Annotated in this window: 50 protein-coding genes, 1 tRNA gene and 1 pseudogene (1 of these 52 only partly in view); 36 read left to right on the forward strand and 16 right to left on the reverse strand. The window is 38.8% G+C overall.

The annotated features are described in order from the left end of the window. Together FKZ43_RS11465 and FKZ43_RS07935 are read right to left on the reverse strand one after the other, a co-directional pair. Positions 1-361 (reverse strand): annotated as a pseudogene (locus tag FKZ43_RS11465) (hypothetical protein); the annotation flags it as partial. Continuing rightward, positions 358-582, reverse strand: coding sequence for a hypothetical protein (locus tag FKZ43_RS07935; protein WP_140945351.1), 225 nt, complete (start codon positions 580-582; stop codon positions 358-360). The gene FKZ43_RS07935 and the pseudogene FKZ43_RS11465, both read right to left, overlap by 4 nt. Before the next feature lie 358 nt (positions 583-940). Between FKZ43_RS07935 and glgP the strand changes: the two genes are divergently transcribed. The 11 genes from glgP to FKZ43_RS07990 all read left to right on the forward strand — a co-directional run bounded on the left by glgP (position 941) and on the right by FKZ43_RS07990 (position 13,139). Then, on the forward strand, positions 941-3,073 hold the full coding sequence (gene glgP / locus FKZ43_RS07940; protein ID WP_140945352.1) for an alpha-glucan family phosphorylase: 2,133 nt from the start codon (positions 941-943) through the stop codon (positions 3,071-3,073). Between the two features lie 56 nt (positions 3,074-3,129). Further along, complete coding sequence (locus FKZ43_RS07945) at positions 3,130-3,621, forward strand: single-stranded DNA-binding protein (protein ID WP_140945353.1); 492 nt, start codon at positions 3,130-3,132, stop codon at positions 3,619-3,621. 19 nt (positions 3,622-3,640) lie between these two features. Next, the gene (locus tag FKZ43_RS07950; RefSeq protein WP_140945354.1) at positions 3,641-4,924 is read left to right on the forward strand and encodes a hemolysin family protein; all 1,284 of its coding nucleotides are present in this window, start codon (positions 3,641-3,643) and stop codon (positions 4,922-4,924) included. Continuing rightward, a complete protein-coding gene (gene mce / locus FKZ43_RS07955; protein ID WP_140945355.1) occupies positions 4,917-5,339 on the forward strand; it encodes a methylmalonyl-CoA epimerase in 423 nt (140 codons plus the stop codon). Before FKZ43_RS07950 ends, mce begins: the two co-directional genes overlap by 8 nt. Beyond that, positions 5,323-7,149 carry an excinuclease ABC subunit UvrC gene (gene uvrC / locus FKZ43_RS07960; RefSeq protein WP_140945356.1) on the forward strand — a complete coding sequence of 609 codons (1,827 nt, stop codon included), beginning with the start codon at positions 5,323-5,325 and terminating at the stop codon, positions 7,147-7,149. The genes mce and uvrC overlap by 17 nt, the downstream gene beginning before the upstream one ends. A gap of 13 nt (positions 7,150-7,162) precedes the next feature. Beyond that, on the forward strand, positions 7,163-8,092 hold the full coding sequence (locus tag FKZ43_RS07965) for a hypothetical protein (protein ID WP_140945357.1): 930 nt from the start codon (positions 7,163-7,165) through the stop codon (positions 8,090-8,092). Positions 8,093-8,181: 89 nt separating this feature from the next. Further along, the gene (locus tag FKZ43_RS07970; protein ID WP_140945358.1) at positions 8,182-8,706 is read left to right on the forward strand and encodes a DUF5683 domain-containing protein; all 525 of its coding nucleotides are present in this window, start codon (positions 8,182-8,184) and stop codon (positions 8,704-8,706) included. A gap of 15 nt (positions 8,707-8,721) precedes the next feature. After that, entirely contained in the window at positions 8,722-9,474 is a 753-nt protein-coding gene (gene larB / locus FKZ43_RS07975; RefSeq protein ID WP_140945359.1) for a nickel pincer cofactor biosynthesis protein LarB, read from the forward strand. A 3-nt stretch (positions 9,475-9,477) separates the two neighbouring features. Then, positions 9,478-10,719 carry a nickel-dependent lactate racemase family protein gene (locus FKZ43_RS07980; protein ID WP_140945360.1) on the forward strand — a complete coding sequence of 414 codons (1,242 nt, stop codon included), beginning with the start codon at positions 9,478-9,480 and terminating at the stop codon, positions 10,717-10,719. A 2-nt stretch (positions 10,720-10,721) separates the two neighbouring features. Further along, on the forward strand, positions 10,722-12,347 hold the full coding sequence (locus FKZ43_RS07985; protein WP_140945361.1) for an ATP-binding protein: 1,626 nt from the start codon (positions 10,722-10,724) through the stop codon (positions 12,345-12,347). A 9-nt stretch (positions 12,348-12,356) separates the two neighbouring features. Then, positions 12,357-13,139, forward strand: a complete 783-nt coding sequence (locus tag FKZ43_RS07990; protein ID WP_140945362.1) for a dienelactone hydrolase family protein — start codon at positions 12,357-12,359, stop codon at positions 13,137-13,139. Position 13,140: 1 nt separating this feature from the next. On the opposite strand, the gene FKZ43_RS07995 is transcribed toward FKZ43_RS07990, so the two are convergent. Genes FKZ43_RS07995 through FKZ43_RS08005 form a run of 3 tightly spaced genes read right to left on the reverse strand, consistent with a single transcriptional unit; the run spans position 13,141 to position 15,823 of the window. After that, complete coding sequence (locus FKZ43_RS07995) at positions 13,141-14,622, reverse strand: pyridoxal phosphate-dependent decarboxylase family protein (RefSeq protein WP_140945363.1); 1,482 nt, start codon at positions 14,620-14,622, stop codon at positions 13,141-13,143. Between the two features lie 12 nt (positions 14,623-14,634). Continuing rightward, a complete protein-coding gene (locus tag FKZ43_RS08000; RefSeq protein WP_140945364.1) occupies positions 14,635-15,522 on the reverse strand; it encodes a DNA methyltransferase in 888 nt (295 codons plus the stop codon). A 1-nt stretch (position 15,523) separates the two neighbouring features. Then, positions 15,524-15,823, reverse strand: a complete 300-nt coding sequence (locus FKZ43_RS08005; RefSeq protein ID WP_140945365.1) for a PDDEXK family nuclease — start codon at positions 15,821-15,823, stop codon at positions 15,524-15,526. An 88-nt stretch (positions 15,824-15,911) separates the two neighbouring features. On the opposite strand from FKZ43_RS08005, the gene FKZ43_RS08010 reads away from it, so the two are divergent. Next, the gene (locus tag FKZ43_RS08010; protein ID WP_140945366.1) at positions 15,912-18,047 is read left to right on the forward strand and encodes a M20/M25/M40 family metallo-hydrolase; all 2,136 of its coding nucleotides are present in this window, start codon (positions 15,912-15,914) and stop codon (positions 18,045-18,047) included. A gap of 34 nt (positions 18,048-18,081) precedes the next feature. Here the strand turns inward: FKZ43_RS08010 and ltaE are convergent, their stop codons facing one another. The 6 genes from ltaE to FKZ43_RS08040 all read right to left on the reverse strand — a co-directional run bounded on the left by ltaE (position 18,082) and on the right by FKZ43_RS08040 (position 24,222). After that, entirely contained in the window at positions 18,082-19,113 is a 1,032-nt protein-coding gene (ltaE, locus tag FKZ43_RS08015; protein WP_140945367.1) for a low-specificity L-threonine aldolase, read from the reverse strand. Positions 19,114-19,131: 18 nt separating this feature from the next. Further along, positions 19,132-20,796, reverse strand: a complete 1,665-nt coding sequence (locus tag FKZ43_RS08020; protein ID WP_181180307.1) for a formate--tetrahydrofolate ligase — start codon at positions 20,794-20,796, stop codon at positions 19,132-19,134. A 103-nt stretch (positions 20,797-20,899) separates the two neighbouring features. Beyond that, positions 20,900-22,186 (reverse strand): ATP-dependent Clp protease ATP-binding subunit ClpX, encoded by a 1,287-nt coding sequence (gene clpX / locus FKZ43_RS08025; protein WP_140945369.1) that lies wholly within the window; start codon positions 22,184-22,186, stop codon positions 20,900-20,902. A gap of 6 nt (positions 22,187-22,192) precedes the next feature. Beyond that, on the reverse strand, positions 22,193-22,813 hold the full coding sequence (clpP, locus tag FKZ43_RS08030; protein ID WP_140945370.1) for an ATP-dependent Clp endopeptidase proteolytic subunit ClpP: 621 nt from the start codon (positions 22,811-22,813) through the stop codon (positions 22,193-22,195). A 43-nt stretch (positions 22,814-22,856) separates the two neighbouring features. Next, positions 22,857-24,104: a trigger factor gene (gene tig, locus FKZ43_RS08035; protein ID WP_181180308.1), complete on the reverse strand. Its 1,248-nt coding sequence runs from the start codon at positions 24,102-24,104 to the stop codon at positions 22,857-22,859. 33 nt (positions 24,105-24,137) lie between these two features. After that, positions 24,138-24,222: transfer RNA gene (locus FKZ43_RS08040), tRNA-Leu, on the reverse strand. Between the two features lie 123 nt (positions 24,223-24,345). On the opposite strand from FKZ43_RS08040, the gene dapF reads away from it, so the two are divergent. The 15 genes from dapF (at position 24,346) to FKZ43_RS08115 (ending at position 38,576) form a co-directional block, all read left to right on the forward strand. After that, entirely contained in the window at positions 24,346-25,170 is an 825-nt protein-coding gene (gene dapF, locus FKZ43_RS08045; protein ID WP_140945371.1) for a diaminopimelate epimerase, read from the forward strand. Continuing rightward, the gene (locus tag FKZ43_RS08050) at positions 25,160-25,540 is read left to right on the forward strand and encodes a metallopeptidase family protein (protein ID WP_140945372.1); all 381 of its coding nucleotides are present in this window, start codon (positions 25,160-25,162) and stop codon (positions 25,538-25,540) included. The genes dapF and FKZ43_RS08050 overlap by 11 nt, the downstream gene beginning before the upstream one ends. Then, positions 25,528-26,103, forward strand: a complete 576-nt coding sequence (locus tag FKZ43_RS08055; RefSeq protein ID WP_140945373.1) for a DedA family protein — start codon at positions 25,528-25,530, stop codon at positions 26,101-26,103. Before FKZ43_RS08050 ends, FKZ43_RS08055 begins: the two co-directional genes overlap by 13 nt. Next, positions 26,100-27,908 (forward strand): ATP-dependent zinc metalloprotease FtsH, encoded by a 1,809-nt coding sequence (gene ftsH, locus FKZ43_RS08060; protein WP_140945374.1) that lies wholly within the window; start codon positions 26,100-26,102, stop codon positions 27,906-27,908. The genes FKZ43_RS08055 and ftsH overlap by 4 nt, the downstream gene beginning before the upstream one ends. Before the next feature lie 16 nt (positions 27,909-27,924). Then, entirely contained in the window at positions 27,925-28,737 is an 813-nt protein-coding gene (locus tag FKZ43_RS08065) for a DUF481 domain-containing protein (protein ID WP_140945375.1), read from the forward strand. Next, positions 28,734-29,018, forward strand: coding sequence for a hypothetical protein (locus tag FKZ43_RS08070; protein ID WP_140945376.1), 285 nt, complete (start codon positions 28,734-28,736; stop codon positions 29,016-29,018). The genes FKZ43_RS08065 and FKZ43_RS08070 overlap by 4 nt, the downstream gene beginning before the upstream one ends. Continuing rightward, a complete protein-coding gene (locus tag FKZ43_RS08075) occupies positions 28,994-31,180 on the forward strand; it encodes a DNA internalization-related competence protein ComEC/Rec2 (RefSeq protein WP_181180309.1) in 2,187 nt (728 codons plus the stop codon). Before FKZ43_RS08070 ends, FKZ43_RS08075 begins: the two co-directional genes overlap by 25 nt. A 106-nt stretch (positions 31,181-31,286) precedes the next feature. Next, on the forward strand, positions 31,287-32,018 hold the full coding sequence (locus tag FKZ43_RS08080; RefSeq protein WP_140945378.1) for a MotA/TolQ/ExbB proton channel family protein: 732 nt from the start codon (positions 31,287-31,289) through the stop codon (positions 32,016-32,018). Positions 32,019-32,033: 15 nt separating this feature from the next. Next, complete coding sequence (locus FKZ43_RS08085) at positions 32,034-32,540, forward strand: ExbD/TolR family protein (protein ID WP_140945379.1); 507 nt, start codon at positions 32,034-32,036, stop codon at positions 32,538-32,540. 24 nt (positions 32,541-32,564) lie between these two features. After that, positions 32,565-32,978, forward strand: coding sequence for an ExbD/TolR family protein (locus FKZ43_RS08090; protein ID WP_140945380.1), 414 nt, complete (start codon positions 32,565-32,567; stop codon positions 32,976-32,978). 104 nt (positions 32,979-33,082) lie between these two features. Then, entirely contained in the window at positions 33,083-33,538 is a 456-nt protein-coding gene (locus tag FKZ43_RS08095) for a GatB/YqeY domain-containing protein (protein ID WP_140945381.1), read from the forward strand. Then, positions 33,539-34,063 carry a CvpA family protein gene (locus tag FKZ43_RS08100; protein ID WP_140945382.1) on the forward strand — a complete coding sequence of 175 codons (525 nt, stop codon included), beginning with the start codon at positions 33,539-33,541 and terminating at the stop codon, positions 34,061-34,063. Next, the gene (locus FKZ43_RS08105) at positions 34,056-36,401 is read left to right on the forward strand and encodes an endonuclease MutS2 (protein ID WP_140945383.1); all 2,346 of its coding nucleotides are present in this window, start codon (positions 34,056-34,058) and stop codon (positions 36,399-36,401) included. Before FKZ43_RS08100 ends, FKZ43_RS08105 begins: the two co-directional genes overlap by 8 nt. A gap of 20 nt (positions 36,402-36,421) precedes the next feature. Next, the gene (gene accC / locus FKZ43_RS08110) at positions 36,422-37,933 is read left to right on the forward strand and encodes an acetyl-CoA carboxylase biotin carboxylase subunit (protein WP_140945384.1); all 1,512 of its coding nucleotides are present in this window, start codon (positions 36,422-36,424) and stop codon (positions 37,931-37,933) included. Further along, a complete protein-coding gene (locus tag FKZ43_RS08115) occupies positions 37,917-38,576 on the forward strand; it encodes a class I SAM-dependent methyltransferase (RefSeq protein WP_140945385.1) in 660 nt (219 codons plus the stop codon). The genes accC and FKZ43_RS08115 overlap by 17 nt, the downstream gene beginning before the upstream one ends. Here the strand turns inward: FKZ43_RS08115 and FKZ43_RS08120 are convergent. From FKZ43_RS08120 to FKZ43_RS08130, 3 genes are read right to left on the reverse strand one after another with little or no spacing between them, the layout of a single operon-like run. Next, the gene (locus FKZ43_RS08120) at positions 38,560-39,363 is read right to left on the reverse strand and encodes a TrmH family RNA methyltransferase (RefSeq protein ID WP_140945386.1); all 804 of its coding nucleotides are present in this window, start codon (positions 39,361-39,363) and stop codon (positions 38,560-38,562) included. The genes FKZ43_RS08115 and FKZ43_RS08120 overlap by 17 nt on opposite strands. Before the next feature lie 6 nt (positions 39,364-39,369). Then, entirely contained in the window at positions 39,370-40,995 is a 1,626-nt protein-coding gene (locus tag FKZ43_RS08125) for an acyl-CoA mutase large subunit family protein (RefSeq protein WP_419951033.1), read from the reverse strand. Positions 40,996-41,032: 37 nt separating this feature from the next. Further along, positions 41,033-41,983, reverse strand: a complete 951-nt coding sequence (locus FKZ43_RS08130) for a M28 family peptidase (RefSeq protein WP_181180310.1) — start codon at positions 41,981-41,983, stop codon at positions 41,033-41,035. A 72-nt stretch (positions 41,984-42,055) separates the two neighbouring features. Between FKZ43_RS08130 and nfi the strand changes: the two genes are divergently transcribed. After that, positions 42,056-42,778: an endonuclease V gene (nfi, locus tag FKZ43_RS08135; protein ID WP_140945389.1), complete on the forward strand. Its 723-nt coding sequence runs from the start codon at positions 42,056-42,058 to the stop codon at positions 42,776-42,778. Positions 42,779-43,287: 509 nt separating this feature from the next. Here nfi and FKZ43_RS08140 read toward each other — a convergent pair. Then, on the reverse strand, positions 43,288-44,574 hold the full coding sequence (locus FKZ43_RS08140; RefSeq protein ID WP_140945390.1) for a radical SAM family protein: 1,287 nt from the start codon (positions 44,572-44,574) through the stop codon (positions 43,288-43,290). Between the two features lie 145 nt (positions 44,575-44,719). Between FKZ43_RS08140 and rfaE1 the strand changes: the two genes are divergently transcribed. From rfaE1 to waaF, 8 genes are read left to right on the forward strand one after another with little or no spacing between them, the layout of a single operon-like run. Beyond that, positions 44,720-45,724 (forward strand): D-glycero-beta-D-manno-heptose-7-phosphate kinase, encoded by a 1,005-nt coding sequence (rfaE1, locus tag FKZ43_RS08145; protein ID WP_140945391.1) that lies wholly within the window; start codon positions 44,720-44,722, stop codon positions 45,722-45,724. Further along, positions 45,724-46,206, forward strand: coding sequence for a D-glycero-beta-D-manno-heptose 1-phosphate adenylyltransferase (gene rfaE2, locus FKZ43_RS08150; protein WP_140945392.1), 483 nt, complete (start codon positions 45,724-45,726; stop codon positions 46,204-46,206). The genes rfaE1 and rfaE2 overlap by 1 nt, the downstream gene beginning before the upstream one ends. Beyond that, on the forward strand, positions 46,203-50,576 hold the full coding sequence (locus FKZ43_RS08155) for a translocation/assembly module TamB domain-containing protein (protein ID WP_140945393.1): 4,374 nt from the start codon (positions 46,203-46,205) through the stop codon (positions 50,574-50,576). The genes rfaE2 and FKZ43_RS08155 overlap by 4 nt, the downstream gene beginning before the upstream one ends. Then, entirely contained in the window at positions 50,573-52,732 is a 2,160-nt protein-coding gene (gene rnr / locus FKZ43_RS08160; protein ID WP_140945394.1) for a ribonuclease R, read from the forward strand. Before FKZ43_RS08155 ends, rnr begins: the two co-directional genes overlap by 4 nt. Positions 52,733-52,737: 5 nt before the next feature. Further along, entirely contained in the window at positions 52,738-53,490 is a 753-nt protein-coding gene (locus tag FKZ43_RS08165) for a DUF72 domain-containing protein (RefSeq protein WP_181180311.1), read from the forward strand. Positions 53,491-53,499: 9 nt separating this feature from the next. Further along, the gene (locus FKZ43_RS08170; RefSeq protein WP_140945396.1) at positions 53,500-55,170 is read left to right on the forward strand and encodes a M28 family metallopeptidase; all 1,671 of its coding nucleotides are present in this window, start codon (positions 53,500-53,502) and stop codon (positions 55,168-55,170) included. A gap of 58 nt (positions 55,171-55,228) precedes the next feature. Next, positions 55,229-56,116: a lysophospholipid acyltransferase family protein gene (locus FKZ43_RS08175; protein WP_140945397.1), complete on the forward strand. Its 888-nt coding sequence runs from the start codon at positions 55,229-55,231 to the stop codon at positions 56,114-56,116. Beyond that, complete coding sequence (gene waaF / locus FKZ43_RS08180) at positions 56,083-57,141, forward strand: lipopolysaccharide heptosyltransferase II (RefSeq protein WP_140945398.1); 1,059 nt, start codon at positions 56,083-56,085, stop codon at positions 57,139-57,141. The genes FKZ43_RS08175 and waaF overlap by 34 nt, the downstream gene beginning before the upstream one ends. On the opposite strand, the gene FKZ43_RS08185 is transcribed toward waaF, so the two are convergent. Beyond that, positions 57,116-57,671 carry the end of a 3-deoxy-D-manno-octulosonic acid transferase gene (locus FKZ43_RS08185; protein WP_140945399.1) on the reverse strand. 740 nt of this gene lie beyond the right edge of the window, so 556 of the gene's 1,296 nt are visible here — the last part of the coding sequence; its start codon lies off the right edge, out of view; it ends in the stop codon at positions 57,116-57,118. The genes waaF and FKZ43_RS08185 overlap by 26 nt on opposite strands.

The raw sequence follows: 57,671 nt of genomic DNA on the forward strand, positions 1-57,671 counted from the left end.
TTAGTGCACTATATGTTTTACATTCAAGATAAATGGTCCGTCCATATTCATCTGAGATTTCAATATCTGGGTATCCAGCGATTTTTACTTTCCCCTTTCTGCTTTTTGGTTTCTCGGCTTTAAGTCCAACTTTATTTAGCGAATTAATCACAAAGGGTTCTATTTGATTTCCCGCCTCATTCGGTCTTTTTGTTTTTATCCCCTTTCTATAAGCAGTTTTATTATCATTTCGGTCAAATTCTAAAACCCTACAGCCCGTTAGTGATCTTATCGCTATGTTGTAGGGTATGTCCTTAATCGGCTCTAAAAATCTTCGTATGGTTTCTTCAAGCTGTTTTATGTATTCCTCTGAATTGCTCATTTTCTAAAAATCAAAATGTTTTCTTTTTGCATCACATTATAAAGCCCGAAAATTATTTTATCTATGTTTTCAACAAGTTCAAAACCGATTTCTTCTGCCCGCTCTATTATAAATTCAACGGTTTTTATCTCCTTTCCTTGATAGGTAGCATTTCCAACTATCAGGACGGCATATCTTCCCGGTTTTAAAACTCTATACATCTCTTGCAAGCTTTTTTTCATATCCTCATTGTATAGGTCTATTCGCTCCTTGCCTTTACCTCTTACACCAATGAATTTTTCTCTTAACTTTTCAGGGTCATAGCCAAGCGTTTTAAGTGCATGAAAATCATTTTCAATATAGTCTGTTGAGGGGATAGTTCAAATTTCGCTCCGAAAGCTTTTAGCTCAAGATGTGCTAGAGCCAGTTCATAGATGAATTGAACATTATCAAATAGAACAAGGGAATTTCCTTTAATTTTTTCTACCATCGCGCTTGATTTTGGCATTGCTTTTGTAAAATATAAAAAATCCATTTTGTTTTTAAAAACTGCTTTTTTATCTTTTTGAAAAAACTTTGCAAGAAAATCGCTTGGAGAAAATGCAAAAAGTTGCTGGAAGAGTTGATGAGGTCATTAATTCACTTTATGAGATCGCTTATAATCTCTGGTGGACCTATAACCCAGAGGCGCAGGAGATATTTGAGATGCTATCGCCGATGATGTGGAAAATCTCAAATCAAAATGCCCTTCAAACATTAAAGTCAATTTCAAAATTGGAACTTATGGCGCGCCTGTCAAATAAAGATTTTTTGGAGAAAATTGAGAGAGTTGTAGAGAAGTTTAAAAATTACATTGAAACAAGAAAAGAACTTTCAAAAAGGGACTTTCCCGATTTTGTAAATAATCCGGTTGCCTACTTTACTGCCGAGTTTGGTCTACACGAATCTATTCCAATTTACTCCGGTGGACTTGGGATTTTATCTGGCGACCACGCTAAATCTGCAAGTGATATCGGTTTACCCTTTGTTGGGGTGAGTTTATTTTACAGATTCGGGTATTTTGACCAGAGAATTGCTGAGAACGGTTGGCAAATTGAAGAATACAACCCTGTTCAGCCCGATTTTCTTCCTGTTAAACTTGTCGTAGATGAGAGTGGTGAACCAATTAAAATCAAGGTTAGAATAGCCCACGCTGATGTTTATATTCAGGCGTGGGAGGTCAATGTCGGAATTTCAAAAATTTATCTTCTTGACACAAATCTTCCCGAAAATGACTTTCATTACCGGGATATAACAAGCAGGGTTTACGGTGGTGATGCCACAACTCGGATATTTCAAGAGATAGTCCTTGGGATCGGCGGTGTAAGATTTTTGAAGGCGTTAGGGATTGAACCGGCGGTTTATCATTTGAATGAGGGACACAGTGCTTTTTTGACGCTTGAACTTATGCGTGAGGAATTAGAGAGTGGTAAAACAAAAGAAGAGGCTGAAGAAAATGTCAAGGAAAAATGTGTTTTCACAACGCATACACCAGTTCCAGCAGGGCATGACAGATTTACGCCTGATTTAATTGAGTATGCACTTGGTGATTTCATAAAATCGCTTGGAATGGGTTTAAAGGAGTTTCTCTCTTACGGGCGGATTCACCCCGATAATGAACAGGAGACATTCTGTATGACTGTGCTTGCTCTTAAGTTGACGCGAGGGGCGAACGCTGTGAGTCAGTTAAACAGTGTTATAAGTAGGAAAATGTGGCAACCCTTGTTTCGGAGCAAATCTGAAAGAGAGGTTCCAATTGGGCATGTAACAAATGGGATACATTCTCTAACATGGCTTAGCAGGGTTGCTTACGAATTTTGGTGTAGAAAACTTGGGGAGAACTGGTATGAGCAGATAGAAAGTTCAAAATTATGGGAGAGAGTTCTTGATGAAGATTTTATAACTGATGAGGAGATATGGGCGATAAGGTATGAACTTAGGAGAAATCTTGTTGAGTTTGTGAGGGAGAGGATTTTGAAGCAACTTTTGAGGCTCGGGCTTGATTCGCGGGTGAATATAAATTCAATTCTTTCTGTAGATGCATTAACGATAGGTTTTTCGCGTAGGTTTGCAGCATACAAGCGGGCACCGTTGATTTTTTCTGACATTGAAAGGGCAAAGAAAATTTTTTCCAATAAGGATAAACCAGTTCAAATAATTTTTTCTGGAAAAGCACATCCAAGAGATGATGCTGGGAAGGAATTCTTGCAAAGGATTGTCAATATCTCAAAAATGCCTGAGTTTGTTGGAAAAGTTGTTTTCATTGAAAATTATGACATGAACATAGCAAGGTATCTTGTTTCAGGGTGCGACCTCTGGCTTAACAATCCGAGAAGACCTCTTGAAGCAAGTGGCACAAGCGGTCAGAAGATAATTTTGAATTTCGGTTTAAATTTCAGCATACTTGATGGGTGGTGGCGCGAGGCGTTTAATCAATTAAATGGTTGGGCTATCGGCAAAGACGAGTCGGTTGAGGACCCAAACATACAGGACAAAATTGACGCAGAATCGCTTTATCAAACACTTGAAGATGAAATAATCCCCACTTTTTACAACCGGGACGAGAAAGGTATCCCAAGGGAATGGATTAAGAGAATAAGAAATTCAATCGCAACGATCACTTACTTTTTCAACACGAATAGAATGGTAAGGGAATATGTCAAGAAGTATTATCGGCGGGGTCTTGATAATTAACATTTTATCCCGTATTTTTAAATTGCTATTTAAAACAATTTGAAGGGAAAAGGGTTATGGCGAGGAGTTTAAATAAGGTATTGCTTATAGGGAATCTTGGTGCAGACCCGGAGCTCAGATATACCCCGAGTGGGGTTCCTGTTGCTACTTTCAGAATCGCAACAAACGAAACTTGGCGCGATGTTGATGGGAACCTTCAGGAGAGGACGGAGTGGCACACGATAGTTGTGTGGCGGAAATTGGCTGAGTTGTCGGTTGACCTTTTGAAAAAGGGGAGCAAAGTTTATATTGAAGGTCGCCTTCAAACTAGAACCTATGAAGATAAAAACGGAATAAGAAGAAGCGTTACCGAGATAGTAGCTGATGATATAATTTTGCTTGAGCCAAGAAGCGTTACCAATGAAACCGCCACACAGCAAAAACCAGCAATACAAGCAGGTCCACCTGAAGAAATCCCAGAGCCATTTTTGGATGATATAACGAAAACTGAGACACCGCCAGAAGAACCCGGTCAGAAATTGGATGATGAAGACGACTTACCATTTTAATAAAATTTTTTAAGAGTTTATGTTTTATGACTTGCTGGTTCTTGTTGTTTTGATTTTTGTCTTGTTGTTTTTATCAGGGCTTACTTCTGCTTCCGAAGTTGCCTTCTTCTCTTTGCCTGCATCCACTGTGGAAAATTTTTCAAGAAGTGAGTCAAGGTCAAAAAAACTTGTTGCAAAACTTCTTGAACAACCACAAAAACTTCTTCTTACGATTTTAATAACAAATAACTTCGTCAATGTCGGTATAGCTCTTGTTGGGACTATAATCGCATTGAGATTAAGCCAAATTTTTGAAGTTGAGTTAGAATATGCTATCTCGGTGAGTGTAATTTTGATCACTGTTCTTGTGATTGTTTTTGGTGAAATTTTGCCCAAGATAATCTCATCAAAAAATTCCGAACTTGTTTCATCTCTCCTTTCTGGGTTTGTAAATATCGCCTCAATAATTTTTTATCCATTCACTGAGTTATTTCTTATTCTCACGAACGCATTTAAAAAAAGGATTCCAAAGCCAGAATCAAATGTCCTTGTTGAGGAGATAGAACCATTAATTGAACTTGGCGGAAAATACGGCGTGATACATAACGAGGAGAAAAAAATTATAAAAAACCTTCTTCAATTTCCCGAAAAAACGGTCAAAGATGTGATGACATCCAGAGTTGATATGGTTGCGATTGAGCTCGGGACGGAATTAAATCAGATAATAAAAGTGATCAGGGAGACGGGATTTTCCCGTTTGCCTGTGTATCAGGAGCAAATTGACAATATAATTGGTATTTTATATGCTAAAGACATCATCCAATTTGTAAGGGATAGAAAAGCGAGGAAAAAATTTGATATAAGAAAAATTCTCCGTGAGCCGATTTTCGTTCCAGAGACGATGAGATTGAAAACATTGCTTCAAGAGTTCAAACAAAGGAAAATGCACATAGCGATCGTAGTTGATGAATTTGGCGGGACAGCCGGTCTTGTGACTTTGCAGGATATAATAACGGAAATTTTCGGTGAGATAGAAAGGGATTTACAAGAGGATAAACTTTTTGAGAAAGTCGGTGAAAATGAATTTGTTTTTGATGGGGGTTTATCAATAGATGAGGCAAATGAGATACTCGGGACGAACCTTAAAACAACGCAAAGCGATTATGACACTATCGGTGGATTTGTCCTTGAGATAACAGGGAAAATTCCAAAGGAAAGAGATGTTATAATTTATGAAAACCTTAAATTCACAATTGAGAAGGTTGATAACAGACGGATAAAGAAAATCAGAGTTGAAAAATTAAAGGAGCAAAGCGATGTTTAAGAAAATTTCACATGTCGCAATAGCTGTGAAAAATCTTGAGGACGCTATAGAGAGATTTTCAAAGTTGAGCGGGTTGAAGGAATATCACATTGAAACAGTTGAAGAGCAAAAGGTCAGGGTCGCTGTTTTCAAAATCGGTGACTCAAGGATTGAGCTAACCGAGCCCACATCTGTTGATTCCCCGGTTGCTAAATTCATTGAGAGAAGGGGCGAGGGAATTCATCACATCGCTTTTGAAGTTGATGATATTGAAGGTCAAATCGCTAGGATAAGCGAGGACGGATTTCAGCTTGTTGATGTTGTTCCAAGGTTGGGTGCTAACAATTGTCTTATCGCTTTTGTTCATCCAAAGTCGTTTAACGGTGTCCTTGTTGAGTTAACACAGGAACTCAAACGAGATGAACCCGAAGCTTGAATTAAAAATACAAAACCTCCCACAGCTCCCTGGCGTTTATCAGTTCAAGGACTCAACAGGGAAGGTGATTTATGTTGGGAAGGCGAAGAATTTAAGGAACAGGGTTAAAAGTTATTTCATAAAAACGCAACCGACAAATCCCAAAATTAACGCTCTTGTTTCCAAAATAAGCGATGTTGAAGTTATAGTTACGCAATCCGAGGTTGAAGCTCTGATCCTTGAGGCAAACTTGATTAAAAAGTTAAAGCCAAGATACAATGTCAGTTTGAGAGATGATAAAAGTTATCCATACATTGTCATAACGAACGAGCCGTTTCCGCGCGTTTTTTCAACGAGGCGGATAAAATCTGATGGCTCAAGATACTTTGGTCCATACACAGACGCGTATTCGCTTAAGCAGACATTGAAGTTGATAAGAGATGTTTTCATGGTGAGAAGCTGTAAGTATTACATTGATGATGAGACCATCACGAAGAAAAAGATAAAAGTTTGCCTTGATTATCACATAAAAAAATGCGGAGGTCCCTGCGAGGGACTTGTTTCAAGAGAAGAGTATAATAAAATGATTGAGCAAGTAGCCCAACTTTTAAATGGGAAAATTGATGATCTCGTTGGACATTTGAGGGGACAGATGGAGAAATTAGCCCAAGAGCTGAGATTTGAAGAAGCCGCTGTTTTGAGGGATAAGATAAAAGCACTTGAAATTTACACCTCAAAACAAAGTGTCGTCAGCATTGAGCCAGTTGACAGAGATATCTTTGCTGTTGCGATTGAGGATGAAGATGCTTGCGGGGTCTTATTCAAAGTTAGAGATGGGAAACTTATAGGGAGTCAGCAATTTTTTATGACTGGGGCTGGATATAAAGGTGAAGATGAGGTGATTGAGACGCTGTTGACGCAGTATTACCTTTCGTCTGACTATATCCCAGGGGAGATTTTAATATCGCAAAATATAGAGGAGGCGGATTCAATTGAAAAATGGCTTGCTGATAGAAAGGGAATGCCAGTTAAGATAAGAACTCCGGAAAATGATGATGAAGCGCGACTTATCTCAATGTGTAAAGTTAATGCGAAATATCATCTTGATGAGTTTAGAATTCAAAAGATAAAGGCGAGGGGGGAATTTGCTCCTAATGTTTTGAGACAGCTTCAAAAGGAACTTCGCCTTGATAGATTACCGAGAAGGATTGAGTGTTTTGACATTTCAAACATTCAGGGCTCGGATATAGTTGCTTCTGTAGTTGTGTTTGAAAATGGGAAACCGAAGAAAAGCGAGTACAGAAAGTTCAAAATAAGGAGCGTTTCGGACAAGCCGAATGATTTTGCGAGTATGTTTGAGGTGATTCAAAGGAGATATTCAAGGGTTTTAGGTGAGGGGGGGAAGATGCCAGACCTTATCGTTGTAGATGGTGGGAAGGGGCAACTTTCTTCGGCTATAAAAGCGCTTGAAAACCTTGGGGTGAAAGAACAACCGATAATCGCTCTGGCGAAGAAATTTGAGGAAATTTATTTCCCCGGGATTGACCAACCGCAATCACTTCCAAAATCATCGCCTGCCCTTCATTTATTGCAAAGGATAAGGAACGAAGCCCATCGTTTCGCAATCACATTTCACCGGGATATAAGAGCAAAGCGCACATTTTCAACGAAACTTCTTGAAGTTAAAGGCATAGGTGAGAAAAGAGCTAAAGTTTTACTCTCAAAGTTCGGTTCAATTGAGGGAATAAAGCAAGCACCAATTGAAGAACTTGAAAAAATCCTCGGTAAGAGCATAGCGAGAAACTTGAAGGAGTTTTTGGAAAAAGAATAATCGCCAGGGCGAAATGACCGATATACAAAAAAGCATAGTTAAGACGCTGGCTTATTTTTCAATTTTTAAGCATCCTTTGAGGATAGATGAATTGCATAAATTTCTTTTGTTCAAAGAATGTTCTCTTGATGAGGTTAAAGATGAAGCGGTGAAACTTAAAGAAAGCAAAAAAATTTTTGAGTTTGATGGATTTTTCCAACTTGAGGATAAAAGGGAATGGGTTGAGGCACGTATTAAAGGTGAGAGGATTGCATCTTGGTTTTGGGAGGTCGCTAAGTTTATGGCGCATGTTATGAAAAGATTTCCGTTTGTCAGGGGGATTTTCGTTTCGGGAGCTCTTGCGAAGTGGAACATATCAATGAGAAGCGACATTGATTTCTTCATCATCACTAAAAGAAGAAGATTATGGATGGCGAGAAGTTTGTTGATAGGTTTTAAAAAGGTTTTTCTCCTGAACAAAAGGAAATTTTTTTGCTTGAATTATTTCATAAGTGACGACCACCTTGAGATTGAGGATAAAAATATCTTCACAGCCATTGAGATTGCGACATTGAAGCCGGTCTTCAACTTAGAATTATATTTTGAATTCATGAGGGCGAACTCATGGGTAAGGAAATTTCTCCCAAATTATTATGTTGATGGGTTCCCCGGGTCTACCGTTTCCGAGAGGAAGTCGTTTTTTCAAATGTTTTCTGAAAAATTTTTTGAGGGAATTTTTAATAGGGATGGGGATTTGCTTGACAAGTTTGACATTGCTTTAATGAAGAAGTGGGAAAGGATTTGGAAGGTTAGGTATCCGAACCTAACAGATGAGGAGAGGGATTTGATGTTTAGATGCAGACCTTATTTATCAAAGGCGCATCCAAATAATTTTCAGAATTTTGTTTTGACGAATTACGATTTGAAGGTTCACTCTATTTTTACCAAATGGGGTGTGAAGTAATTGAGCCAAAATCTCGGGGAAGTGTTTTTAAATCTCGGTTTAAGTTTTTAAATTTTACCTGTGATTTTAAAACAAAGTTGACGCTGATGATGTTGAAGAAACTTCTCTTGTCCATTCTTTTGACTCACACATTTTTAATGGCTCAAAGCACATCACAGTTGCTTAATCAGAGGAAGGTCACGGCGTTGGTTTATTCAACTTTCATTCCTGGGGCTGGGCAATTTTACCTTGGTCACAAGATTAAGGGTATGTTTTTCACATTGGCAACTTTTGGGTCACTTGTAACAACGATTGTTTCCCAAAATAACCTCGTCGGCGGAAACGAACGGCTTGAAAATCTTGAGTTGCAGTATTTAAACACGATGAATTGGGAAAGGGCAGATCAACTCTGGCAAGAGATGTTGCAGGTAAAAGCGGACATTGACAAAGATTACAAACGGCGGAATTTGTTTCTTGGGGTCACTGTAGGTATTTGGGTTATAAATATAATTGATGTTCTTTTTTTCACATCGGATAAAGGTTCGGGTGATATATTCGGGGTGCTCCCGAAGGTTCAAATTTCCGGGGCAAATGAAAGATTTATGATCACAGCAAAATTTGGTCTCTATAAATAAAAAATTTGACAATTCATGCGGCAAAAGATAGAGAGACTTTTAAAGGAGTATAAAGAGGGGACGATTGGAGTTGATGAATTTATAAATGAGTTGAAGTGGTTTCCGTTTGAGGAAATTGATTTTGCCAAGGTTGATCATCACAGGGTGTTAAAGCACGAATTCCCGGAGGTGATTTTATGTCAGTGGAAGACGCCCGAACAGGTGGCTCAGATCGCTGGTAAAATTCTTGAACGCTCAAATTTGCTTCTTGCGACAAGAGCTGGGCTTGAGCATTTCAAAGCGATTAAGGAAATCGCAAAGGACGCTGTTTATAATGAAATAGCAAGGACAATAACCGTAGTTCGTGAGGAAATTAAAAAAGATGATAAGAAAGGTAAAATTTTAATAATAACCGCTGGGACAGCTGATTTGCCGGTCGCTGAGGAAGCAAGGGTAACAGCTGAAATTCTGGGAAACGAGGTGGAGCTTTTGTGTGATGTCGGTGTCGCTGGATTACACAGGTTGTTTTTAAATCTTGACAAATTGAAGGATGCCAGTGTGGTGATAGTTGTTGCAGGGATGGAAGGCGCTTTGCCAAGTGTAGTTGGTGGTCTTGTCGGTGTACCAGTAATAGCTGTGCCGACGTCGGTTGGATATGGTGCTAATTTTGGCGGTATCGCCCCTCTTCTTACGATGTTAAACACCTGTGCCCCCGGGGTGGTTGTCGTGAACATTGATAACGGTTTTGGAGCAGCTTTTGCTGCTACGCTTATGAATAGAAAATTTTGAAAGATGAAAAAGATCAAAATTAAATACGGTAAATCCGAACTTGAAGTTGAAGTTCCAGATCACGCTAAAATTTTAACCCCGTCCGAAAAACCACCTCAAAAAGAGGAAGGGGAAATTTTAACTGAAGCACTTGACAATCCAATTAACTCCCCGAAAATAGAAGAATTCATAAAGCCTTGGGATAATGTTCTCGTGGTTGTCCCAGATAAAACGAGAAAGGCGAAGGTTAATTTCGTTTTGAAGTTTGTCCTTGAAAGAATTAAATGTAAGAGTGTCAGAGTAATTTTTGCGACTGGAACACATCAGAGACAAACCGAGGAGGAAAAAATTGAGATACTTGGCGAGGAAATTTATAGAAGTTTTAAGGTTGTAGAACATGATTGTTTTAATGATAGGTTTAGATTTTTTGGTATCACTTCCCGTGGGACTGAAATTCTTTTGAACGAGGTACTTTGTGATGCTGATAAAATTTTGCTTCTTGGCTCAATAACCCATCATTACTTTGCTGGGTTTGGCGGTGGGGCTAAAATGATAATCCCTGGGCTTGCATCTTATAAGACCGCTATACAAAACCACAAATTAACTTTGACGAGCAAAGGGGATATAAATCCGAACGCAACGAATTTGAAACTTGATGGGAATCCTGTTTATGAAGATATAGTTGAGGCGTTCAAGATTTGTAATTTTAAGGCATTCCATTTTGGCGTTGTTATTGACGAGGCGGATAAAATCGTCGGGGCTTTTTGTGGAGATGTGATATCCTCACACAAAGCTGGGGCGGATTTTTTAAAAAGGTTTTTCACAATCCCTGTAGATGAAAAATTTGATGCTGTGATATCAAGTGCTGGTGGTTTTCCCAAAGATGTTAATTTAATACAATCGCATAAGTCAATTCATCATTCACATTACATAGTTAAAGATGGGGGTCAAATTTTTTGTTTCGTTGAATGCCGTGATGGCATCGGTTCAAAGACATTCCTTGATTGGTTCAAGTTTAAAGATGTTGATGAGATGAGAAAGGAGCTTCTCAAAAATTATTCAATGAACGGACACACCGCCTTATCCTTGATAAATAAATTAAAAGTTGCTAATATAAATTTGAAAACAAGTTTGCCGATGGAGGTTTTAAATGTTATCGGTTTGAGGTCACTTGATGATTTTGATGTTTTGAAAAATATTAACGGCACTATCGCTGTGGTTCAGGACGCGTCAATTTATTTGCCAACTTATTATGGAGGTTATTAAAAGTGGAACTGATTGAGGTATTAAAAAACAACAAACTTTTATCTGGTGTAAACGAAAGTTTTTTGAGCGAGTTAGTAGGTAATTCAATTCTTGAGGAATTTAAATCTGGGGATGTCATCTTAAAAGAGGGCGAATCTGGTGACAAGGTGTGTCTTCTTGTCAAGGGGAGGGTCAAGATTTTGAAGTTAGCTGATACAAAGGGGAAAATTTTATTTGAGATGAGCGAGGGTGATTTTTTTGGTGAGATGGCTTTGATTGACCTTCGCCCCAGGTCGGCGAGCGTCGTTGCCTTAAGTGATTGTGAGGTGATTTCAATACCCGCTGATTATTTTGAAAGGTTAATTCATCGTGAGCCACAAATTTTAATTAACATTGCGAGAGCGCTCAGCGAGAGACTGAGGGTTTCAAATGAAAGACTTTTAAGGGATTTCCTTGAATATGAAAAGGAGGTCACGGAACAGATAAACAAGTTGAATTATTTGATTGAGATAACAAAGCGGGTTAATTCAACAATAGATATTGACGAACTTCTTAAAATTATCCTTGAGATAGCTCTTGAGATAACAAACGCAGATAGGGGGACAGTTTATCTGGTTGATGAGATGTCGGGTGAGATATGGTCAAAAGTTTTGCAGGGTGATGAAATAAGGGAGATACGCCTCAAAATAGGGCAGGGGATAGCTGGATATGTGGCTCAAACTGGAGAAGTAATTAACCTTGTTGATGCTTATCAAGACCCGAGGTTTAATCCTGAGATTGATCGTAAAACAGGTTATAGGACTAAGACAATTCTTTGTCAACCGATAAAGGATAAAAATGATAAAATTGTTGGTGTGTTTCAATTGATAAATAAAAAGAGTGGGGTTTTCACAAAAAGAGATGAAGAGATGTTAAACGCGCTTTCAATTCACGCATCAATAGCGATTCAAAATGCAAGAATGGCGCAAGAACTTGTTAACTCAGAACGACTTGCAGTGATAGGAAGGATGGCGAGTTCAATAATTCACGATATAAAAAATCCAATGGCGACGATAAAAGCATATGCTCAAGTTATAAGAAAAAAAGTCGGTGAGGGAGAGACGATCCAACTCGTTGATGAAGTCATAAGGCAAGTTGATCGTCTTGTGAATATGGCTCAAGAAATACTTGATTTTTCAAAAGGTGTTACGAGCATGAATTTCATAAAGATAAAACTTAGCGATTTCATTGATGGGGTGGTTGCCTTTCTCGCGAGGGATTTTGAAAGGAACAATATTGAAATTGAAAAGTTTTTTGAGTTTGATGGTGAAGTTGAAATTGATATTGACAAGATGACGCGTGTTGTTTTTAACATAGCACATAATTCAAGGGATGCTATGCCTGAAGGTGGGAAATTTATTATAAGGACATGGCGGGAGGATGATTTCTTCTTTATGCAGTTTACGGATACAGGTAAAGGGATGCCAGAGGAAATCAAAAGGAAATTGTTTGAGCCATTTGTAACCTATGGGAAAAAACACGGCACCGGGCTTGGAATGGCTATAGTGAAAAAAATAGTTACAGAACATAAAGGTGATATCTTCGTTGAAAGCGAACTTGGGAAAGGAACAACTATAACGATAAAACTTCCCATAACTCAAACTAAGTGAGTGAGAGACATGTTTGATAAAATTTTTCTCCTTCTCTTAATTGCGATGGTTTTGTCTTTGATATTTACGATACTTGCCTTTACACAGGAGAAGAGGATAAATGTTGGGATTCAAATGATAAAGTTTAAAAGCGGAGATGAAGATATACAGGCTTTTCTTGCTGTCCCGAAAGCGGAGGGGAAATTCCCTGCGATTGTATTGATACACGAATGGTGGGGCTTGACCGATTGGGAAAAAGAGAACGCTGTTAGATTTGCAAGCATGGGATATGTTGCGATTGCGGTTGACCTTTATCGTGGGAAACTTGCAACAACACCAGAGGATGCGAGAAGATATATGCAATCGCTCTCAAATGATGTCGTTTTGAGGGATATCAAATCAGCAGTTGATTATCTTAAGTCGCGCGAAGATGTAAAAAAAGATAAGATTGGAATAATTGGTTGGTGTATGGGCGGTGGATTTGCGCTCAGGAGTTTAATTGAAATTCCGGATTTCTCGGCGGGTGTAATTTGTTATGGACGTCTTGTTGAAGATGAGAAGCAGCTTGAGAGGATAAAGTCGCCGGTCCTTGGGATATTCGCGGAAAAAGACAAGGGAATTCCGCCAGATGCTGTTAAAAGCTTTGAGGAGAAAATGAAGAAGCTCGGGAAGAAAATTGAGGTTAAAATTTACCCAGGCGTAAGTCACGCATTTATGAATCCAAACAATAAAACTGGCTATGACGAAATCTCAACGAAAAGCGCTTGGGATTTGATAGATAAGTTCTTCAAAAAATATCTGAAAGCAGATTAAATCAATCGGCGAGAATCTCCTCAATTAACATATCAACATAGTTTAACCTTTCGCTCAAAGTATTCCAATGCTTTATAAATACAGACCTTAGCGTGGTAAGTGATTCCTCATCAATTTGAAGCGATGGATTTATTCTTTTCGCCGTTGTTTTATCAACCACGAATTTTGAAAGTATAAATTTAGCCGAGGGGTTTTCAATTGAAAGTCGGTTATAAATTTTTAGCGTCTTCTCGTTTATTGAACTAAGTTTCAAATTCCCATCGTGTTTATAGAAACAGAAAATGTCAAGGTCTGGATGAGTTAAGGGGGAAAAGCCATCAAGTTTTTGAATTTTATCGTGTAGATAATTTGCTGTCTTTAAGGTTTGTGATAGAATCTTACCAAAGCCGTTTACATTCAGGGGAATAAGTTTGTGGGTAAGCCACACGGCTCCTGCAGATGCCCCGGGTCTTGAACCTTCAAGTTGAAACATCCCGATGTTTGGTTTATCCTTTTTGTGATATGTGTACGGGGAGGTATTCAAAATAACCTGCCTCAAATTTTCGTCCTTGTAAAGGACCCCACCAGCCCCATACATGACCAGACCATGCTTGTGTGGGTCAATCGTGATTGAATCCGCTTCTGAAAGAGCGATTAAATTATCATAGACGAACTTTTTTAATGTGGGCTCAACTTTAGTGAAGTCAATAATTTGACCGTTTTCATCAATTATCAAGCTTCGCATATATCCACCATAAGCTGCGTCAATGTGAAGATGGAAACCGTGCTTCTCTTTGAGCTTTAAAATTTCATTTATCGGGTCAACCGCTCCAACACCTGTTGTCCCAAAATTTGCCATTACAAACATAACGGTATTGTCTTTCAACGCGTCTTCAAGTTGATTGAGGTCAATCCTATAATTTTCGTCAACATCAATTTCAATGAAATCAACTTTTAAAATTGCGCAAATCCTTTTCCACGAGTAATGAGAGCCCTTTGAAAACAGCGCTATCCCCTTTTTTCTATAATCTCTCACGGCCCACAAAGCTTCAAGATTTGCAAGTGAGCCACCACTTGTTAAATGTCCCCAGCCATTTTTAAAGCCGACAAGTTTCAGCAGGTCATCAACTACTTCCATTTCCATCTCTGTCGTTACAGGTCCACCCTCATAAGCGTGATTGTTCGGGTTTGTAAGCATTACGGCAAAGTATCCAATAAGAGCTGGGATTGACGGGTCTTTAAGCATTTGAGCTGAATAGCGGGGGTGAAAATAGGGGAGATTTTTTTCAAGCCGTTTTAAAAATTCCGAAAAGACCTTTTCAAGTTTTTGTGACTCTTCTTTGAATGTTTCTGATTCAAAGAAATCAGCTGGATAAATTGACCCATCTTCAAAGAAATTTTCACGCCATTTTTTGTTCCATTCAATCGCCAGATTAATTAGTTTTTTGAAAAGCTCAGTGTTTTCACCCTTCGGACCAAGAAAGTAAGTGTAAAGTAGTTCCATAGTTTTGCCCCGTTAATGTTTTTTAAGAATTACCGCATATTCATTTTTCATTGTTTCGTCTTTGTTACCCTTTATATTTGTCGGGGAATTTTGAGAAGGCATTCTCTTATTTGAAATCTCACGGACCAACGTTTTTATATGAGTAAAACCAGAAGTTATAACAAGGTCTATGCTTTCATCATCAAGAGAAATACCATCAAGTATATTTCTTCTCTCAAGAATGATTTTTGAATCCGATTTTATTCCTGAGATTTCAAGGATACTTTCTATATTTCGCTTAGCTATATTTCTAAAAGTTTCCTTGACATTTTTATTTTTACCATCTTTCCTCCTTATGAGTTTAAACTCGTTTGGATCTGCATTTGAGACTTTCCTTACCGTTTCAGAAAAAGCAACTTTGAAGAAATCTCGGACACTTTCCTTTTCAATCTTTAAAATTGCTTCCTTTAACTGCGCAAGTTGCTCTATTACATCTTCATCAAACCAATAGTGTATATTTGGAAAGTTAGGAATTTCAAAATTTTTGATTTTAGCTGTTAAAATTTTTTTAAGTGTATTTGTGAGCTCTTCTATATCTTGTGGTGTAGTCCTAACTTTTGCTATAAGTATTGCGAGCGGATTAATATCGTATCCTATAAAATTTCTGTTAAGTTTGAGACATTCTCCGGCAGAAACACCAGAACCACAAAACGGATCAAAAACAAGGTCAAATTCCTTTGAGAACTCCTTTATAAATTTCCTTACTAACATAAAGTGAAACATTGCAGGATACGGGTGGATGGCATATATCCCTTGACCTGCTTGAATGCCTTTGAAATCAAGTGATTCATCTCTTTGACGCTTGAATTTTGTTGACTCACTTTTTCTTTTTTCTTCATAAAACAAGCTCAATTGCCTCATGTCATATCTTCACCTCCTTCGGCAGATCTGATAGTTTTCTTACCCAATCATTGTCTTTGAATCTCTTTTTAATTTCATCTCTGACAAAAACTATGAGCCCTCTTTCCATTATTTCCTTCACCTTATTTTCTGAAAGTTCTTCATCTATTGTAATAAGATATATTCTTTGATTTGGTCCAGCAGAGGGAACTTCTTGTTTCCACATAAACTCTTTTTTGAAGTTAAGTTTCTGCCATGTTGCATTTATAATTTCATCAACGGATGGTATCTCTCTTTTGACTTGTTCTATAGGATTATTCATTTTATGGGAAATATTTTATGGAAATCTTACTGAAAATATACAAATTTTCGGTGAAATTAATTATCTTTCTGAAAAAAGGTTGAAGGCGATGCGAAGGATAACATCATTTTTGGTTTTGCTTATATTTGTGTTTGAGTTTTTGTTTTCACAAGTGAAATTTGATTCAATTTCTGCTTGGAATTTCAACAAGGTTCTGACATCGGAAAAATTTCAAGGGCGTAAATCGGGGACACCAGGAGGAGAATTAGCAAGTCAATGGATAGCGGAAAAATTTAGGGAGTTTGGGCTTAAACCTTTTGGTGATGGTGGAAGTTATTTTCAAAATTTTAAAATTTTGGCAACACAAGATAAAATCACCAAGTTAACACTTTTGAACGGCAGAAAAGGGAAAGTTAAATATTCACTTGGTGATGACTTCACGATCATGACAAATAGCGGAAGCGGTAAAGTCAAAGCAAATGTTGTTTTCGTCGGTTATGGTATTTCAGCCCCTGAAAAGGGTAGGGATGACTATGAAGGTGTTGATGTCAGAGGCAAGATTGTTCTTTTGCTCGCGGGAACACCAAGTGATGGAGAGGGGAAATTTGAAGTTGAAGGATCAAGGGGATACAAAGTTAGAAAGGCATATGAGAAGGGGGCATCCGCAGTTTTTTATGTCCAAGGAGATAGACCAATACGAGGTGGAACAATAACCCAGGAATATTATACTCCTGAAATTCCAGCTCTTTGGATCGGAAGAAAAGTAATTGACGATATTTTCTATGACACTGGGATAAGCTTTGACGCCTTGAGAAGCGAGGTTAATTTTAAAGTTAAATCGTTTGAGATTGGGAAAATTTTTGAAGTTGAAACAAAGGTTGAACGACTTGAGGGTTGGACTAAAAATGTCGTCGGCTTACTTCCTGGCTCTGATGAAAATTTAAAAGATGAATACATAGTTGTTGGGGCTCATATGGATCATAACGGTGTTGATGCAGAGGGGTTTATATATCCCGGAGCTGACGACAATGGTTCTGGGACTTGTCTTGTTATGGAACTTGCAAGAAGTATGATTGCAAACGGTGAAAGACCGAAAAGGTCAATAATTTTTGTGCTTTTTGCTGCCGAGGAACAAGGGCTTTTGGGCTCCAAGCATTTCGTATCAAACTTACCTGTTCCAGAGGAAAATATAGTTGCGATGTTTAATTTTGATATGGTTGGAAGAGGCAACGGGAATATAAATATTGCCGGGACAGAAAATTTCCCTGAAATGTGGGACATAGTTAAAAACTTTTTTCCAGCTGAAAAGTTGAAAAATCTTGGGAAGTTTCGCGCTGGTGCAAACTCCGACCATTATCCATTTCAAGAGCGAGGAATCCCTGCTTTCTTCTTTATCTCGGCTGGGCAACATCCCGAATATCACAGAACCGATGACAAGAGCGATAAAATTCAACCCTTCGTCCTTGGCGAGGTTGGAAACACGGCGTATGATGTCATACTTGGTCTGGCAAATTATCCGAAGAGCTTGAAGGGGAAAGATAGGTATCAAAGATATCTTTATGCTAATGCAAGGACGGTGGTTTACACTACGATTGATTCTTCAAGTTTAAGCGAAATTAACAATTTAAGGTCAAAGCTTAAAGGAAGTGATGTTGATGGGGTCATATTTGAAATTAAGGGTGATGACCTTGCCAGCGTTGTAAGAGTGATTAGTTTTTTTGATTCCGTCGCAAGTCGTGATTATAAGAATTTTAACATCGTTACGGATAAATCAAAGTTTTCAACTTCGCCGGGTGTTTTGAATATAATTTTTTCTGCCGATGCTAAAGTTTTTAAAGAAAACCCTCAGGTTTTGAGAGTTCTTTCAAAGGCGGGATTGAAGTTTGTAGTTTTCAGTGAGGAAATTTCTTTGTCAAAAATTCAAAGTGTGGTTGATGTTGTGAACGATTTTTATCTTGATGTTTATCCGATCGTGAAGGGAGTTGAATTCGCAGGGTTTAATTTCAAAAAGCCAGGGCTTATTTTTGATCAGATTGATCTTTCATCTGACGGGGGAAATATACTTGTTTTCACGGATGCTGATAAGTTTCTTGAGAGGATTGACTCTGTAAAAATTGATAATGTTTTTCTAAATTTGGAACCGGATAAAGCTGTGAGTTTGATTGCTGATCTTCAGAAGGAGAAATGGGATGTGAAGTCAATTCAAAAAATTTTTGGTCAAAATCTTTATCGTTTTTTGAAATGAAGAATTTCCCGGGGCGAGATTTTGCCCCGGTTTTTTAAGCGAACAACTTGAAAAATATCTCAACCGCTTGCTTTACTTCTTCCATTGAAACATCAAGATGAGTGACCGCTCTTATTTTCATATAGCTTCCTGAACTTAACAAAACGCCATTTTCCTTCAAAACTTTCAAAATTTCATCTGGTGTTTTACCCGTTTTTTCAACACCGATTATGACTATGTTCGTTTGAACTGTTTCAAGGTTGATATCAAACACAGGAATTTTTGAAATTTCCTGCGCAAAAAATTTTGCTTTTTCGTGGTCTTCTTTCAATCGTTCAATGTTATGTTGAAGGGCATAAATTCCAGCAGCAGCTAGAATTCCAACCTGTCTCATTCCACCGCCGAAAATTTTTCTATATTTTCTAACCTTCTCAATAAACTCTCTATCCCCGGCGACAACTGAGCCAACGGGGGCTCCAAGACCTTTTGATAAGCAAACCAGCACAGAGTCAAAATATTGTGCATATTCTTTTGGGCTTATTCCCGTTGCTACACAAGCGTTCCAAAGGCGTGCGCCATCAAGGTGCATTTTAATCCCGTTTTCAAGGGCGAATTCTCTAATCTTTTTTATCTCTTCAATCGGGAAAATTGTCCCACCAGCTCTGTTGTGTGTGTTTTCAAGACAGATCAAGCGAGTCCTCGGCATGTAATACGCTTTTGGTCTGACAGCTCTTTTTATTTGTTCAACTGTTATGACGCCATTTTTGCCTTGAATTGGGTAAAGTTGGACACCCGAGAGCATTGATGGGGCTGCTGTCTCATAGTTCATTATGTGGGATTCAGCTTCAACTATGACTTCATCCCCGGGCTCAGTGTGTGCCTTTATTGAAGTTTGATTCCCCATGACACCGCTTGGGACAAACAGGGCTGATTCCTTTCCAAGGATTTCGGCTACCATTTCCTGTAGTTTATTAACCGTTGGGTCTTCACCAAAGACATCATCCCCTACCTCTGCTTCCATCATAAATTTTCGCATCTCTGGGGACGGTTTTGTAACCGTGTCACTTCGCAAGTCAATGTATTTCATTTTTACCTATCGTTTGTTTTAAAATAGACCGATTATATTTCCGTGTTCGTCAACATCCATGTGAAATGCTGCTGGATTTTTAGAAAGCCCTGGCATAAGCATTATATCGCCACAAATTGCGACGACGAAGCCAGCTCCTGCAAATAATCTTGCGTCTGTGACTGTTAATGTCCAACCTTTTGGAACTCCAACAAGCTTTGGGTTATCGCTAATTGAATTTGGAGTTTTCGCTATGCACACAGGTAAATGGTCGTAGCCGTGTTCAATGTATTTTTCAAGTTTTTTCATCGCTTTCCTTTCAATATAGACATCATCTGCGCCGTAAACTTCAGTTGCAATCAATTTAATTTTATCAAGCAATGGCGTTGACAATCTGTAAAGTGGTTTGAAATCCGATGGGATTGTCTCAGTGATATTGACAATTTTTTCGGCAAGGTCAATTCCCCCTTCACCTCCTTTTGTGAAGAATTCCGTAACGGAGCATTCAACACCGAGCTCGGCGCATTTTTCCTTTATAAGGTTAATCTCAATTTCGGTATCGTTTGCGAACTTGTTGATTGATACAATGGCGGGCACACCGAACTTTTTAACATTTTTGACGTGAAATTCAAGGTTTTCAAGCCCTTTTTTAAATTTTTCAATCGTGAATTCATCTTGCGATTTTATTCCACCGTGATATCTTATCGCTTTGGCTGATACGACGATTACAGCTGCGGAAGGTTTAAGTCGGTGGATTTGAGCGACGATGTCAAAGAACTTTTCAGCCCCAAGATCAGAGCCAAAGCCAGTTTCAACGATAACATAATCAGCAAGCTTTAAAGCGATTTTATCCGCTATTACACTATTGGTCCCATGAGCTATGTTTGCAAATGGACCACCATGGATTATCGCAGGTGTGTGTTCAGTTGTTTGAACGAGGTTTGGCATTATGGCTTCATTTAGCAAAACCATCATAGCACCACAAGCGTTTAAGTCCTTTGCTTTAATTGGTTTACCGTTAAGGTCATAACCGATGACTATCTCGCATAATCGTCTTTTTAGGTCCATCCTTGAACTTGCCATGCATAATATCGCCATGGTCTCAGATGCAGCTGTTATCACGAATCCCGATTCCCTTGGGACACCGTTAACTTTTCCGCCAAGTCCAATAACTATATGTCGCAGTGCCCTATCGTTCATATCAATTGTCCTTTCCCAGGTGATGTTGTTTACGTCAATTCTGAGTTCGTTTCCGTGATGAATATGTGCGTCAATTAAAGCAGCTAGAAGGTTATGGGCTGAAGCGACAGCGTGAATATCTCCGTTAAAGTGAAGGTTGATAAGTTCCGAAGGGATGACTTGTGATTTACCGCCACCTGTTGCACCACCTTTTATTCCAAAAACAGGACCAAGTGATGGTTCCCTTAATGTGACGATCGCCTTCTTTCCAATTTTGTTCAGGGCTTGGCTTAGACCAATTGATGTCAGTGTTTTTCCCTCGCCAGAAGGAGTTGGGGTGATCGCAGTGACGATTATAAGCTTCCCATCGGGCTTGTCCTTGAGTTTTTCCATCACCTCAAGTCGTATTTTACCAGTGAATTTGCCGTAGTATTCAAAATCTTCGTCGGTTAAACCGATCTGTTCCATTATGTGCTTGATATGAATTGGCTTTACTTTTTCTTCGGTTAGGATTGCGTTTGCCATCATTTTGCCTTCACCTTTTGTTTTTAAATAAAAAATCCCGACTTTTGGTCGGGATTAAAAACTCTCGCCGTTAAAGCAGAATAAGGTGCTTTTGGATTTTATTTCACGCTGAAAGTTTTTCTTCTTTGTAAACGAAGATCGGTTCAGCTCTTTCATAGATTGTTTCCTTTGTAATTATGCACTTTGAGATGGGGTGTTCTTTAAGTCGTGTTGGAAGTTCAAACATTATGTCAAGCATTATCTCTTCAATTATCGCCCTTAAACCGCGAGCCCCCGTGCCTCTCTTAAGCGCAAGTTCGGCGACCGCTTCAAGAGCTTCATCTTCAAATTCAAGTTCAACACCGTCAAATTCAAAAAGCTTTTTGTATTGTTTAATTATAGCATTTTTCGGCTCGGTTAAAATTTTAATTAGAGCATCCTTTGAAAGAGAGTGAAGCGTTGCTATTACAGGCAGACGCCCGATAAATTCAGGTATGAAGCCAAATTTCAAAAGGTCCTCAGGTTCAACGAGTGGTAAAAGTTCGTCTATCATTTCATCTTTATTTCCCCTTATCTCAGCGGTGAAACCAATTGAGTTTTTATTCACTCTTTTTGCGATTATCTTCTCAAGCCCTTCAAATGCACCGCCACATATGAACAAAATGTTTTTTGTGTTAATGTAAATTAAGCTTTGCTCGGGGTGTTTTCTTCCTCCTTTTGGAGGGACGCCAGCTATTGTCCCCTCAAGTATTTTAAGTAGCGCCTGCTGAACTCCTTCCCCAGAGACATCTCTTGTAATTGATGGGCTTGCGCTCTTGCGGGCAATTTTGTCAATCTCGTCAATGTAAACTATCCCACGCTCGGCTCTTGAAACATCATAGTCGGCATTTTGCAGAAGATACAGAAGTATCGTCTCAACATCGTCCCCGACATAACCCGCCTCAGTTAAAGTTGTTGCATCAGCAATCGCAAAAGGAACATCAAGGATTTTCGCAAGCGTCTGCGCAAGGAGTGTCTTTCCAGTGCCAGTTGGTCCAATCAAAAGGATGTTGCTTTTCTCTATTTCAACATTCTCAGCTAAATTTTTTATATGATTCCCCGATTCAAGGTTGTTCTCTATCCTTTTGTAATGGTTGTAAACTGCAACGGATAAAATTTTTTTAGCCCTTTCTTGACCGACGACATATTCATCAAGTGCTTTCTTTATCGCCATAGGTGTCAGAGGAATTTTTGAGCGCCTTTTCGCAGTTGAATAAGCTGCTATGTTATTTTTCAAAATGTCAACCGACTCGCTCACGCATATCTCACAAATATATACATCTGGACCGGCTATCATATTGCTGACTTCGTCAACGCTTCTTCCACAGAATGAACAAACTGGTTTTGATTTTAAATCTGGTCGCTCCGACATTTTAATTCACCTTTTCTTTGTTGATGGGATTTCCCTTCGGACAAGTATCTGGTCAATTATCCCGTATTCTTTCGCTTCCTCAGCTGACATATAATAATCCCTGTCCGTGTCCCTTTCAATTTGTTCAATTGGTTTGCCTGTATGTTTTGCTAAAATTTCATTTATCTTTCTCTTCATCTTCAAAATTTCTTCGGCTTGGATTCTTATATCAGCTGCAGTTCCTTGAACTCCACCCCAAGGTTGATGTATCATAATCCTTGAATTTGGGAGCGCTGTCCTTTTCCCCTTTGCCCCGCCTGCGAGGATTACCGCAGCCATGCTCGCTGCCATACCTATACAAATAGTAGCAACATCTGGCTTTATATATTGCATCGTATCGTAAATCGCAAGACCAGCTGAAATTGAACCACCGGGACTGTTAATGTAAAGATAGATGTCTTTATCTGGGTCCTCGGATTCAAGGAACAGGAGTTGGGCTATAACTAAGCTTGCGACGGTATCATCAATCGGTGTCCCAATGAAAACAATTCTTTCCTTTAATAGTCGTGAAAAAATATCATAAGCCCTCTCACCACGGCTCGTTTGCTCAACGACAATCGGAACAAGCTGGTTATAAGTGCCTTTCATATTTCCAAGGTCAAGTTTTGTTTTTCAATAGATTTAAATCCGCTCAAACGATTTTTTCAACAACTTTAACTTTGTCCTTTAAAAATTCAAGAACTTTCCGAGTTAACAATTTCTCTCGGATATGTTCCGAACGTTTGTAAAACGGGATCAATTTTTCCTTTTCAATTCCAACCTCTGCAGAATCTTCCTCGGCGAGTTTTTCATAATCTTCATCTGTGAGCTCAATTCCTTCTGCTTGGGCAATTTTATTTTTTATGATATACCACTTGGCGCTGAAAACCGCATCAGCTCTTTTTTTCTGCTTGAAGAAGTCAATGTCAAAGTTTGGCGGAAGCTTGCCATCCGGGTATTTGCTCCTTTCCTCGTCAAGCATACTTTGAATGAAATCTTCAATCAAGCTTTCAGGCACTGTGAAGTCATTCGTCCTGACAAGTTCGGTGATTATGGCATCGTAAAATTTTAGCTGATTTACCTCATCCCACCATTTTTGGAGCTCGTTCTTTAAGTAATCTCTTAGTTCGGAAACGCTGTTAACTTTGCCCTTGGTTATCTTTGAGGCAAATTCATCGTTTAATTCAGGAAGTATTTTCCTTTCAACTTTTTTGACGGTGACCTTTACTTTTTCGGGTTTGTTATCAACCATTAGTTCAATTATAAATTCATCATCTCTTCTTGCTCTTAAAAGTCGCTCCTTCAAGTTTTCAACGATGGATTCATCGTCAAGCTCAATCACGACATTCTCACTTCTTCTTCCAAGCACTGGCAGGTTATTTTGATCCACCCCTTGTAAATCAATCGTCACTCTGAAAAGCTCACCTTTAACTTCATCGGTTTCTTCATATGTAGCGTTTGCGGAAAGCAATCTTTCTATTTCTTTGTCAATTTCATCTTCACTAACAGTGTGGACATGCTTTTCAACTTCAAGGTTTTTATAATTTGAAATTTCAATATCTGGCATGACCTCATACTTTATCTTAAATTGAAGTGACTCGCCACGTTTATAATCAACATCAACGAGTTGTGGTGTTCCAAGCGGTTCAATTTTTTTGTCCTCAACAAGTTTTATATAAACCTTGTTGACTATATCGTCAAGGGCATCGTATTCAATTTGTTCGCCGAATTGTCTCTTTATGAGTTCAAGTGGGGCTTTCCCTTTTCTGAACCCTTTGATTTCCGCTTCGGCTTGGAATTTTTTATACGCCTCTTCAAAGTAAGGTGCGAGGTCCGACCAATCAAGTTTTATCTCGGCTTCTTGTTCTATTTGGCTTATCTTATTGATGTTTACTTCCACAGGAAAGTCATCTTTTGTTTTTATTTTTTGCAGTGGGCACGGGGGGATTTGAACCCCCACGGGTTTAATCCCACTGGATCCTAAGTCCAGCGCGTCTACCAGGTTCCGCCACGTGCCCAAAGCACAAATTTTTTGCTTAAAAAATATAACTCTTTTTTCAATAAAGTTCAAAATTGCAAAATTTTTGCCAATTTTCTTAAATTCAAATAAATCTCAAAGACAATTTAAACTTCAAACTCAAATGCAACTCAAATTTTTCAAAATGACTGGCGCTGGAAATGATTTCATCATGTTTGACAATCGTTCTGGCAAAATAAAAGACCCGGTGGATTTGGCTCGTTATGTGTGCGATAGACATTTCGGTGTCGGAGCCGACGGGATAATTTTAATAGAGAAAAGCGAACTTGCCGATTTTAAGATGGTTTATTTCAATTCTGACGGTAGCTTTGGTGGAATGTGTGGAAATGGTGGAAGATGCATTGCAAAACTTGCATATCAACTTGGACTCGTTGATAGAAAAATGAAATTTGAAGCGAACGGGAAAATTTATAAAGCCGAGATACTTGATCACGAAAATGTCCGACTTTGGCTTCCTATGCCGAAATTTAAGAAATTCAATTTGCCTCTAAAGCTTGGAAAAAGGATTTACAAAGCACACTTCGTTGACACTGGTGCGCCTCACCTCGTTTTATTTACCGAGGATAATGACATTGAGGATATTGAGCAAATTAATGTCAATCAACTTGGGAGAAAATTGAGGTTTCATCCGTATTTTGAAAATGGGACGAATGTGAACTTTGTGTCAATAATTGATAAGGACACTATAAGGATGAGAACTTATGAAAGAGGCGTTGAGGGTGAAACCCTCGCTTGCGGAACCGGTTCAGTTGCAAGTGTTATCACATCTGTAGAAGTGAAGGGATTGAAGCCCCTGGTTAAGGTCAAGACAACGAGCGGTGAAACCCTGCTTGTAAATTATCGGAATAAAGGGGAGCGGGGATTTGTCTATCTTGAAGGTAGCGCGAAAATTATATGTGAAGGGAAGTTGACCTATCATGACAAATGAAGAATTTGAAAAGGTGATTGAAGAGACGATTGAAGGTTTGCCAGAAGAGATAAAAAGTCGGATTGATAATGTGGTTTTCATCGTTCAAGATTATCCAAGCGAAGATGACTTAAGAAGAACTGGTGCGGGGAAATTTGAATTGCTTGGGCTTTATTCCGGGGTTCCACTTTCAAAAAGGGGAACAAGTTACGGGATGTATCCAGTGACGCCGGATAGGATTTTGATTTTTAAGGGGAACATTGAAAGAATTTGTAAGACAGAAAAAGAACTCCGCGAGAAAATACGCGAGGTTGTCCTTCACGAGATAGGGCATTACCTCGGTATGGATGAAGAGCAAGTAAGAAGAGCATTAAAAAGATGGAGGAGTTAATTCAAAAATACGGGTATATCATCATCTTTTTGATAACGCTTCTTGAGGGCGAGACGGTGCTCTTGATAGCTGGATTTATGGCTTATCAGGGTTTGCTTGACCTTGAGCTTTCCATTATTTCTGCGTTTATAGGGTCAACGCTTGCAGACCAGATAATTTTTCACTTAATGCGACGAAACAGCAATTTTATCTTGAAAAAGTTCAAAAAGTTTGGCAAATATCAAATGATAGCGAAACATTATGTTGAAAAATATGGTAGTGCTGTTGTGCTTTTGGCAAGATATCTTTACGGGATAAGGACTCCGCTTGTGATGATGGTTGGATTAAGTGGAATGAATGCGCTAAAGTTCACGATTTTAAATTTAATCGCAGCTGGGATTTGGGCTTTGAGCTTTGGATACGCCGGATTTTATTTCGGGCACGCAGCTGAAAGGTTTATCGGTGATTTGAAAGTGTATCAGATTTATGGCTGGATTTTGATCTTTTCAGTCATTTTTGTGCTTTATATGATAAGCAGGATAAGAATTCACCAAATGAAAAAACTAACTGATTCAAAGCCATGAAAAAACAAACGCAATTTTCAATAGCATATTACATAATCGCTGTGATAATTTTGATTTTGCTTCAGTATTTTATTTTTCACCCACCGTTGAAGGAAATTTCGTATAAGGAGTTCAAGGATAGAATTTCAAAGGGTGATGTTGAAGCGGTTCAAATCGGTAGCGAAAAAATAATTGTCACATTCAAAAAGGATGTGGTTGATAGAGAAAAAGTTCCCCGGGTGGTTGAAGTTGTTAAGTTGCCTGATGAGAGCTTGATAAAGGAACTTCAAGAAAGAGGCATTGATTATCGCGGGGTTGTTGAAAGCAATTGGGGTAGGGATTTGCTTTTGAATTGGATTTTACCGATAGCTTTTTTTGTGATTTTGTGGGCGATTTTGATAAGAAGATTTTCGCCAACGCAAAATGTTATGACATTTGGAAAAAGCAAGGCGCGAATTTACGCAGCGGATGAGAAAAATAAGGTTACTTTTAACGATGTCGCAGGGCTTGATGAGGTAATTGAGGAGGTGAAAGAGATTGTTGATTTTTTGAAGAATCCGAAGAAGTATCAGCGTCTTGGGGCAAAAATTCCAAAAGGTGTTCTCCTTGTTGGTCCGCCTGGGACTGGGAAAACACTTTTGGCAAGAGCGATAGCAGGTGAAGCTGGTGTTCCATTTTTCTATCTTAGTGGTTCTGATTTTGTTGAGATGTTCGTTGGTGTTGGAGCTGCAAGGGTTCGCGACCTATTCGCTCAGGCGAAGGAAAAAGCGCCATGCATAATTTTCATTGATGAAATTGACGCAATAGGAAAAGCAAGGGCAAGAGGTGTTGTCTACGGAGGCATTGACGAGAGGGAGAACACATTAAATCAATTGCTCGTTGAAATGGACGGTTTTGACTCAAGCATCGGGGTTATCATAATGGCTGCTACAAATAGACCTGATGTCCTTGACCCGGCTCTTTTGAGACCGGGAAGATTTGACAGGCAGATAGTTTTAAGCAGACCTGACCTTAAAGGAAGGGTCGCGATTTTTAAAGTACACGCAAGGAATTTGAAGCTTGCTGATGATGTTGATTTTGAAACACTTGCTGCACAAACACCGGGTTTCGCTGGGGCTGAAATTGCTAATGTTTGTAATGAAGCTGCTCTTTTAGCTGCGAGGAAAGGTAAGGACAAGGTTGAAATGTCTGACTTTCAAGAGGCAATTGAAAGGGTGATAGCGGGGCTTGAGAAAAGAAACAAAGTGATAAGCGAGAAGGAAAAAAGAATCGTTGCTTATCATGAATCCGGGCATGCAATTGTCGGATACTACATACCCGGTGCTGATGTAGTTCAAAAGGTTTCAATCATTCCGCGAAGCATCGGAGCTCTTGGTTATACGCTCAGAACCCCAACCGAGGAGAGATATCTATTGACGAAGGAGGAACTTTACGGTAAAATTGCTGGAATTTTAGGAGGAAGAGCTGCTGAGGAAATTGTTTTCGGACAAATATCAACGGGTGCACATGATGACCTGAAGAAAGCCACTGAGATAGCACGTCTTATGGTCACAACATATGGAATGAGTGAAAAACTCGGTCATGTGTCCCTTGCTGAAATTGAAGAAATGGAATTTTTGAACAAGGGACCTTTTTCTAAACCATACAGTGAGGAAACGGCAAGATTAATTGATGAGGAGGTTAAAAAGATCATTGATGAAAGTTATAAAAAGGCAATTCAGGTGTTGATTAAACATAGAGACAAGCTTGACAAATTGGCGAATCGCCTTCTTGAGAAGGAAGTGATTGATAGAAAAGAATTGGAGGAAATTTTAGGTCAAAATTAATTTTAGGAGGTGATGGATGAGGTGTAAATTTGTGACTTTTTTATTCCTTTTTTGTTTACACGCCTTCTCAATGGATGACGGGGCTGGGGATACTAAGGTGAAATCAACCCCACTTCAATTTCAGGGCACATTTGGATTCACATTGACATCCGGCAATTCGGATACAAGGATTTTAACTTTTGATTCAGATGTGAAGAAACAGTTTGAAAGGTTCATTCATTATATTCGTCTGAATCTTGCTTACGGGACATCGCGTTATGGTTCGGGACCAAGGATTGAGACCACGAACAACTGGGCAATATCAACTCGGATTGACTGGTTCACTTCAGATAGTAAGAGAAGTTATCTTTTTATTTCAACTGGATTGACAGGGAACAAATTCAAGGGATATTGGTCAAGGCGAAATTTTCAACTTGGTGCAGGTTATAGTTTTTTCCCCGAAGTAGATACGCTACGGCTCAAGTTCGGGCTTGGGATTGATTATTCAAAGGATAATCTTGTGGTTAAAGGAACTCTTGACGATGAGGTATTTTTTGCCCTGTTGAAGCCGGAGTTTGAAATCGTCGTAAGCAAGAACCTGAAAATTGGGAATAATGCAAACTGCTTTGTTGATTTTCAAAAGCTTAACAACTACAGGGTGAATTCAAAGACATATCTTAATTTAAGGGTCACTAATCGCTTAGCTGTTAGTTTTAACTTCACATTGAACTATGATAACAAACCGAGGTTTATCCCTGAGATTGGAGAGAACGGCAAACCGACCGGGAAATTGACGCTTGCAAAGCCATCGGATAAAATTTTTAACATAGGGATTTCAATCACGGTGTGAGAAATAGACCAGCGTTTAAATTCGCAGTTGCGCTTGTGCTGGGGATTTTAATTGAACATTTCTTTAAGCTTGAATTGAAAGTTTTGATCTCCTCATTCGCTCTTGCCTTCTTTCTTTATATTGTTTTTAGCAGAAAAAGTGAGTTGAGGTCTATACTGATCTTTTTCCTTGTCATTCTTTCAGGAGCATTGAAATATGTAGCGGATTATAAACTTGAACCGCGAAACTCATCGTCAAATATGCAAATGATACAGCAGTGGTTAAAATCCAAGGGTATGTGATTTCCCTTCCAGAGGTGAAAAATAATAGAACGAATTTTATAATTCGCTCCGATAAAATCTTTGTCCAAGATAGGGAAATAGATGTTTCAGGTGATGTTTTTGTTAGCATTAGAAAAGGTAAGTCTCCGTTTGATGTTTTTCCAAGCGTCGGCTATGGAGATAAAATTGAGGTAATTGGAGTTTTGAAAAAACCAATAGGGTCGCGCAATCCGGAGGAATTTGATTTTGGCAGATATTTGAAGATACACGACATTGATGCTGTGTTTTTATCATACGTTTTGAGCCATGTTAAGGTGGTTGAAAAATTTAAACCGAGTTTATCCCAACCGATTGAATTTTTAAAAAGCGTTGCTTTTAAAATTCGCTTGAAGGTTTTTGCTTTGATTGACAGCGTTATGCCTTCCGTTGAGGCTTCCTTTTTAAAGGGGCTCACCCTTGGTTATAGAGGTGAGATGCCGAAGGAAGTTCGCCAGTATTTCATTGACACTGGGACATATCATATACTTGCTGTTTCAGGTCTCCATGTTGGGATAATATCTTCAATGTTTTTCGCTTTGACGAGTTTCTTAAGGGTTGGATTGATGTTAAGAATTTCTCTAACCATATTCGGGCTTGTCGTTTATGCTTTTATAGTTGGATTACCACCGTCTGTTGTAAGGGCTGTTATAATGGCGTCAATTTTTTTGATCGGGGTTGGAATTGAAAGAAGGATTGATATTTTCAATTTGCTTGGATTTTCTGCCATTTTAATTTTGCTTTTTGATTCAAAGCAAATTTTTCACCCTGGATTTCAACTTTCTTTTTCTGCTGTTGCTTCAATTGTTTATTTTTATCCGAGGATTTTTAAGTTCGTTTCAAATTTACCTTTGATGTCAAGTTATGTGTTGCTTCAAAAAGTTTTAAGTTTATTTTTCGTATCTTTGAGCGCACAGATTTTAACTTTACCATTCACAGTTTCATATTTCAACAAAATTTCCTTTATCTCGCTCATTGCAAATATTTTCATCGTTCCCCTCGTTGGAATAGCTGTACCGCTTGGATTTGCGATGCTCATATCTTATCCGATATCTGGTTTTGTTGGCGATGTCTTCGCAAATGCGACTTGGTTTGTTTTAAATTTGACATTGTCGTTAGCTAAATTTTTAGCTGAAATTCCTTTCGCTTATGTTGAGGCGAGAAGCGATGTTCTTTTTTCAATTGCTTTAGTTTATTTATCTTTGTTTTTGATTGTAAAAATAAAATCTAAAAATTTGATGAAAAGAATCGTTTTTGCCGTTTTAATTGTTGCGAACATTTATGTTTATTTTTTCTCTGACGGGGTATTTTTTGAGCGGAAAAATTTTAAAAGTTTTGAGGTCACAGTTCTTGATGTCGGGCAAGGTGACGCTATATTTGTGCAATTCCCAGACGGGAAAAATATTTTAATTGACGGCGGAAATAAAACATTTAATTTTGACCCGGGTCAAAGGGTGATTGAGCCATTTTTGAAGAAGAAAGGCATAAATAAAATTGATGCTGTCTTAGTGACGCATCCGCACAATGATCACATCGGTGGAATTCCGTATATACTTGAAAATTTTGAGGTCGGAGCTGTGATAGATAACGGGTTGAATTATAGTTCGGAGATTTACAGGAGATATCTTGATATAATAAATCGCAAAGGCATAAGGCATATAGTCGCAAGGGCTGGGGATAAAATTGAGCTATCAAAAGTCGCAAGAATTTATGTCCTTCATCCGATAGAACCATTTGTTGGGGATTATAACGGTGAAGATAAATATGGATCTGGGCATGCTGTTAATAATTCCTCTGTCGTGATAAAGATTCAATATGGTGGTAATTCATTTCTTTTCATGGGGGATGCTGAGAAGGAGGCAGAGGAGTCAATGATAAAAATTTATGATACATTTTTGAAGAGCGATTGGATAAAAGTCGGACATCATGGAAGTGAGACAAGTAGTTCACCTGCGTTTGTCTTGAAGGTTAAACCGACTTGGGCTGTGATTTCAGTTGGGAAGTATAATAAGTATAATCATCCTTCGGATATAGTTTTGAGGCGCTATAATTTGATTGGTAGTAAGATTCACAGGACGGATGAGGAGGGTGCAGGTGTATTTAGGTCTGATGGGAAAGATATTGAAAAGGTTCAATGGAGGGATTAAATCTTGATTTTGAGAAATTTATTTATTATTATTGAACCAAGCGCTTGAATTTTAGTTATATATAAAAAGAGTCAAAAATAAAAACTAAAAATTTGGAGGTTAAAGCATGTCATTTCAAGTCGTATTAGCATTTTTGATTCAGGCGACACCGCAGAAAGGTAGTTTCGTTGAGGAGATAGCGAATATTCTTGTTCAGAAGTATATTGAGGGTGGTTTTTTCATGCATCCAATTCTTGCGATTTTGATCATTGGGTTGGGTTTAAGCATTGCGAAGTGGATTTCGCTTTCCAAGGCGAGCATTAACACGAGGAAATTTTTAAATGAGGTTAAGAAGGCACTGGATGAGGGTGGCGTTGAGAAGGCGCTTGAAGTTTGTCAGAAAACCCCTGGACCTGTAGCGAGCATTTTCCAAGCAGGACTTTTAAGGGCAAATGAAGGAATTGAAGCAGCGGAAAAAGCGATCATCGCTTATGGTGGCGTTGAAATGGCTTTCCTAGAAAGAGGACTTGTCTGGCTTTCGCTTTTCATATCACTTGCACCTCTACTTGGGTTTACTGGGACAGTGCAAGGAATGATCGTTGCTTTTGACTCAATTAAAGAAGCGAAGAACATTTCGCCAGAAATTGTTGCTGGTGGTATTTCAATAGCCCTTTTGACAACTCTTTTCGGTCTTATCGTTGCTATAATTTTGCAGACATTTTATAACTATTTTGTCTCCAAGGTTGATAGAATTGTGGTGGATATGGAAGAAAGTTCAATTGAACTCATTGATGTTCTTGCATCTATGCAATTGGGCAAGAAAGTTGCTGCAGGTGAAGTAAAGAATACATCAAAATAAAAAAGTTTTTAACTTATGCTTAAGAGGAGAAAAAGAGCTGAAGCGGAAATCCCGTCTGCTTCAATGGCTGACATAGCGTTTGAGTTGTTGATTTTTTTCTTGGTTGCGACGACATTTGATGTTGACACTGGAATAGGGCTTGTGCTTCCTCCTGCTGCTGAAACAACTGAACAAGTCAAAATTAAACAGAGCGACATCGCAAAGCTCCTTGTAAATGCTGCCGGTGAGGTTCTTCTTGACGGTGAGTTAATTACAGTTCCGCAGATAAGGGAGACGATAAAGAATAAAATCAAGCAAAATCCAAAACTTATCGTTTCAATAAAAACCGATAGGGAGACCAATTACAGCCGTTATATTGAAGTCCTTGATGAATTAAAACTTGCTTACAATGATTTGCGTGAAGAGCACTCTTTGAAAACATATGGAAAATCTTTCAAAGACCTTAACCGTGATCAGCAGGAGGAAGTGAAGAAGGCAATCCCAATTCGTATTTCAATTGCTGAGCCAGAGGAAGTTAAATAAAAACATTAGCGAGGTAAAGAGAGGATGAAATTTCAGAAAAAGTTTGGACAGATGAAACCGCGCGTTCCAACGTCGTCTTTGCCGGATATAATCTTTATGATGTTGTTGTTCTTTATGGTGACGACGACTATAAAAGTTTTTGATGTCAAGGTGAGATATATTTTGCCTGAAGCAAAAGCCATTGAGAAGATTGAAAACAAGCGTCTTGTCTCTTATATTTGGGTTGGGAGGGACGGTAGAATCCAGGTTGATGATAATATCGTTCAGCTTGATGACCTCATTGACATCATGTATAGGAAGAGGCAGGAGAATCCAAATGTTATCGTTTCGCTTAGGATTGACCGCGACTCAAAGATGGGAATCGTCATTGATATTCAGCAGCGCCTCAGGAAGGCGGACGCTTTGAGAATTAATTATTCAACTTTGCAAAAGTTGTAATGCGTTTATGCGCGGTTTTTCAATAATTTGTTTTGAGGTTTTATGAGGCAGGTTCGTTATATGAGCCTGCCTTTTTTATTTTAAAACAAAAATGTAATTTCAAAATGGGATTGAAGGAAAGGTTAAGTGAGGACTTAAAAAATGCGATGAAGTCGGGGGATAAAATTCGGCTTGAGGTTGTAAGAATGCTTCAGACGATGCTTAGACGTAGGGAAATTGAGAGAAAAGGGGAAGGAAAGGAATTAACAGAAGAGGATGAAATTCAAGTTATAAAATCTGAGATAAAAAAGCGCAAAGAAGCGATTGAACTTTTTGAGAAAGGCGGAAGGGTTGACCTTGCGGAGAAGGAGAGGAAAGAGCTTGAAATTTTGAATGAGTATCTACCAGAGCAGATGTCAGAGGAAGAGATAAGGGAAATCGTTGGGCGGATAATACAAGAAACCGGGGCAGTGGGACAAAAAGATTTCGGTAAAGTGATGGGCTTAGCTATGAAAGAGTTGAAAGGAAAGGCGGATGGCTCGCTCGTTCAAAAGATAGTCAAAGAAAAACTCGGCATGTGAATGAATTGGCTTGATTATGTTATACTTGGAATAATAGCAATTTTTGTGTATCGCGGTTTCAGAAAAGGATTTTTAAGTAGGGTGCTCGGACTTGCTGGAGTAGTCGCAGGGATATGGTTGGGCGTTAGATATAATTTTAAAGTCGCTCAGTTTCTTAAAGATCTTGGCATTTCAGCTGAAATAGCACCTTATTTTGCGATGTTTTTGATATTTGTCGCCTGTATATTGGTTGCGACTTTGATTGCGAGATTTTTGAGAAATGTTTCCGTTTTCGTTGAGATTACGGACAATATACTTGGTGCTTTTCTTGGATTGGTTGAGGGTTTGTTGATAATTGGTGTGTTGTTGATTTTTCTTGGTTCATTGAATTTCCCATCCGAGGAAATCAGAAACTCGTCAAAGTTTTATAAGCCAGTTATCAAGGCGACGGTTTCAATTTACGATTTCATTGAGAAAAATTTCGGCTCAAAAATTAAGTTCAAGGAGCGAATTCAAAAAACAATTGAGTCAATAAAAGGTGGATAAAGAGACATTAAAAAAACTTGAATTTGACAAAATAAAGGAATACATTTTGTCGTTTGCTACATCACAACTCGGGGTTGAACAAGTTGAGAAACTCTCACCGTTGACGAATAAGAGCATAATTGAGCGAGAGCTTAATTTGACGATTGAGATGAAAGATATACTTGCATATGACGACCCTTTTCCGATAGATGGGATAAAGGATATTCGGGTTGCCTTGCGCAGATGTGAAATTGAAGAGAGTTTCCTTTCCCCTCAGGATTTCCTTGATATAAAGTCGGTTCTTTCTGTTTCAAGATTGATAAGGGATTATCTAAGTAAACGAAGTCAGAAATATCCAAATCTTTGGGAGCTTGCGAGGAATATCTTTGTGAATAGAGTTCTTGAATATACGATTGATGAAGTCATTGATGAGAATGGAAATGTAAAGGATAGCGCAAGCGCAGAGTTAAGGCAGATTCGGGAGGAGATTTTGAGGAAACAGGATTATGTGAGGAGGAGATTGTATGCGATTTTAAAGCAGATTTCGGAGAGGGATTACACCCAGGATGATATAATTCCACAAAGGGATGGACGACTTGTGATACCTGTAAAGGTTGAACATAAAAGACATGTTGCTGGCGTCGTTCATGGGACTTCTTCAACTGGCTTAACGGTTTTCATTGAGCCAGCCGAGATAGTTGAGCTTAACAATGAGATATTGCAATTGCAGTTTCAAGAGCAGAAGGAAATTGAAAGAATCCTCAAGGGGTTAACTGATAAAGTGAGGGAGAATTTAAGGTATCTACAAACGAATGTCACTATACTTTCAAAGTTTGATTTCATTTATGCAAAGGCGAAGTTCGTCCTTCAAATAGATGGTCAGGTGCCTGAGGTTGCGGAAGAAGGTCAGATGATTTTTGAAGGCGCTTATCACCCGATTTTGTTGTTAAGGCATGGCAGGGGAAAAACTGTTTCGCTTGATTTTAAACTTGGAAATGGTTCTTCTGTTCTTGTCATATCTGGACCGAATTCAGGTGGTAAGACGGTTGTTTTAAAAACGGTGGGTTTGTTGACGCTTATGGTGCAGGCAGGGGTTCCAATTCCAGCAAAAGAGAAAAGCAGAGTGAGGATTTTTAAAAAAGTTTATATAGACATAGGTGATGAGCAATCGGTTGAAAGGGACCTTTCCTCGTTTGGTTCGCATGTGAAGAATTTAAAACGCATAATTTCGGAGGCGGATTCAAAAACGCTTGTTTTACTGGATGAACTTGGTTCAGGGACTGACCCGGCGGAGGGTGGGGCGTTGGGAATAGCAATAATTGAAAAGTTGAAGAGAAAAGGTTCTTTCGTTATCGTGACAACCCATAATAGTGCATTGAAATTTTATGCTTATAGTAATCCAGAAATTGAATGTGGCGCTATGGAGTTTGATCATCAGACGCTTGCGCCAACTTATAGATTGAGAATTGGTGTTCCAGGAAGTAGCTATGCGTTTGAGATCGCTAAACGGCTTGGGCTTGATGAGGATATCATAGTTGATGCGAGGAAAAGACTTGATGAATCACAAGTTAGGATTGAAGAAATTTTATCAAATCTTGAAGCGCTTGAGGTTGAGTATAGAAAAAAGGTTGCGGAATTGATGCTTAAAGAGGAAAGTTTAAATAAGATGTTGGCTGAGTATAAGCAAAAGCTCATTGAGGTTGAAAAAGAGCGCAAGAGAGCGAAGCGTGAGGCGATAGCTGAGCTTAGAGAGGTTGTGGAAAATGCGAGGGCGAGAATTGAGGAAGCGATAAGGAAAGTCAAGGAAACAAGCGCATCAAAGGAAAGCATAAAGAAGGCACACGCTGTGGCTGAGCAGATAGAAAGACAGTTTTACGAGATTTCAAAGCAGATTGAAACAGATGAAGGCATCGTTTCGGATGAGTTTAAACCTGGGGATTTTGTAAAGATGAAAGATGGAACGCAAGTTGGCGAGGTTTTGCAGGTTGAAGGAACAAACCTTGTTGTTGCTTTCGGTTCGGTCAAAATGGTTTTGAAAGCGGATGAGGTTGAAAAAGTAAGCCAAAAGGAAGCAAAGAAGTTATCCCTTGCGACTGATTTATTTGCATCCGTATCAACTAAAATTGATGTTCGTGGTATGAGAAGTGATGAGGCGATAACTGCTGTTGACAAGTTCATTGATACGAGTTTTTTGCATCGCTTAAAGCAAGTTCAAATAATTCACGGTAAAGGGACGGGAAAATTGAAAAAGGAAATAACGGAGTTTTTGAAGAGACATCCAAATGTTAAGTCGTTTAGATCTGGAAGTTGGGAGGAAGGTGGAGACGGTGTCACGATTGTTGAGTTAAATATTGATTAAAAACAAAATTTGGGGTGAAGATGAGAATTTTAATCGCCAACCGTGGAGAAATTGCCCTAAGGATAATCCGAACTTGTAGAATGCTTGGAATAGAAACCGTTGCTATTTATTCAAAAGTTGACAGGGATAAGCCGTTTGTCGCTATGGCTGATTATTCTGAATGTATCGGTGAGGCAAATCCAGCTGAGACATATTTAAATATGGAAAAAATAATTGAGGTTGCAAAGCATTTTAAAGTGGATGGAATTCACCCTGGATATGGTTTTCTATCGGAGAATGAGGGGTTTGCTCAACTTGTTAGGGATAATGGTTTGGTATTTGTCGGTCCGAGTCCAGATGCGATAAAGAAGATGGGGGATAAACTTGAAGCTCGTGAAATAGCTCAAAGCGTTGGTGTTCCAATTGTCCCTGGTTCAAAACAACCTATTTCTGATGTTAACGAAGCTGTGAAAATTGCCAAAGGTTTGGGCTTTCCAATCTTGATCAAAGCAGCAGCTGGAGGTGGAGGAAAGGGTATGAGAATTGTCAATGCTGAAGATGAGCTTGAATCAGCGATAAGAGGTGCTAAAAATGAAGCGAGATTCGCCTTTGGTGATGATAGAATTTACATTGAAAAATATGTTGAGGAACCGCATCACATTGAAGTTCAAATAATCGCAGATAAATTTGGCAATGTTGTTGCTCTAGGCGAAAGAGAATGTTCAATCCAAAGAAGACATCAAAAAGTCATTGAGGAAACGCCATCGCCAATTGTGACCCCAGAGCTACGAAATAAACTTTTTGAGTCCGCTATTGAAATTGCAAAAGCAGTGGGGTATGAAAATGCCGGGACGATTGAATTCATCGTTGATAAAGATAGAAACTTTTACTTTCTTGAGATGAACACACGACTTCAAGTTGAACATCCCGTGACTGAAATGGTCACTGGGGTTGATATAGTCGCTGAACAGATAAGGATCGCTTTCGGTGAAAAATTGAGCTTTTCGCAGGGCGATATAAAACCGAGAGGTCATTCAATTGAATGTAGGATTTATGCTGAAGACCCGCTTAATAATTTTCTTCCCTCAACCGGGAGGATAACAAGTATGAAAGAACCATCGGGTCCTTGGATTAGGGTTGACGCGGGTGTAAGTGCCGGCAACGAGATAACAATCCATTATGACCCGATGATTTCAAAACTTATAGTTTGGGGAAGAAGTAGAATTGAAGCAATAGATAGAATGAAAAGCGCTTTGATGGAATACAAAATTAACGGTGTTAAAACGACAATTCCTTTTTGTCTTTGGGTTATGAACAATGAAAACTTTAGAAATGGAAAGTATGACACGCATTTCATCCAGAATTATTTCAAGCCGTCGGAGTTAGAAAAGTCGTTTTACATCTCAACTGACGGGGAGCCGAAATTTGAAGTTGTGTTAGCGATAACCGCTGGAATTTTAAACCTTGAAGCGAAAAATACAGTGGTGAAAAAACAGAATATAGCGACGAAAGTGAAATCCTGGAAGTCAAGACGGTATGAAAATTTCAGATGAAAAAAGACAACTTCTAAAACTTTACAGAGATTCGTCTCTGGCGGAAAAGTTGAAAATTTATGCGCGTATAATTTTCAACTTTGATCAAATTAAAAAACATCTTGATAACTTCATTCCAGCCGAGGGGAATGTCCTTGATTGGGGATGTGGGTATGGAATCTTTGCAAATTATTTGAGGTTGAAAAATCCGAAGTTAAATGTCGTTGGATTTGATATTTCAAAGGTTAGAATTGAAGAGGCGAACAAAACAACTCCATTGTTAGGAGTGAAATTCACAAGCGATCCTTCCGAGATTAAATTTGATAGCTTCAAGCTTGTCCTTTTAATTGATGTCCTTCTTTTTTTGCCTGTTGATGAAAAAAAATCGCTTCTGAAAACAATTTACACCTCGCTTGAAAAAGGAGGGATTGTATTTATAAAAGACACCTTGAAATCCGAATCTTTGAGGTTTAAGTGGACGAAATTTGAAGAAAGTTTGAAGTTGAAATTCGGTGTCTATGGAAAGAATGTCAAATCCGGTTTGCATTATATTGAGGTTGACGAGTTGACGGGAATTCTTGAGGGAATTAGGTATGAAATAGTTGATGTCATACCGGAGACGCATATTATCTATCCTGGGGTTTTCGTCATCGCTCGTAAATAGAATAAGCTCTTGCGGATAGGATTATTCCAGCTGATATAGCGACATTTAGTGATTCTGCTTGTCCAAATTTTTTTATTTTTATCGTCCCATCGGAAATTCTTACAAGTTCTGGGTCAACGCCGTGAGCTTCATTTCCAAAGATTAAAACAATTTTATCCTCGGTTAAAACTTTGTGATAGTCAATTTTTCCTGTTGGCGCAGTTGAAAAAATTTTAAAACCGATTGACTTTAATTTTGTAAGTTCATCTTTCAAGGTGACATCTTTAAGGAAGAGAACATTAAAAACAGAGCCAGATGTCGCCCTTAATGTTTTCGGGTTAAATATGTCAACACTCATATCTGAAATTAAAATTGCATCAACTTTGAACCAATCACAGATCCTAAAGATCGTCCCGAGATTTCCGGGGTTTGATATTCTATCAAGTGCGATGACGGTCGCCTTTTTTGATTTTTGGAGTTTATTTATTATGTCGTCTTTTGAAAATTCAAACATTTTGGCAACTGCTATTATCCCTTGGGCTGTCTCAAGTTCCGATACTTTTTCAAGGTCTGCATCGTCAATTTCGTAAATTTCAATTTTTTTATTCTTGAGGTGGTTTAAAAATTCTTGTTCTTGTTGTGATTTTATAAATTTTTGGGAATACGCCACGAATAAAAAATCAGCTCCGAACTTAACCGCGTCTTTTATAATTTTCTCGCCTTCAAGGATGAAAAGTCCCGTTTTGTAGCGATATTTTTTGTTTTTGAGGAGTTGTAGCAGGGAATATTTTTGTTTGCTTATTTTCATAGTTTTTCATCTTTCTTTAAATTCACCCCAAATTTCCCTCAGGGTATCTGAGATTTCGCCTATCGTTGCGTATGCTTCAACGCATTCAATTATAGCTGGCATAAGGTTTTCACCGAGCAAGGCGCATTCCCGAAGTTTTTTAAGGGAGTTTTTGACTTTATCGTTATCCCTTTCGCTTCGGAGTTTTTTCAGGCGTTCAATTTGTTTTTTTATCGCTTCTTCGTTTAGTTTGAAAATTTCAATTTTTTGTTTTTCATCCGTTTTAAATTCATTTATCCCGACGATAATTTTTTCTTTCCTTTCAATTTTCATCTGGTATTCATATGCGCTTTTTGCGATTTCGTTTTGGATGAACCCTGCTTCTATTGCCTTTATTGCACCACCCATCGCTTCAATTTTATCAATATATTCCCAGACCCTTTTTTCAATTTCATTCGTAAGATATTCAACGAAATAACTTCCTGCGAGCGGATCAATTGTGTCTGTTACTCCACTTTCATAGGCGATTATTTGTTGTGTGCGAAGTGCTGTCGTTGCCGATTCTTCAGTTGGTAAGGCAAGTGCTTCATCTTTTGCGTTTGTGTGAAGGGATTGGCAACCGCCAAGAACAGCAGCGAGCGCCTGGATGGTCACCCTGACGATGTTGTTTTCAATTTGTTGCGCCGTTAGAGTTGAACCACCTGTTTGAGCGTGAAATCTAAGCTTTAACGCTTCTTCATTTGTCACACCGAATTTCTCCTTCATTATCTTCGCCCAAATCCTACGAGCTGCTCTGAACTTGGCAATCTCTTCAAAGAAATTATTGTGCGCATTGAAAAAGAAAGAAAGCTGTTGCCCGAATTTATTGACATCAAGTCCAGCTTTTATAGCTGAGCGCACATATTCAATCGCATTTGCGAATGTAAAAGCCAACTCTTGAACCGCATTAGCCCCCGCCTCGCGAATGTGATAACCACTGATTGAGATGACATTCCATTTCGGGAGATTTTCATTGCACCATTGGAATATATCAACAATTAGTTTCATTGATTCTTTAGGTGGATAAATGTAAGTCCCTCTGGCTATATACTCTTTCAGGATGTCGTTTTGAATCGTCCCGGAAATTTTTTTAAGGTCTGCACCCTGTTTCTTCGCAACTGCTACATACATAGCAAGTAAAATCGCAGCAGTTGCATTTATCGTCATTGATGTGGTTATTTTTTCAAGGTTTATACCGTCAAAGAGAATTTCCATGTCTTGAAGCGAGTCAATCGCAACACCAACCCTTCCGACCTCTCCCTCAGCCATTGGATGGTCAGAGTCATAACCCATTTGAGTTGGCAGGTCAAATGCCACAGATAACCCCATTTGACCGTGTTCAAGCAGGTATTTGAATCTTTTATTCGTCTCTTCCGCTGTCCCGAACCCGGCATATTGTCTCATCGTCCAAAGTCGTCCGCGATACATCGTCGGGTATACCCCTCTTGTAAATGGATATTCACCGGGGAAGCCAAGCTTCTCAATGTAGTCAAAATTTTCATCGGGGAGATAAAATCTGTCTATTTCAATGCCAGAATCGGTTTGGAATGAACTTTTCCTTTCTTTGAATTTGCCCGAATGCAAAAATTTATCTTCCCATTCCAATTTTTTCATTTTTAATTCTTCGCTCATCGCTTTTAAACTTTTTGTTTTACTTTTCCGCGATTTCGGGTTTGTATCTGTAAATTAAATTTAAAACAACCCTTCCGACTTTTTCTAAACTCTGCGGTGAACATTTGTCGGGCGTGTCCTCAACTGTGTGCCAATACGGATAGTCAAAATCAATTATATTAATCGTTCTGATCCCAACCTCGTTTAAGGGGATATGGTCGTCGTAAACATTGTGTTTGATTTGATCTTTGAATTCATCTATGCCAAGTTCACGCGCAATTGACCAGACATAATTTACAACATCAGGTGCGTATTTCATTGAGTTCTCTTCTTTGAAAATTTGCAAGTCCTTATCCCCGACCATATCAAGTAAAATTCCAAATTGTGGTAAATAGTTCGCTTGTTTATTCTTTGCGAAGTATTTTGAGCCGATGCAAAAGTTTTCAAGGTCACCGGATATTCCGAGGTCCTCACCGTCAAAGAAAATGATGTCAACTCCTATTGGTGGTGGGTCATTTTTTAAAATCCTTGCGATCTCAAGTAGAACCGCAACACCGCTTGCGCCATCGTTTGCCCCCGGAACCGGTTGGATTCTTTTTGATGTCTCTTTCTCTTCATCCGCATACGGTCTTGAATCCCAATGTGCGCAAAGGAGAACTCTAAAACCAGATTTTAAGTTGAATGATGCGATTATATTCGTGAGTTTAAAATTTTTGCCAAGGTATGAGTGTGTGAATTCTTGAAGTTGGACCGCATCGGCATATTTAGAGATTTCAGAGTAAAGAAAATTTTTGCACTCTTCGTGTGATTTTGAGTTTGGAACGCGGGGACCAAATGAAACCTGCTTTTCAAGAAACCAAAATGCGGAGTCGGCATTGAAATTAGGAACTTGAACTTGTCTTTCAATTTGCGCCTGCCCTTGTTCTAGCTTCCTTTCTGACTTGCAACTTAAGAGGAAAATTAGCAAAATTAAAAGAGGTATTTTGATCATCTCGTCATTCATGAAATTAAATTTTGAAAGAGCACAAAGTAAAATAAAAAAGCGCAAGATAAATTTCAATTAATGGCTTTTTACAGGACTTTACATTCTTGGGATGTTTCACCTGATGAAGCGATAAAAATTCAAAACCAACTTAGGAACCTCGTCAAGGTAGAAAAACTTGTCGGTGAAATTCGTTATATAGCAGGGGCTGATGTATCTTTTGATAAGGGCTCAAATGTGGTTTATGCTGGTGTTCTCGTTTTGAAGTTCCCAGAACTTGAAGAGGTTGATCGTTCACTTGTTGTAACGGAGGTTAACTTTCCGTACATACCCGGGCTTTTATCTTTCCGTGAGTCGCCAGCATTGATAAAGGCGTGGGAGAAGATTAAAATCGCCCCGGATGTGGTTATGATTGACGGTCAAGGGATAGCTCATCCGCGAAGGTTCGGGATAGCATCGCATTTCGGAGTTTTGGTTGATAAACCAACAATCGGTTGTGCGAAAAGTTTGCTTGTTGGAGTATATGAAGAACCGAAGGGTGAAGCCGGAAACTTTTCTTATCTTTACGATTCTGGCGAAATAATTGGAGTTGCTTTGAGGACAAGGGATAATGTTCAACCTGTATTTGTATCCATCGGACACAAAATCACACTTGACGAATCAATTCAAATCGTTATGAAGACGGTTCGCGGTTATAGAATACCAGAGCCGACAAGACAAGCACATTTGATTGTTAATGCCCTTCGTCGTGGTGAAATTAAACCCGGGACGAGGACAAATCCAGAACAGGGGAGTTTATTTTAGATGGACTGACTTTAAAGGTTCAAAATCGCATCTCCTTGATTTGAACACAACCTAACTTGTTAAGTTAAACAAAACGGACAAAAAACATAGGAAAGGTTGGCGATTTTGAACAAGTGGGGGAAAATTAAAAAACGAAATTTTTTTAAATTTCTTGTGAAGAAAAAAGCGCGGTTTAAAAAAACAAAAAGAGGGAATCACAAGGGGATTGGTTTGATGATTTTGTTTGTTTTCACTTCAACTTTAGCGTTAATCAAGTAGTTTGTCTTGCTGAAGTCCGGTTTGCCTAAAGTTGAAGTAAAAGAAAAATCAAATGAAATCCCAATCAAAACTACCCAAACCCAACTTTAAAAACACTAAAATTCACAAAAACAAACAAAATGATTTTGATTAAGTGAATCCTTTTCCCTTCATTCTAATACAACACTTTCTCCCTTGCGGGAGAGGGTAGGAGTGCAGTTAATTTTTTCACCCCCACCTCAGTCCTCCCCCGTCAAGGAGGAGGAAATTTTTTAAATTTTCATTCCTTCAGCAGACACTATTTTAAATGGGTTAAAGTAGCCATAAACGAGGTGCGGGAACTCTTCTTTCAAAAGTTTCATCACATTTTTAATCCCAAGTTTTTCAGTTTTTCCGTCAACTCCGATGAGCTCAAGATACCAATCTGGGTCAATGTTGAAGTTTCGCCATTGAATCATTGATATGTCTGTTTCTTTTATAAGTTTTCTCATCGCTTGATATTCTTCTACCCAATCGGTCAAGCCAGGAAATACGAAATAATTTACCGAAACCCAGCGATTGAATTTTCTGGCAATTTTGATTGAGTTTAGGACATCATCAAAGGTATAATTGTTTGGTCTGTAATATCTGTGATAGATTTCAGGTATAGCGCTGTTCATGCTGACGCGGATGCTGTCAAGCCCTGCTTTACATAGTTGTTCAATTGCTTCTGGTTTGCTTGCGTTTGTGTTTAAGTTTATAACGCCTCGTTTTGTTCGTTTGCGTATTTCTTTTATCGCTTCCTTTATGACTTCCCAGACAAGGAGTGGTTCTCCTTCACAACCTTGACCGAAGCTGACGATTGGATTTGGTGCATTTTCAAGGTGTGGGACAGCGATTTCCACTATTTCCTCAACAGTGGGGATAAATGTCAGTCTATCTTGCGTGCTTGGTATCCCAGTGTCATCTGGTTGATAAGAGATACATCCGATGCAGTTTGCATTGCAACCTGGTGAAGTTGGTATTGGTGCTTCCCATCGCCCGAGAAAATAATTTCTTGCAGCTGGGCAAAGGTAACGCAGGGCACAATTTTCACCAAGATGATGAAGAAGGCGATTTTTGGGATGAAGTTTTAATTTTCGTTTGACATTTTTTATAACAAGGTTGTGATCAAATTGATCGCAGTCCTGTCTTTTGTCCGGGTCAATTCTGATTGCTGGGGCGTAAAATTTCCCATCAAGCCAGCCAACAGCGGTATAGGCAAAAAGTGGAAGCAAAGGGGCATTTTCATCCTTTTCGTAGGCGGAAAGAAGAAGCTGCGTGTGAGCTGGAGCTAAAAACACCGCAACAGCCCAGCCATCTTCAACAACAACCCTTTCGCCAGATTTCCTGTCAAAGCCGATAGGTTTACGCATAGGAAGCTCAAACAGCTGACTTCCCTCCGGGATTTCAATTAAATCTCGGGGGTTTACTCTCTCAATTTCAAATCCGCTTCTTCCAGTCATTTCAAGCTCTGGGATATCGTAAATGTTTCCCTTGCCATCGCTTATGACAAGGTTTGGGATTTTCTTTATTCGCATAAGGATTTGCTTCAGCAGTGATTGTTTTTGAAAAATAATATAATGGATTGGATGGATAAGTGAAAATTTAACGGGGTGCTTTTCTTGATTATTCAATCAGGTTTGTGTATTTTTTATTTGAAATCAAAAAAATCTAAGGTCAATAATGATAAGGTTCACCGAGGAGCGACTCAACGACATTTTTAAAAATTTTGAAAGGGTAAAGGTTGCTGTTATTGGTGATGTAATGCTTGACCGTTATATTTGGGGAAGCGTCAACCGAGTTTCCCCTGAAGCGCCTGTTCCGGTGATTGAGGTTGAAGGTGAAGATGCCAAACTTGGTGGCGCTGGAAATGTCGCTAATAACATAAAGTCACTTGGTGCTTTTCCCCTCTTAATAGGAGTTGTTGGGGACGATAGAGAAGGCGAAACACTTTTTGAACTTATGAAACAGGAAGGCTTTAATACGGGTGGAATTATAATTGACAAAACAAGACCAACAACTGTTAAAACAAGAGTCATAGCACACAGTCAACATGTTGTGAGAATTGATAAAGAGTCAAAAGAACCGATAAATTACACGATTCAAGAAAGGATAAAAGAAATCATCCTGCAGAACATACACGATTTAAATGCGATAATAATTGAAGATTACAACAAGGGCGTGGTTGTAAGGAACTTGATTTATGATCTTATTGAGATAGCAAATAAATACGATGTTTTGATAACGGTTGATCCAAAGTTTGATAATTTTTTTGAGTTTAAAAATGTCACTGTTTTCAAGCCGAACCGCAAGGAAGTTGAGGATGTTCTTGGAAGGAAACTTGACACAGAGGAAAAGATAATTGAAGCTGGAAGAGTCATACTTGAGCGTTTGAGGTGTAGGTATCTTTTACTGACGCGTGGTGAAAAGGGTATGACGCTTTTCACCCGTGATGGCGAGATAACGCATATACCAACGAAGGCGAAGAAGGTGGCTGATGTTTCTGGCGCTGGTGACACTGTTATATCAACCATAACCGTTGCGCTTGCTGGAGGAGCAAATATAGTTGAGTCGGCAGCTCTTGCAAATTACGCAGCTGGAATTGTAGTTGAAGAAGTGGGTGTTGTCCCTGTTAATAAAGAAAAACTTTTTAAAGTAGCACTTCTTGATTCAAAAGGTGAATGGTGATGGGAAAAATAGTTGAGGTTGATGAAATAGCGAAGATAAGTATGGAACTTAAAAACAAGGGAAAGAAAATTGTCTTCACGAATGGTTGCTTTGATATCTTGCACAGGGGGCATGTTGAATATCTTTCAAAGGCAAAACAACTTGGAGATGTGCTTATCGTTGGACTTAATAGCGATTCATCTGTTAAGATGATAAAAGGGGATAAAAGACCGATCGTTCCACAAGAGGATAGAGCTTTTATTCTTTCAAACCTTTCTTTTGTTGATTATGTTGTGATTTTTGACGAGCCGACACCTTATGAGTTAATTTCAAAGATCGTCCCAGATGTCCTTGTTAAGGGAAGCGATTGGTCTGAGGAAAATGTCGTCGGGAGGGACATCGTTGAAGCAAATGGTGGGAAAGTGGTATTGATTGAGCTTGTCCCTGGTAGGTCAACGACAAATGTAATCAAAACCATCATTGAAAGATTTTGTCCGAGATGAGGAAATTTTTCAAAAAGTTTTTAAAGTTCGCCTTTTATACATCATCTGCTTTTTTGATAATAATCTCAATCGCTTTGATAATTTCACAGACGGAGGGCTTTAGAAACTACATCCGTGGCTATGTCATCACAGAGCTTGAAAACTCCATCGGGGGCGAAGTTTATGTTGGAAAATTTTACGGGAATATTTTTACGGGTCTTGGAGTTGACAGGTTTTATATTAATGTTGACGGAAAACCCTTTATAAAAGTACTAGGTCTGGAGGTCAAATATAATCCGATCGGATTAATAAAGGGGACATATACATTTCAAACGGCGACGGTTTATAAACCAGAAATTTATATCATCAGGGGGAAGGATGGGAAATGGAATTTTCAGAGCGTTTTTAAGCCAACGAATAGATCTGGCGGGTCAAAATTTGCAATATCGTTTGGTAAACTTGTAGTTGACGATGGTAAGTTTATCTTCATTGATTCGCTAAATCAGAAAAAAAGCGCAATCGCTGAAAGTTTGGATTGCATAGATTATAGCAACCTTAGGGTTACCGATATAAATGCTGTGATTTCTGGAAGTTATGAAACGAATAAGATAAATTTGAGGAGTTTAAACCTTTCTTTCATCATCTCGGAAAAATTTTCAGGTAAAATTAAGGGGAGAGTTTACGCAGACAGAGATGAGGTTGAGATTGAAGATTTTGAAGTTTTGAGCGAGGGTAGCGTTGTTAAATTTGATTTTCTTGCCAAGTCGTTTAATCTTTTCAAGTTCAGCAAAAAAGACCTTGAGAACTCTTATATGAACATTCGCCTCAAATCTGACAGTTTAAGTTTCGCTGAACTTACGAAGTTTATCCCTCACCTTCACATTTTCTCGGGTTCACCTTCAATTGAAGTTGAAGCTGAGGGGAATTTAAAAAATTTGCGTGTCAACAAGATAAAAGCGATAGTTTATGAATCGGATATATCTGTTTCGGGCGAGTTAAGAAATCTTTTGACATTTTCGGAATTTTTTATAGATGCAAAGGTTTTTGATTCAAAAATTAAAGTCAGTGATATTGGTAGGTTCATCACTCCTGCTAGGTTGCCACATTTCGGGATTGATTTTGTCAAATTTGATGGCGAATATAAAGGGCATCCGCTTGATTTCAAGACAAGTGCGAATTTAAGTTGGGGTAAAACGGAGGTCAAACTTGACGGGTCGTTTAAAATTGGAAGCTTTGTCTATGATTTGAATTTCAAAGTTTCGGGTCTTAATCCGAGGGAATTTTTAAATCGGGAGGATTTAAGTGGTGTTTTGAATTTTTCTGGTAACTTGAAAGGGGAGGGTTTGAAATTTGAGGATATGCGTTTTAAGGGTAATCTTGAGGTTGAAAGTTCAGTTATAAATAAGGTTCTGATACCGAGGTCAAATTTGTGGTTTGAGATCAATTCAGGTGAGTTAAACGGAAGCCTCGTTTCGTTCTCCGAGGGGTTTAAAGGTTTGATTGATGTCAACATTAAAAAATATAATGATGAGTTCGTGTTGAGTTTGAGTGGTTCATTGGCTGAGCTTGATATTTCAAAGATGAGAATTGACGAACCGGGATTTTTAAGGAGCCATATCTCGGGCGATATAAATGTTAAGTTCAGGTTCGGGAAAGTTAAAACCCTGGATTTATTCACCCAGTTGAATCCGTCCACATTTGGGAATTATGAGATAAGTCGTTTGAGGATGAACGCAAAGTATGTTGATGATGGTAAAAGCAAGAAATTGATTTTGCAATCAAATATGCTTGACGCGAACATTGAAGGACATTTTTCATTTGGCGACCTTTTCAAAGCTTTATCTGCAACATTCAAGGCGATCAACGATGAGATAAACGAGAAAATTAATTTTGCAAAGGTCGGTCGTGCACATTTAATTGGTGTTGAAAATCCAGTTGATGTTGAATATAGATTTAAGTTGAAGAATTTAACGCCGATATCTGTTTTCTCAACGGGGCAAATTTTTCAAGCCATTGGGAATGTGTATGGGAATTTAGTTGCGGATTCGCTTGGATTATATTTAAATGTTGAAGCAAAACTCCAGAAACTTCTCTATTTGGGTTACAAAGGAGCAAGGATTGATACATTTAAAATGGGGTCTTTCAATGGTGGTTTTGATTTCAAGTATGAAGCTGATAAACTTGGTTTCAGAATTCATCTCGGGGTTGGTAACTTCGCATCAAAAACTTTTAATTTGAGAGATGCGTCTTTGAAGGTAAATTATAACGGGCCAGAAATTTATTTTGAGATTTCGGCGAGCACTGATATCGGTAATGTTAATTTAATTGCCGATGGAGAGTTCAGCAGTGAGATTAACCGTTATATTTTAAAGGAGCTTACGGGCGAAATTTACGGTAACAGGATATATGGAAGTGATATTGAGGTTTTCCAAACCAAGAGTGGGTTTGTATTTAATCCGTCGGGGATTGATTTGAATGGTCAGCGAGTATATCTTGCTGGTTTTGTTGATAAGAAAAGTCAACAAGTAAGATTGTGGGGTGAGGGTTTGAAGTTTGAAAGTTTTCCGGGGGTAAAATCGTTTTCGGGGATTTTTGACTTTTCTTTTTTTGTATACGGGACACATGAAAAGCCATCTTCGGAGTTTGAGATTCTTGTAAAGGATTTGAAGTATAAAAATGCAGAACTTGGTAAGTTTGAATGTTTTGGGAAATTTGAGAATGAAATTGTTGAAGTAAATTCATCACTTGTGGCAGAGGTCGGCGGTTCAAGTTACAATGCTATGAGCATTGATTTTTCGTTCCCGGCTTGGTTCTTGCCCGAGGTTAGGGCTAAGTATGGAAAACCCTATGTGACCGGAAAGGTCAAACTTTTCAGATTTCCACTTGCGCTTGTTGAACCGCTTGTCCCGATGATTTCGGATTTAAATGGAGACATAACAGCTGAGATTGACCTCGGTGGGACTTTTGATAGACCAAGTTTTAAAGGGAACTTTTCATTGCAAAATTGTATCTTTAAGTTGAGGTTAAACAACAAGTATTATCTTGTTTATGGGAGTGGGAGGGTTGATTCAAATGTTGTTTATGTTGAGGATGTGAGCTTGTGGAATAATCCTGATGATTACAGCGATGGCGAGGTTCAAATAAAAGGAAGGATTTATCTTGACAGGTATTCTGTTTCAAACGGTGAGTTTGACATAAGTGGGAAATTGCTTGTGCTTGATAAGGAAGGATTGAGTTTTGGTGGACCCTATGGACGGGTCATTGCTGAAACAGTCGGAGATGGTTTAAAACTTAAAATTGATACAACTGGATATTATCTCAATGGGGAGATTTTGCTTTCAGAGGTGAATGTCAATTATCTTACAAGACAAAGCAACATTGGGACATCAAGAGCAGGTTTTGAGTATGTTTTTGTCACCGGCATTGATACCGGCATTGCCAAAGAGACGACGGAGGAACAATTGGTTCATTTCAATGTTCCATCGGGTGTTATGGATGAAGGGGTCAAAGAATCAGGTCGTAGCAAGTCACTTATGGGGTTAAATTACGACTTGAAAATTTCAACTGCGAAAGAATCAAAATTTCTACTTATCTTGAACACACAAACCGGTGAGGAGTTTTTTGCAAACTTCAGTGGGAGTATAAATATAAGGAATTACTCTGGTTCTTTGGTTGCTTATGGTGAGGTTAATTTACTTGATGGCTCGTATTATAACTTTTTCAAGAGGTTTGATGCAAAGGGTAAATTGAAATTCAGTGGTGATTTTCAAAATCCAGAGCTTGATATAAGTGCAAGTTATACTGGCACGCACACCGTCTTAATTGACACGGTAAATGTCGGTAGGACAGAGACGGTTCAAATAACGCTTTTGATAACTGGGACGCTGAATAAACCGAATGTTAAGTTTCAAATGCTTGTGGATGGGCAGGATTATCAAAAGGTCTACCCACACGGTGAAGTTGAATCAGATGCGATTTCATTTTTGGCAACGGGAAGATTTAAAGATGAATTGACAAGAGTAGAAATGACGAATTTCACAGAGAGTTTGTGGTCTTCAACTGGAGCTTCGCTTTTAAGTAGCGCTGTGTCCGGGGTTATAACGGATGTTTTGAGAGATGTCCTTGGGGGATTTATAACAAGCACTGAGTTTGGATATTCAACCGGGTTCAAAGGGTTGAGGATAACTGGTAACATCGGAGGGGCGACGGTTCAATTTGGGGGTGATATTTTCACGGACATTTCAAAATCGGTTGTCGTTGTTCAATATCCGCTTTTAAAGAAATTTTTAGGCGGGAATTTGACAATTGAATATCGGAGAAGTCCAGTTCAGTTATTCCATGAAAAGGAAATCGTAAACAAATTGGGACTTTATTACAGAATAAAGCTATGAAAAAGACAATTGAAATATCGGAAATTAAAGAGAGGATTTTGAAGTTCTTGAGGAAAAGGTCAAGGATGTCCTTCCGTGTGAGGGAAATAGCTAAAAAGCTCGGGCTTCAACGCGAATATGAAATGGGTTTGTTAAAAGAGATTCTTGAGGAGATGGTAGCAAACGGTGAGGTGGTGAAGTTGAGGAATAAGTACAGGTTTAAGCTTAATCCGAAAATTTTGGTTGGGACTTTGAGGGTGAATCCAAACGGTTATGGATTTGTTGAAATTGACGATTCTTCGGATTCAGGTGAAGTTAAGGAAGTTTTTATCCCACCGAGATTCATTCATACAGCGCTTGATGGTGATAGGGTTGCTGTTATGGTAGTTGAACGCAGGAAGGGTATGCTTGCTGAGGGTGAAATAGTTGACATAATTGAACGCGGGAGGAAAGTTATAACTGGTGTCCTTTCAAAAAAGAAAGGGGTTTATTTCGTCATTCCTGATGATAAGCATATAATTCGTGATTTTTATGTGGATGAGAGAAATGTTAAGAAGTTCAATGCGAAAGTCGGTGATAAGGTCGCTATTGAGCTTGTGGATTGGATTGATGAGGGCTTTAGCCCCGAGGGGAGAATCGTTGAGGTTTTGGGTACGGCTGGGGAAAATGACGCAGAGATTTTATCAATCGCAAGGATGTATGATTTCCCGACGAAGTTCCCCGATGAAGTTCTAATTGAGGTAGAGAAAATCCCAGATGAGATACCCGAGTCGGAATATAGAAAACGTCTTGATTTACGGGAATTGGTTTGTTTTACAATTGACCCGGAAGATGCTAAGGACTTTGATGATGCGGTTTCGCTTGAGGTTTTGCCAGATGGTAGATATAAACTTGGAGTTCACATCGCAGATGTGAGCTTTTATGTCAAAGAAGGAAGTAAAATTGATAAAGAAGCCCTGAGGCGTGGGACGAGCGTTTATCTTGTTGATAGAGTTATACCGATGTTGCCGGAGAAGTTGTCAAACAATGTCTGCAGTTTAAATCCCGGGGTTGACCGCCTCGCTTACTCAGTTTTTATGATTGTAAATCAAAACGGTGTCGTTGAGAGATATTCGTTTCATAAAAGCGTGATAAGAAGCAAACGGAGATTTACTTACGAAGAAGTTCAGGAAATAATAGAGACAAGAAAGGGTGATTTTTCGGATGTTATCCTTGAGATGCATAAGCTTAGCAAAATTTTGTTGAGGAAAAGGTTGAGGGAGGGAAGTATTGACTTTGAGACGCCTGAGGTGAAATTCAAACTTGATGAGGAAGGCAAACCACTTGAAATTGTAAAGAAAGTTCGTCTTGATAGTCACAGGTTGATTGAAGAATTCATGTTGCTTGCAAATAGAACGGTTGCAAAACATGTTGGAAAGATGAATAAATCAGGGCGTGAATATCCTTTTGTTTATAGGGTTCACGATTTACCTGATCCAGCGAAATTAAAAAACCTTGCGGAATTCGTGAGAAAACTTGGTTTCAAATTTGAAATTAATTCAAAACCGCTTGCGAAATCAATTCAAAAGTTGCTTGCTCAGGTAAAGGATACAGAATTTGAGTATTTGGTTAATGACATCGCTATAAGGTCTATGGCAAAGGCGGTTTACTCGGAGAAGAACATTGGGCATTTCGGGCTTGGGTTCAAGTATTACACCCATTTCACATCGCCGATAAGAAGATATCCAGATTTAGTCGTCCATCGTCTTCTTTATGAGTACACTGAGGGAAGGGTTGATGATAAAAGATTAAATGAAATTGCCGAAAAATTACCGCATATTTGTAAGCATTCGTCGGAGATGGAAATAAAGGCAACGGAAGCAGAAAGGGAATCGGTTAAGTTCAAGCAAGCTGAATATATGAAAGAACATATTGGAAGAGTGTTTGAAGGTGTTATATCTGGGGTGGCGGAATTTGGCATCTTCGTACAAATTAATGATATACTTGTTGAGGGTCTCGTCAAAGTCCGTGATATGACGGATGATTATTACATATACGATGAAAGTCAGTATGCTTTGATAGGTAAATATACGAAGAAGGTTTATCGCCTTGGTGATAAAGTTAAAGTTAAAGTTATTCGCGTTGATGAAATTGCGAGGGAGATTGATTTCGTTCTTCTCGGAAAAATTTCAAGATGATTTTGATGGGTCAAATTTACATTGGGACATCGGGTTATTATTACAGACATTGGATAGGTAGGTTTTACCCCGAGCGTCTTGTTAAGGCTAAGTGGATTGAGTATTACGCGAGGGTTTTTGATACGGTGGAGCTTAACACTACTTTTTATCATCTGCCAAGGTCTAAAACTATTGAAGGATGGATAAAGAAGACGCCGACAAATTTCCTGTTTTCCGTGAAGGTTCATCAAATTATAACTCACATAAAAAAACTTCAGGGCGTGAGAAGTGATTTTTACGGGTTTATGAAGGTGATAAAGCCGTTGAAGATATACAATCGGCTTGGGTGTATATTGCATCAATTTCCACCAACGCTTGAGTATGACACTGCACTTTTAAGTGATTACATTGCTTTGTTGCCGAGGGGATACAGGCATGTGTTTGAGTTTCGGAATCCGGAGTTTTTTAACGATGCGATTTTTTTAATTTTGAAGGAGAATCAAATTTGTTTATGTATCTCCCATATGCGCGATATAGAAACACCACCTGTTGCGACGACAGATTTTGTGTATTTCAGGTTTCACGGTCCAGAGGAAAGATATAGGTCAATTTATGATGAGAAGCAGTTAGATAAGTTCTCCCATTTGATATGGGGTTTTTTATTGGAAGGTAAAACGGTTTTTGTTTATTTTAACAATGACTTTAACGCTTATGCCGTTGAGAATGCTATAAGTTTGAGGAACAAAATTTTAAAACTTATCAATTCAAAAACAAATTAAGGAGCAAAGATGAAACTTTTAACCGCAACATTAATGCTTTTGAGCTTTTGTTTAACGCTTTACGCTCAAATTACAATTGATAACTTCCTCACTGATGATGTGAAAAGGGCGATGGATTACATAACTGAGGATTATATACGGGCTAATGTTCAATTTCTTGCGCATGATTTGCTTGAGGGCAGGGGAACGGGCTCAAGGGGTGAGCTTCTTGCTGCAACCTACATCGCAACGCAATTTAAACTTTTAGGGCTTGAGCCAGGCGGAGATAACGGTTCATATTTTCAAAAGGTCCCACTTGTTGGAATAACGACATTTCCAAGTGAATTTATGACTGTGAAGGGAAAAGGTAAAACGATCAAGTTTAAATACTATGATGAGTTCATTGCGGTTTCTGGTGTTAAAAAAGATTTCGTTTCAATCAAAGATGCTGATATCGTTTTTGTTGGTTACGGTATAGTTGCCCCGGAGCAAAATTGGGACGATTATAAAGGGGTTGATGTATCAGGCAAGATTTTATTGATGTTAAATGATGACCCCCCGGCTACGCCTGAGGAGCCTAATCTTTTCGGTGGGAAAGCCAGAACATACTATGGGCGATGGACTTATAAGTATGAGATCGCTGCTAAAAAAGGAGCTCTTGGGGCTATAATAATTCACACAACGCCGTCGGCAGGTTATGGTTGGAATGTGGTGCAAAGCTCTTGGTCGGGGGAAGAGTTTGAACTTGCAAATGATGTTGAACCGAAGGTTCAACTTAAAGGATGGCTTACTGAAGAGGCAACGAAAAAATTGCTTGCTTTGGCTGGTAAAAATCTTGATGAACTTGTGAAGTCAGCGCAAACGAGGAATTTTAAACCGATTGAACTCGGCTTGAAACTATCCCTTGATATGAAGGTGAAGGTTAGAAATTTGGTTTCGCAAAATGTTGTTGGGATTTTGCGTGGCGGGGACGAGAAGTTAAAAGATGAATATATCGTTTTAACATCGCATCACGATCATCTTGGTATTGGCAAACCAGTGAACGGCGATTCAATCTATAATGGCGCTCTTGATAACGCCTCTGGTGTCTCAGCTCTTTTGACGCTTGCGAAGGCATTTTCTGAATTAAAAGTAAAACCACGCCGTTCAATTATTTTTGTTGCGTTGACAGCTGAAGAAGCAGGGCTTCTTGGCTCAAAATTCTTCGCCCAAAATCCACCTGCCCCACCAATAAAAATTGTCGCTAATATAAACATAGATGGAATTAACATATGGGGAAAGACGAAAGATGTCGTATTGATAGGTATGGAAAAAAGCACGCTTGGTGAAATAATTGATAGAATCGCAAGAAAATATCAAAATAGGTATGCAAAGCCAGATCAATTCCCAGAGTTAGGTATGTTTTATCGTTCCGATCAATTCAATTTTGCAAAGATTGGGATACCAGCGATTTTCTTTGATAACGGCGTTGAATACATAGGCAAGCCAGAAGATTACGGAAGAAAAGTCGTTGAAGAATACATAAAGAAAAATTATCATCAACCGAGCGATGAATATAATGATACTTGGGTTCTTGATGGAGCGGTTGAGGATACGAAACTTGTATTTTTATGCGCTTATTATCTCGCAAACGCTGATGAAAAGCCCGAATGGAAACCTGATAGCGAATTTAGGTTGATAAGGGAAAAGATGATGAAGTAAAATTTAACGGGGGGCTTTTTAAGCCCCCTTCGTTTTTAAAGAAAGAGCTTATTGAAGGATGAAAAATTATATTGAATACCTCCTTTTCAAATTTTTTGTTTTGTTTGCCCGAATTCTCCCTTTTAAACTTGTTCAACGGCTTGGGAAATTGTTTGGTATTTTCGCATTTAACTTTATCCCATACAGAAAGAAGGTCGCTCTTGAAAATTTGAGAAAATCATTCCCAGAAAAAAGCGATAGAGAGATAAAGAAAATTTTGAAATCCGCATATGTTAACCTTGGGATTACACTTTTTGAATTTATGAAATTTACAGATTTAAAAATTTCAGACCTTGACGGCTTTGTCAAGTTTGAAAATTTTGATGTTGTGGCTAAAGCACTTGAGAAAGGAAAGGGTTTAATTTTGATGTCGGGTCATTTTGGAAATTGGGAGCTTAGTGCGATAGCGACAGGGATAAAAATTGGAAAGCCGTTGAATGTGATCGTTAAGAAGCAGAGAAATAAATTCGTTGACGGAGAGATAAACAAATGGAGATGTTGGTTTGGGAACAAAGTTATACCTATGGAAAAAGCTTTTCGCGAATCGTTGAGGATTTTATCGGAAGGTGGGATAGTTGCTCTTCTTGCGGATCAAAGCGCTCCTAAGGAGGGTCTTTATGTTAATTTCCTTGGAAGACCCGCTTCTACTTTCGCTGGTCCAGCTATTATGTCAATAAGGACTGGGGCGCCAATCGTGATGGGCTTTGCTATAAGAGAGGGAAATTATGGATACAGAATTGTGTTTGAAAAAATTGATTTCATCCCCTCCGAAAACGAGGATGAAGACATAATTAAATTAACACAACTTCATACATCAATGCTTGAAAAATACATTCGCCTTTACCCGGACCACTGGTTATGGTTTCACCGTAGATGGAAACATCAACCACCAAGCGAAATGAGATGAAATTAAACTGGAAGAGAATACTTATAATTCAAACAGCGTTCATTGGCGATGTCGTTCTAACTTTGCCTCTTCTTCAGGTTTTGCGGAGAAATTTCCCCGAGGCAAAAATTGATTTTATGCTCATACCTAAGACGGCTGAATTGCTGAAAAACCATCCTGATGTTGATGAAGTTATAATTTTTGACAAAAAAGGAAAAGACAGTGGCGTTGTTGGTTTGATGCGAATGGCAAGAATCATTTCGGATAAAAAATATGATGTGGCTTTTATCCCTCACAGGTCTTTTAGAAGTGCGCTTTTACCCTCAGTAGCCGGGGTTAAAGTTAGAGTTGGATTTGATAAAAGTGCATTTAGGTTTCTTTACACCCACATAGTCAAATATGAGATGATTCACGAGATAGAGAGAAATCTTTCTTTGCTCAAGCCATTTGGGATAAGTCATAATTTCAAAGAACTTCCAAATATATTCCCGTCGGAAGAGGACAAACTTTATGTTGATGAAATTTTGTCTGGGATAAATTCAAAAATTATCGGCATTGCACCCGGTTCGGTTTGGGCAACGAAGAGATGGTTAAAGGAAAGATATGCTCAACTTTCAAATCTTTTGGCAAATGATGGCTATGCAATTGCTTTAATTGGTGGAGCAGAGGATTTTGAACTATGTGAAGAGATTAAAAAAATAACTGATTCGGATAGGGTTTTTAATTTTTGCGGTAAATTGAGCTTGCTTCAATCGGCGGAATTGATAAGGCGATGTCTTTTGCTTGTCACGAATGACTCAGCACCGATGCATATCGCAGTTGGTATGAGAACCCCAGTTGTTGCGATTTTTGGGTCAACCGTCCCCGAGTTTGGTTTTTATCCATATGGGGATAAGGATAAAATCATTCAGATTGAAAATCTTTATTGTAAGCCCTGTGGCATACACGGAAGGCGAAGTTGTCCTGAAGGTCATTTTAAGTGTATGAGATTAATTGAAGTGGAGAATGTTTATCGCGGGGTTAAAAATTTAATCCAAGAGATTTAAGCATTCTTTCGGTTGAACCGAGGTTTGAATCTACAAGCTCGTAGGACTTCTTGCCTTTTTCTTTCCTTAAATTTTCATCGGAGAGGAGTTTGCGAAGCGCTTTGTAAAGTTGATTTTTGTTCTTTACAACGAGCCCTCCGCCAATTTGCGCAAGTTTCTGTGCCTCTGGTGAGTTTTGGATTTTGGGACCATATAAAACAGGTATCCCATAGACCGCAGGTTCAAGGACATTGTGTATCCCTTGTTTGAAACTTCCACCAACATAAGCCACATCCGCATAGGCGTAAAGTGACATCAAAAAGCCAACGGAATCAACGATTATAAGTTCTTCACCGCTATAATTTTTCATCTCGGAGAATCTCAAATACTTCGCCCCTGTGTTAATCTCCCGTTCTATCCTTTCAATGTTTTCCTTCGTTGGCTCGTGTGGGACAAGTATGGTTATAAAATTTGGTTCAAATTTTTGAATTTTAAGTATAACGGGAATTAAAACATCTTCATCCTCTTTCCAAGTGCTACCAGCGACGAGA

This window comes from Candidatus Thermokryptus mobilis (assembly GCF_900070205.1).
In the GTDB taxonomy this organism is placed as follows: Bacteria; Bacteroidota; Ignavibacteria; order Kryptoniales; family Kryptoniaceae; genus Kryptonium; species Kryptonium mobile.

Bases quoted from the DNA above. Each gene is read 5' to 3' on its own strand.
- FKZ43_RS07935 (WP_140945351.1), bottom strand. From the start codon at position 582: ATGAAAAAAAGCTTGCAAGAGATGTATAGAGTTTTAAAACCGGGAAGA.
- glgP (WP_140945352.1), top strand. From the start codon at position 941: ATGCAAAAAGTTGCTGGAAGAGTTGATGAGGTCATTAATTCACTTTAT.
- FKZ43_RS07945 (WP_140945353.1), top strand. From the start codon at position 3,130: ATGGCGAGGAGTTTAAATAAGGTATTGCTTATAGGGAATCTTGGTGCA.
- FKZ43_RS07950 (WP_140945354.1), top strand. From the start codon at position 3,641: ATGTTTTATGACTTGCTGGTTCTTGTTGTTTTGATTTTTGTCTTGTTG.
- mce (WP_140945355.1), top strand. From the start codon at position 4,917: ATGTTTAAGAAAATTTCACATGTCGCAATAGCTGTGAAAAATCTTGAG.
- uvrC (WP_140945356.1), top strand. From the start codon at position 5,323: ATGAACCCGAAGCTTGAATTAAAAATACAAAACCTCCCACAGCTCCCT.
- FKZ43_RS07965 (WP_140945357.1), top strand. From the start codon at position 7,163: ATGACCGATATACAAAAAAGCATAGTTAAGACGCTGGCTTATTTTTCA.
- FKZ43_RS07970 (WP_140945358.1), top strand. From the start codon at position 8,182: ATGTTGAAGAAACTTCTCTTGTCCATTCTTTTGACTCACACATTTTTA.
- larB (WP_140945359.1), top strand. From the start codon at position 8,722: ATGCGGCAAAAGATAGAGAGACTTTTAAAGGAGTATAAAGAGGGGACG.
- FKZ43_RS07980 (WP_140945360.1), top strand. From the start codon at position 9,478: ATGAAAAAGATCAAAATTAAATACGGTAAATCCGAACTTGAAGTTGAA.
- FKZ43_RS07990 (WP_140945362.1), top strand. From the start codon at position 12,357: ATGTTTGATAAAATTTTTCTCCTTCTCTTAATTGCGATGGTTTTGTCT.
- FKZ43_RS07995 (WP_140945363.1), bottom strand. From the start codon at position 14,622: ATGGAACTACTTTACACTTACTTTCTTGGTCCGAAGGGTGAAAACACT.
- FKZ43_RS08000 (WP_140945364.1), bottom strand. From the start codon at position 15,522: ATGAGGCAATTGAGCTTGTTTTATGAAGAAAAAAGAAAAAGTGAGTCA.
- FKZ43_RS08005 (WP_140945365.1), bottom strand. From the start codon at position 15,823: ATGAATAATCCTATAGAACAAGTCAAAAGAGAGATACCATCCGTTGAT.
- FKZ43_RS08010 (WP_140945366.1), top strand. From the start codon at position 15,912: ATGCGAAGGATAACATCATTTTTGGTTTTGCTTATATTTGTGTTTGAG.
- ltaE (WP_140945367.1), bottom strand. From the start codon at position 19,113: ATGAAATACATTGACTTGCGAAGTGACACGGTTACAAAACCGTCCCCA.
- FKZ43_RS08020 (WP_181180307.1), bottom strand. From the start codon at position 20,796: ATGGCAAACGCAATCCTAACCGAAGAAAAAGTAAAGCCAATTCATATC.
- clpX (WP_140945369.1), bottom strand. From the start codon at position 22,186: ATGTCGGAGCGACCAGATTTAAAATCAAAACCAGTTTGTTCATTCTGT.
- clpP (WP_140945370.1), bottom strand. From the start codon at position 22,813: ATGAAAGGCACTTATAACCAGCTTGTTCCGATTGTCGTTGAGCAAACG.
- dapF (WP_140945371.1), top strand. From the start codon at position 24,346: ATGCAACTCAAATTTTTCAAAATGACTGGCGCTGGAAATGATTTCATC.
- FKZ43_RS08050 (WP_140945372.1), top strand. From the start codon at position 25,160: ATGACAAATGAAGAATTTGAAAAGGTGATTGAAGAGACGATTGAAGGT.
- FKZ43_RS08055 (WP_140945373.1), top strand. From the start codon at position 25,528: ATGGAGGAGTTAATTCAAAAATACGGGTATATCATCATCTTTTTGATA.
- ftsH (WP_140945374.1), top strand. From the start codon at position 26,100: ATGAAAAAACAAACGCAATTTTCAATAGCATATTACATAATCGCTGTG.
- FKZ43_RS08065 (WP_140945375.1), top strand. From the start codon at position 27,925: ATGAGGTGTAAATTTGTGACTTTTTTATTCCTTTTTTGTTTACACGCC.
- FKZ43_RS08080 (WP_140945378.1), top strand. From the start codon at position 31,287: ATGTCATTTCAAGTCGTATTAGCATTTTTGATTCAGGCGACACCGCAG.
- FKZ43_RS08085 (WP_140945379.1), top strand. From the start codon at position 32,034: ATGCTTAAGAGGAGAAAAAGAGCTGAAGCGGAAATCCCGTCTGCTTCA.
- FKZ43_RS08090 (WP_140945380.1), top strand. From the start codon at position 32,565: ATGAAATTTCAGAAAAAGTTTGGACAGATGAAACCGCGCGTTCCAACG.
- FKZ43_RS08095 (WP_140945381.1), top strand. From the start codon at position 33,083: ATGGGATTGAAGGAAAGGTTAAGTGAGGACTTAAAAAATGCGATGAAG.
- FKZ43_RS08100 (WP_140945382.1), top strand. From the start codon at position 33,539: ATGAATTGGCTTGATTATGTTATACTTGGAATAATAGCAATTTTTGTG.
- accC (WP_140945384.1), top strand. From the start codon at position 36,422: ATGAGAATTTTAATCGCCAACCGTGGAGAAATTGCCCTAAGGATAATC.
- FKZ43_RS08115 (WP_140945385.1), top strand. From the start codon at position 37,917: ATGAAAATTTCAGATGAAAAAAGACAACTTCTAAAACTTTACAGAGAT.
- FKZ43_RS08120 (WP_140945386.1), bottom strand. From the start codon at position 39,363: ATGAAAATAAGCAAACAAAAATATTCCCTGCTACAACTCCTCAAAAAC.
- FKZ43_RS08125 (WP_419951033.1), bottom strand. From the start codon at position 40,995: ATGAAAAAATTGGAATGGGAAGATAAATTTTTGCATTCGGGCAAATTC.
- FKZ43_RS08130 (WP_181180310.1), bottom strand. From the start codon at position 41,983: ATGATCAAAATACCTCTTTTAATTTTGCTAATTTTCCTCTTAAGTTGC.
- nfi (WP_140945389.1), top strand. From the start codon at position 42,056: ATGGCTTTTTACAGGACTTTACATTCTTGGGATGTTTCACCTGATGAA.
- FKZ43_RS08140 (WP_140945390.1), bottom strand. From the start codon at position 44,574: ATGCGAATAAAGAAAATCCCAAACCTTGTCATAAGCGATGGCAAGGGA.
- rfaE1 (WP_140945391.1), top strand. From the start codon at position 44,720: ATGATAAGGTTCACCGAGGAGCGACTCAACGACATTTTTAAAAATTTT.
- rfaE2 (WP_140945392.1), top strand. From the start codon at position 45,724: ATGGGAAAAATAGTTGAGGTTGATGAAATAGCGAAGATAAGTATGGAA.
- FKZ43_RS08155 (WP_140945393.1), top strand. From the start codon at position 46,203: ATGAGGAAATTTTTCAAAAAGTTTTTAAAGTTCGCCTTTTATACATCA.
- rnr (WP_140945394.1), top strand. From the start codon at position 50,573: ATGAAAAAGACAATTGAAATATCGGAAATTAAAGAGAGGATTTTGAAG.
- FKZ43_RS08165 (WP_181180311.1), top strand. From the start codon at position 52,738: ATGGGTCAAATTTACATTGGGACATCGGGTTATTATTACAGACATTGG.
- FKZ43_RS08170 (WP_140945396.1), top strand. From the start codon at position 53,500: ATGAAACTTTTAACCGCAACATTAATGCTTTTGAGCTTTTGTTTAACG.
- FKZ43_RS08175 (WP_140945397.1), top strand. From the start codon at position 55,229: ATGAAAAATTATATTGAATACCTCCTTTTCAAATTTTTTGTTTTGTTT.
- waaF (WP_140945398.1), top strand. From the start codon at position 56,083: ATGGAAACATCAACCACCAAGCGAAATGAGATGAAATTAAACTGGAAG.